The organism is Streptomyces sp. NPDC052016, from assembly GCF_044548445.1.
In the GTDB taxonomy this organism is placed as follows: Bacteria; Actinomycetota; Actinomycetes; order Streptomycetales; family Streptomycetaceae; genus Streptomyces.
Window position 1 is genome coordinate 112,986 of sequence record NZ_JBIUBX010000005.1, and the last position, 57,064, is coordinate 170,049.

The window sequence follows — 57,064 nt, forward strand, 5'->3', positions numbered from 1 at the left end:
TGGGACATCTACCACGGCCGCCACCACGAGCTGATGAACGGCAACCCCGACAAGGTGCTCACCGCCGGCGACGCCTGGAACGACGAGGACCTCTCCGCCGTACGCCTCGACGACACCGGGAAGGTGACGCTGCGTCAGGACGCCCGGCTGCTCGACCGGATGTACCCGAGCGCCACCAGCGGCACGACCCTCGCCTTCACCTACGAGGACCGCTCCCGCGACGGCTCGACCACCCTCACCTGGAACCCGGTGCCGAGCTCCCTGCCGAACGTGGCGCGACTCGTCGGCTCCGGCCAGTACGGCCTGCTGGTGTGGCGGTCGAACGGCGGAACCGCACCCACCGAACTGCACCTGCCCGCCTCCTTCCCCACCGCGGCCACCACCGTCGTCTCCGACCTCGGCGCCGTGCACGGACCGCCCGCGTACACGAGCGCCACCGGGATCGCCGCGGCCCTCGAACCGGGCGGCACCGGCAGCCGCAGGCTGCTGCTCACCGCACCCGACGCGAGCACCGTGCACTACGCCCTGGTGACCAACGGGGCGGCCTCGCCGTCCGCCTCCCTGCTGGCCGCCGCCCGCTCCGAACTGTCCGCGTGGGTCGCGCAGAAGCTGCGGTAGGACCGCCGGCCCGACGGGCCCGGTACCGCGGGGGTGCCCCGCGGTACCGGCGCCGGTGACGGCGGACCGGCCGTTCCGGGCGGCACGGCCGGCCGCGCCGGGGCGCTTCGGCCGCGTCAGCCCGCCGGGCTCGTCCAGTCGGCCGCGACATGGCCGAGCCGCACGCGCTGTGGGTGGTCGCCCACCGGCACCGACACGACCTTCTTGCCGGTGGCGAAATCGATCGCCGTGACCTGGTCGGTGCCGCTCTCGGAGACGACGCAGCTCTTGCCGTCGCCGCTGACCGTGGCCCAGTAGGGCTTGGAGGCGGTGACGAGCGGACCCTCCTGGAGAGTGGTGCGGTTCACCACCGTCGCGTAGTCGTCCATCGTGCCCGCGACGCACAGCTTGCTGCCGTCGGGGCTCATCGACAGCCCGTGGTGGCGTGAGTCGTTGACGAAGGTGGTGCGGTCGTCGCTGGTCGCCGGGTTCTTCGGCAGGGTCTTCGTCCGGGTGATCTTGTCCGTGGCGATGTCGTACTCGAAGAAGCCGTTGAAGAAGGACACCTGGAAGTACAGCTTGGACTCGTCCGGGGAGAACACGGCCGGGCGCACGGCGTCCGAGTAGTCGGTGAGGCCGATCGCGTCCAGCCGCCGGCGCATGTCGATGACCTTGACCGGCTGGTAGGTGGTCGCGTCGACGACGGTGATGCGGCGGTCGCCCTTCGTCCAGTCCAGCCACGGCGCGTCGAGCGCGGTGTTCACCTCGCCGATCGACATGGTCCAGATCTGCTTGCCGTCCTTGGTGAAGATGTTCTCGTGCGGCTTGTCCCCGGTGGAGTACGAACCGAGCTGCCTGCCGGTTTCGATGTCCAGCACGTGCACGGTGTTCGACGTGGACGCGGAGACCGCGACCCGTTTGCCGTCGGGGGAGACGGCCATGTGGTCGGAGCGGTAACCGGACACGGGGAAGCGCCAGTTGACGGCTCCGGTGGACAGGTCGATCGAGACGACGTCGGCGAAGCTGGGCCGGGAGACGACCACCGAGGTGCCGTCCGGCGTGGAGTACATGTCGTCGACGAACTGGTCGTGGCCCTCGCCGACGCTGTTGCGGATGGTCATGAAGGCGATCCACCGGATCGGGTCGGCGTTGATCTCCGCCATCCGCTGGTTCTTGTCGGGGATGACGTTGATCCGGCCGATCTTCGCGAAGTCACCGGTGGACTTGATGACGTCGGCGGTGCCCTCCCAGTTGTTGCCGACGAACATCACCTCGCGCAGCGCGGCAACGTCGGCGCCGGAGGCGGCCGTGGCGGCGGTCGCGGGGGCGGTGACGGTCAGGACGAGGGCGGCGGCCATGGAGCAAAGGTGCCTGGGTCTGATGGCAGGCATGACTGCTCTCTCCTCTGGGGTGGGGGCGGGTGCACAGGCAAGGGGAAGCACGGACCGAATCTGAACACGGCCGCGTTCAGAATGGACTTACTGGAAAGTAAGGAAGGGGTGCCCTCCACCACAAGACCGCGTGCACGACAAAATCGACCCACGGAGCGACGAAGGAGGGTCATTGGCGGGCAGGCTGAGGGCGCCGACCGGCCGTTACGCCGGCAGGTCCGCCGAGGAACGGCAGGCCGAGCGGCGCCGGAGATTCCTCGACGCGGCGCTGCGGTTGTTCGGTGACACCCCCGGATACCGGGCCACGACGGTCGCGGCACTCAGCGAGACGGCCGGTCTGTCGACGCGCCAGTTCTACGAGGAGTTCCGCACCCTGGAGGACGTCCTCGCGGCACTGCACCTCCAGGTCAACGACTGGGCCGAGGAGGCGGTGGTGGCCGCCTTCGCCGCCGCCCAGGACCTGCCGTTGGCCGAACGAGTCACGGCGATCTTCCGCGCCTACGCCGGAAACGTCACCGCCGATCCGCGCCGCATCCGCATCACCTTCGTCGAGATCGTCGGCGTCAGCCCGCGCCTGGAGGAGCAGCGGCTGGCCCGCCGGTCCCGCTGGGTGGAGCTGATCTGCGCCGAGGCGACGGCGGCCGCCGCCCGCGGCGAGGCGGCCCCCCGCGACTACCGCCTCGCGGCGACGGCCTTCATCGGCAGCGTCAACGGCCTCCTCCACGACTGGAGCGCCGGCTGGGTGGACGCGACGCTGGACGAGGTCGTGGACGAGCTGGTCCGGCAGCTGCTCGGAATCCTGCGCCCTGTGGAGTGGGGAGCCGACGGCCCCTGACCGGCGCGCCGACCGCGGGCCGCCCGGCCCGTCGGTGTGCGTGCGGCCCGGGCCGGGAGCCGCGCCGTCCGGTGTCGAAGGCCCCGTCATCGACCACGGTCACCCCGTCCGGCCCACCGCCTCCACCACCCGCCCCACCCCGTCCTCCGCCCGGACCCGCGCCCCCAACTGCCCCGCCCGGTCCCGGAAACCGGCCTCGCGGGTGGCCCGCACCAGCGCCGAGGCCAGCGCGTCGGCGGTCAGCCCGCGCAGCGGGACGGCCCGCGGAGCCACCCCGAGGCCCACCAGCCGGTCCGCCCAGAAACCCTCGTCGAACTGGACGGGCACCGGTACGGCGGGCACGCCGGCCCGCACCCCCGCCGCCGTCGTGCCCGCGCCGCAGTGGTGGACCACCGCGGCCATCTCCGGGAAGAGCAGGGAGTGGGGGACCTCGTCGAGGGTCAGCATGTCGTCGCCGTCGGCGGCGAGACCGGCCCAGCCCCGCTGGATCACCTCGCGCAGACCGGCCCTCTGAGCGCCCGCACGATGTCGGCGCTCAGCCGCCGCGGGTCGGGCACGGTCGCGCTGCCCAGTCCGACGAAGACCGGCGGCGGACCGGCGTCCAGGAACTCCTTTACGTAAGAGGGAAGTTCGCTCTCACGGTCGTACGGCCACCAGTAACCGGTGATGTCCAGTCCCGGCCGCCAGTCACGGGGGCGGGGCACCAGCCGGGTGCTGAAGCCGTGCAGCATGGGCCGGGCGCGGTGGGCGCGCCCCCGTGGGCCGGTGCCCAGGCCGCGGCGGGCGGCGGGCAGCCCCAGCCGGGCGCGGACCGCCGGCAGGACCGGGGCGAAGACCTGCTCCACGGCCAGCTCGACACCGCGGCCGGCGAGCCGGTTGCCGAGCGGGCCCCAGGAGCCGCCCCCGAGCATCGGCGGCGCGAACTCCCGGGTGGGCGCGACGGGCTGGAGTGCGAGGCCGAGGCTCGGCAGGGACAGGCCCTCCGCGATGGTGTGCCCCAGCGGCGCCACCGAGGCGGAGAGCAGGAGGACGTCGTTCACCCGGGCGGCGGCCACCAGGTCGTCCGTCATCCGCCCCACCAGCGCCCGCGCCATCCGCGCCAGCACCAGCAGCTTGCCCGTGCCGGTGGTGCTGCGGTGCAGTCCCCGGCCGCGTTCCGACTCGAGCTCCTCCCGCGGGTCGACCGGCAGCGGATGGAAGCCCACCCCCGAGCCGGTCACCAGCGGCGCGAACCGCGCGTGGGTGACCAGGGTGACCTCGTGGCCCGCGCGCACGAGCCCGTGTCCCAGTCCGGTGAAGGGGGCGACGTCGCCCCGGGAGCCCGCCGTCATGATCGCCACTCGCACGACGGACAGTATGAGGGCATCGTGCCGACGACAGGCCGAACAGCCCTGCAGAAGCGGCCACTTGCGCAAATATCCGCCCGCCGGGCCGGGCGGCCCCGGACCCGGCGGCGCGCTCGCTACTCGTCCCAGGCCTGGATCAGCGTCTGCCTGACGATCTTGCCGTCGCGCAGCGTGATCATCGAGTCGGCGAGGACGCGCACCCCGTCCGGGTACTCGCAGGACTCGCAGTAGGCGACCCGGTCGCCCTGGATGATGCACTCCTCCAGCTTGTGCGTCATGTCCCGGCTGTAGACGTCCTCGAGCATCTCGGCGATCTCGTCACGGCCGCGCAGGACCTTCGGGTGGCTCGGCTGGGTGTTGTGGTCGACGACGCGCAGTTCGGCGTCGTCCGCGTACAGCGACAGCAGTGTCGTCGCGGTCTGTCCTTCTATGCCCCTGCGCAGGGTCTCGGTGTCGAAGGCGGAACGTGCCGCGCTGCCCATGATGACCTCCTCGGCGGCCCCGGCCGACGGGGAACGGATGGCCGGGCCCTCACCTTCGAGGCTCCTCCGCCTCATGGGCCCCGGCAAGCGCAGGGCGTGCGCTCCGCCTGTCGGGTGAGCGCCCGTGTCCGCGCGGCCGCCCGGCGCGTTGCTGAGGGCATGATCTCCACTCGACGCATCGTCGCCGCCGCCGCTCTCGCCGCCGGGGTCACGGGCCTCGCCGCGCCCCTGGCGAACGCGGCCGAAGCCCCGGACGCGGGCAAGCTGAGCCCGATCGCCACGCTGGACGCGCTCGCCATGAGCGAGATCCCCGCCGAGCACCGGCACGAGTACCCGCCGGTCTCCCGGCAGCTCTCCGAGGTGAGCAAGGCGCACGAACTCAACAAGCTGCACCAGCTCACCGACCTCGCCGCGCCGGCCACCCAGGTGCTGCCCGCCGTCGAGGTCTGAGACGCCGTTGCTCTCCCGTGTGGGGCCGCCCGGCTGTCCGGGCGGCCCCATCGCGTGAGCGTGGCCGGTCGCGCCCCGCGAAAGGGCAACCCAGCCCCGGGTGCGTCAGGAAGCCCTGGCGGGAGCCGTCCCGGCCCGACGCGCCGGACGGTTCCCGGACGCACCCCGGCGCACCGCACGAGATCCGCCCGGCGCGCGGCCCGGTCCGAGCCGTTTCACTCGGCCGTGGCGAGGAACTGGGTCGCCGCCAGCTCCGCGTACAGCGGGTCGGCCGCCACGAGCTCACGGTGCGTGCCCACCGCGCGGACCCGGCCCGCGTCCATGACGACGATCCGGTCGGCGGACGTCACCGTCGACAGACGGTGGGCGACGACGAGGACGGTGGTCGTGCGGGCCACGTCGGCGACGGTGTCGCGCAGGGCCGCCTCGTTCACCGCGTCCAGCTGCGAGGTCGCCTCGTCGAGCAGCAGCAGACGGGGACTGCGCAGCAGGGCGCGGGCGATCGCCACCCGCTGGCGCTCCCCGCCGGACAGCTTGGTCCCGCGATGCCCGACCAGCGTGTCCAGGCCCTGGGGCAGCCGGGCGACCAGATCGTCGAGCCGCGTCGTCTTCAGGACGCGCCGCACCGTGTCGTCGCCGGCCTCCGGGTTCCCCAGCAGCAGGTTGTCGCGCAGGGTGCCCGACAGCACGGGGGCGTCCTGCTCCACGTATCCGATGGCGGACCGCAGGCGGGGCAGCTCCCAGTCGGTGAGGGGCCGGCCGTCGAGCGTGATCGTGCCGGAGTCGGGGTCGTAGAACCGCTCGATGAGCGAGAACACCGTCGTCTTGCCGGCGCCGGACGGGCCGACGAACGCGGTCATCCCGCGGGCCGGCACCTCGAACGTCACCCCGTGGTGGACGTACGGCAGGTCGTCGGCGTACCGGAAGCGGACGTCGGCGAAGGCCAGCGCGGCCGGTTCGGCGGTGGGCGACGGCAACGGGTCGGGCCCGACCGCCGCCGGTTCGGCCGGCAGCCGCAGCGCCTCCTGGATCCGGGAGAGGGCGGCGGCGCCCGTCTGGTACTGGGTGATCGCCCCGACGACCTGCTGGATCGGCGACATCAGGTAGAAGACGTACAGCAGGAAGGCCACCAGCGTCGCGATGTCGATCGCGCCCGTCGCGACACGCGCCCCGCCCACCGCGAGCACCGTGATGAAGGCGGTCTGCATCGCCAGACCGGCCGTGTTGCCCGCCGCCGCCGACCACTTGGCGGCCCGCACGCTCTGCCGCCACGACTCCTCCGCCGCCGCGTGCAGGGTCCGCTCCTCACGTTCCTCGGCGCCCGACGCCTTCACCGTGCGCAGCGCGCCGAGCACCCGCTCCAGCGAGGCGCCCATCACACCGACCGCGTCCTGCGCCTGCCGGCTGGCCCGGTTGATACGCGGCACGATCACCCCGAGGACCGTGCCGGCGCCCAGGACCACCGCCAGGGTGACCCCGAGCAGCACCGGGTCCACCACCCCCATCAGCACCACCGTCGCCACCAGCGTCAACCCGCCCGTGCCGAGGCCGACGAGGGAGTCGGTGGTGACCTCCCGCAGCAAGGTCGTGTCCGAGGTGATGCGGGCCATCAGGTCACCCGGCTCGCTGCGGTCCACCGCCGTGATCCGCAGCCGCAGCAGATACGACGACAGCGCCCGCCGCGCCCCGAGCACCACCGACTCGGCCGTGCGCCGCAGCACGTAGGAGCCCAGCGCGCCGACCCCCGCGTTGGCGATCACCAGGGCCGACAGGGCGAGCAACGCGCCCGTGATCGCCCGGTCCGCGGCGAGGTCGTCGATCAACCCCCGTGCCACCAGCGGCAGCAACAGCCCGGTGGCCCCGGTGACCAGGGAGAGCAGCGCCCCCGCCAGCAGGGACCAGCGGTGCGGCCGTACATAGCCGAGCAGCAGACGCCACGGGGCTGGGACGGCGGCCGTTTCTGCGGTGCTCACGGGGCTCCTCGGGACGGGGACGGATGGCGCCGTTCAGCGTACGTGGGCGGCCCCGGCAGGTGGCCGGAAGCAAGGGTTCCGGGCGGTGACCTGCCCTGTTGTGCGTGCTGTTACCGATCGGTCGCGCGTAGGGTCGGTGCAGGGACAGTGATGGCCGCCGACGAAAGGGCAGCACCATGGCGCAGGAAGTGCGTGGGGTGATCGCACCGGGCAGGGACGAGCCGGTGCGGGTGGAGACGATCGTGGTGCCGGACCCGGGGCCCGGGGAAGCGGTGGTGAAGATCCAGGCGTGCGGGGTCTGCCACACCGATCTGCACTACAAGCAGGGCGGGATCAGCGACGACTTCCCCTTCCTGCTGGGGCACGAGGCGGCGGGCGTGGTGGAGTCGGTGGGCGAGGGCGTCACCGACGTCGCACCCGGTGACTTCGTGATCCTGAACTGGCGGGCGGTGTGCGGCCGGTGCCGCGCCTGTCTGCGGGGCCGGCCCTGGTACTGCTTCGACACCCACAACGCCCGGCAGAAGATGACCCTGACCGATGGCACCGAGCTGTCGCCGGCGCTGGGCATCGGGGCCTTCGCGGAGAAGACGCTGGTGGCGGCCGGGCAGTGCACGAAGGTCGATCCGTCCGTGTCGGCGCAGGTGGCGGGGCTCCTGGGGTGCGGGGTGATGGCCGGGATCGGCGCGGCCATCAACACCGGCAACGTGGGCCGGGGCGACACCGTGGCCGTGATCGGCTGCGGTGGGGTGGGGGACGCGGCGATCGCGGGGTCGCGCCTGGCCGGAGCGGCGAAGATCATCGCCGTGGACATCGACGAGCGCAAGCTGCACACCGCCCGCTCGATGGGCGCCACCCACACGGTCAACTCCAAGGAGACGGATCCGGTGGAGGCGATCCGCGAGCTGACCGGCGGGTTCGGCGCGGACGTCGTGATCGAGGCGGTCGGCCGTCCGGAGACCTACAAGCAGGCCTTCTACGCCCGTGACCTGGCCGGGACGGTCGTCCTCGTCGGCGTCCCGACGCCGGAGATGAAGCTGGAACTGCCGCTGCTGGACGTCTTCGGCCGCGGCGGGTCGCTCAAGTCGTCGTGGTACGGCGACTGTCTGCCCTCCCGTGACTTCCCGATGCTGATCGACCTGCATCTGCAGGGCCGCCTGGACCTGGGGGCGTTCGTGACGGAGACCGTCCAACTGGACGAGGTGGAGAAGGCGTTCGAGCGGATGCACCAGGGTGACGTCCTGCGTTCGGTGGTGGTGCTGTGATGACCGCGCGCATCGAACGCCTCGTCACCTCGGGCGTGTTCACCCTCGACGGCGGCACCTGGGACGTCGACAACAACGTCTGGATCGTCGGCGACGACCACGAGGCCGTCGTGATCGACGCCGCTCATGACGCCGAGGCCATCGCCGCCGCCGTCGGCGACCGCCGACTGACGGCCATCGTCTGCACCCACGCCCACAACGACCACATCGGCGCCGCGCCCGCCCTCGCGGACCTGACCGGTGCGACCATCTGGCTGCACCCCGACGACCTGCCGCTGTGGAAGATGACCCACCCCGGCCGCGAGCCCGACGCCCATCTGGCAGACGGCCAGGTCATCGAGGCCGCGGGCGCCGACCTCACCGTGCTGCACACCCCCGGGCACGCGCCCGGCGCGGTCTGCCTGTACGACCCGGGGCTCGGCGCGCTCTTCACCGGCGACACCCTCTTCCAGGGCGGCCCCGGCGCCACCGGCCGCTCCTACTCCCACTTCCCGACCATCATCACCTCGATCCGCGACCGGCTGCTGACCCTCCCACCCGAGACGAAGGTCCTCACCGGCCACGGCGACGCCACCACCATCGGTGCCGAGGCGCCCCACCTGGACGAGTGGATCGCCCGGGGCCACTGAGGCACCGGCCGACCGCGGCATCGCGGACATCCGGCGTGCACCAGGGCGACCGCCCGTGGTGCGCGCCGGGCTCCGCGGCGCCGGCGAACAGGCCGCCCCCGGCCGGGTGATCCCCCGGAAAAGACGACAGAAGGTGTCCGGCTTCCCCGCGATCCTCGATGACGGCATCGACGGAACACCACAGGAGGTCGGACATGTCCTTTCCGCTGGACGGCAAGGTGGCGCTGGTCGCCGGGGCGACCCGGGGCGCGGGACGGGGCATCGCCGTGGAACTCGGGGCGGCCGGCGCCACCGTCTACGTCACCGGGCGCACCACGCGCGACCACCGCTCCGAGTACGACCGCCCCGAGACGATCGAGGACACCGCCGATCTGGTCACCGCGGCCGGCGGCCACGGCATCGCCGTACCCACGGACCACCTCGATCCCGCCCGGGTCCGCGCACTCGTCGAGCGGATCGCGCACGAGCAGGGACGCCTCGACGTCCTCGTCAACGACATCTGGGGCGGAGAGCACCTCTTCGGCTGGGACACCCCGCTCTGGGAGCACGACCTCGACAACGGGCTCCGCCTGCTGCGGCTCGCGGTCGACACGCACGCCATCACCAGCCACCACGCCCTGCCGCTCCTCCTGCGCCGCCCCGGCGGACTGGTCGTCGAGATGACCGACGGCACCGCCGAGTACAACCGCGACACCTACCGCAACAGCTTCTTCTACGACCTCGCCAAGGCGTCGGTCCTGCGCATGGCCTTCTCCCTCGGCCACGAACTCGGCCCGCGCGGCGCCACCGCCCTCGCGCTCACCCCCGGCTGGCTGCGCTCGGAGATGATGCTCGAGCATTTCGGCGTCCGTGAGGACAACTGGCGCGACGCCCTCGACAAGGTCCCGCACTTCGCCATCTCGGAGACGCCCCGCTACGTCGGCCGCGCCGTCGCCGCCCTCGCCGCCGACCCGGAGGTGTCCCGCTTCAACGGGCAGTCCCTCTCCAGCGGCGGCCTGGCCCAGGAGTACGGCTTCACCGACCTCGACGGCAGCCGCCCCGACGCCTGGCGGTACCTCGTCGAGGTGCAGGACGCGGGCAAGCCGGCGGACACGACGGGATACCGGTAGAGCGGGCACGCAGGGCGTCCGCCCGGTCGATCTCGCAGAGCCGCTCAAGGGTGGGACGCTCTCGCGCGGCGCTGCCGGCCGCGCCGCGGTGTTCTTCGACATCGGCTCCCGGAGCGTCCTGCCCCCACGGGCCGGCTCCGCCGCCCTCGTGCGGGCCGACGGGCCCGAAGTTCACTGTTTCGTCACAGCTCGGGCAGTACTACAACCGACACCCCCGCCCGCCTGTCTAGTGGGTCGAGACCGTCGCAACCGCGCCAGGGAGAGGGCAGACATGGGGGACATACGCAGACGAGGGACCGTCGCACTCGGGGTCACGGGGCTGGTCGCCCCGCTGACGCTCGTGCTGGGCGCGGCGCCGGCGCAGGCCGCGAGCTGTACGACGCAGGCGGGGCCGTACCAGAAGCAGGTGGAGAAGTTCCTCGGACGGCCCGTCGACGGAAGGCAGTCGACCGCCGACTGCAAGGCCATCCAGGCCTTCCAGAACAAGCACGGCATCAGGCCGAACATCGGCTACGCGGGGCCCGTCACCTGGGGTGTGATGGATCTCATGAACAAGCAGAAGGCGGTGGGCAGCAAGCCCAACAAGGCCGGCAAGTGCCCGACCAACAAGGGCCGCATCGCCTGCGTGAACCTCACCCTCCAGATCAGCTGGATCCAGGACGGCAGCAGGCTCGTCTACGGGCCCGTCCCGGTCCGCACGGGCCGCAACGGGTACGAGACCCGCACCGGCCTGAAGAAGGTCTACTGGCGCAACATCGACCACGTGTCGAGCATCTACAACGTGCCCATGCCCTACAGCCAGTTCTTCGACGGCGGGCAGGCCTTCCACTCCGTCGGCGTCAGCATGTGGAACCCGCCGGGCTCGCACGGCTGCGTCAACATGACCAGGACCGCGGCCAAGAAGTACTGGTCGCTGCTGAAGAACGGCGACGACGTCTTCGTCTACGGCCGCAAGCCGGGCACCTGACGGACGGATCGGCGCGCGAAGGGCTGACCGGCCCGGACGGCGCGGGGGGCGGGCAGACGGACGTGACCATCAACACGTCCGTTTTGCCCGTTAAGTTCGTGTATTGCTCACGCGGCCTTCACCTCCGGCACCGTAAGATTCACACCATGTCCACCACTGTTGAACCCCTCTCCGAGCGATCGGCCGAAGAGGTCAACGCGGAGATCCGGGCCCTGTGGCTCCGGTCGGGCGGGACACTGAGCGTCGAGCAGCGCGAGGAGTACCAGCGGCTCGTCATGGAGTGGGCCGCCGCGGCCCCGCATCCGGACGGGACGGCCTGACCGCCGCCCCACCCCTGGGTCCCCGCATCGGAGCCTCCTCCCGGGGCACCCCCTAGCGCATGGGTGCCCTTCTCGCACTGTCCTCGGCCGTCCTCTACGGCCTCGTCGACTTCGCCGGCGGCATCCTGTCCCGCCGTACCCACTTCACCGCCGTCACCCTCCTCGGCCAGATCGGCGGCCTTGTGACGGCCGTGGCGGCCGCCCTCCTCGTGCCCAGCCAGGCCGTCCACCGCGCCGACCTGCTGTGGGGCGCCCTGTCGGGCGTCGGCAGCGGCATGGCCATGCATTTCCTCAACCGCGGCCTCAGCAGGGGCTCGATGAGCGTGGTCGTGCCCGTGAGCGCCGTCACCTCCGTGGCCCTCTCCGTCCTGTGCGGTGTCCTCCTCCTCGGCGACCGGCCCGGCCTCGTGGCCTGGGCCGGCATCGCCGTCACCGTGCCCGCCCTGTGGCTGGTCGCCGGCGGAGGCGGCGACCGCACGGACGGCACGGCCGGCGGCGGAGTGCGCGACGGGCTCCTCGCCAGCGCGGGCGTCGCCGTGCAGTACCTCGCGCTCGGTCAGGCGGGCGCGGCGAGCGGACTGTGGCCCGTGGCGGTGGGACGGTCCGCCGCCGTGGCCGTCCTGCTGCCGCGCGCCCGCCGTGCACGGTGGCCTGTGTCTCCTGGGCTCGGCGCGGCGGCCCTCGCGGTCGGCGCCGGGGCCGCCCTGGGACTCACCCTCTTCCAACTCGCCGCGCAGCGCGAGCTGCTGGCGGTCGCCGTGGTCATCGCCTCCCTTTACCCGGCCCTGCCCGTCGTCCTCGGACTGGTCCTGCTGCACGAGCGGGTCAGCCGGTGGCAGGCGGTGGGGCTGGTGGCAGCCGCAGCGGCCACCGTGCTGCTGGCGGCCGGATGAACCCGCCCGGCCGTACGGCGCCTCAACCCCAGGTCGTCGAGTAGTACCGCTGGTACGCCTTGCGGTCCTGCTCCGCCCGGATGTACCGGGTCGCCACCAGCGCGACCAGACTGCCCGCGATCACCAGCAGTCCGGGCCCGATGTTCCGCGGGTCGGTGAGCCGGGCGGCGAGGGAGGAGCCGTCGAAGCCGCCCGTCACCGGGGTCGTCGCACCCGGCGCGGCCGCACCCGGTGCGACCGCGGCCTGGGTCGGCGAGGACGACGGCTCCGGGGCGCCGCCGGACGGCGCGGGCGAGGCGCCGCTCTGCGCGTTGTCCGACGGCGCCGCCACGATCAGCTGCACGCCGAGCTGGGCCAGCGCCTTCGTCACCGGCTGGAAGAACGTCGTACCGCCCGAGACGCAGTCGCCGCTGCCGCCCGAGGTGATGCCGAGCGCGATGCCCTCGGAGAACATCGGGCCGCCGCTGTCACCCGACTCGGCGCACACGTTCGTCTCGATCAGCCCCGAGACCGTGCCCTCCGGATAGTTGACCGTCGCGTCCAGGCCGGTGACCTCACCGTCGCGCAGGCCGGTCGTGCTGCCGCTGCGGAACACACGCTGCCCGACGGCCGCGTCGCCCACGCCCGTGATCCGCACCCCGTTCCCGTCCCCGATGGCCACCACGTCGGCGCCGGCTCCGGCGTCCCCATCGGCGTACTCCACCAGGGAGAAGTCACCCCCGGGGAAGGAGGAGTTGACCGTCCGGCCCACCTGGCGGTTGCCCTGGTTGTCCGCGAACCAGATGGAGCCGGTGGGCCCGCAGTGGCCGGCGGTCAGGATGAAGTCGCTCGACCCGTTGGTCACGTTGAAGCCCGCCGAACACCGCCCGCCCGTCGACAGGATGGGCTGGGCGCCGTTGAGGCGCATGGTGAAGGTGCCGGAGGTGCGCTCCATACGGACGAAGCTGCCGATGCCCGACGCGACCTCCGTCAGCGCGGACCAGTCGGAGGCCGACACCGTGCGGTCGGCCCGCACGACCACCTGGTTGGACTTGTAGTCCATCACCCACGCGGTCCCGGCGACCCTGGGCGCCTTGCGCAGCGTCGCCGCCGCCGACTTCAGCTCGTTCATGCTGTGTCCGACGACCTTCGCCTCGGCGCCCGCCTCACGGACCGTCTCAGCCGTCTCCTCGTCCGTGACGGCGACGACCGGACGCCCTTCGGAGTCGATCCAGGTGCCCGCCGTCCGGGAGGTGCCGAGCCGCTCCACCAGGCCGGCACCGGTGGCGGCGAAGGTCCGCGCCGCGTCGCCCGGCACGGCCGACCTGGCGGGCGTCTCGTTCGCCATGGCCGCCTGCGTGACCATGGTTCCTCCCAGGAGGAGTCCGCCGACGGCCGCCAGCCGTGTCACTCGCCGGACGATCCGTCGTCGTACGTGCCTCATGCATGGCTCCCGAAACCCCGAACGCGCGGTACCGACACCGCGGGGCCCTCCGGTCGTCGAGCGCCCTCACTGCCATACGTGCCGGAACCGCGCCGCGTTCACCGCCGGGAGTGATCACGTCACGGCTTGCGGGCCACCCCGCCGAACATGGCGACCTCCTCCGGCTCCGCACCGCCGGTCTCCTCCGGGCGCCAGCGCGAGCAGGACACCACGCCCGGCTCCAGCAGGTCCAGGCCGTCGAAGAAGCGGGTCACCTGCTCGGGCGTGCGCTGGGTCAGCTTCGGCGTGCCGTGCTCGTTCCAGAACTTCACCGCCTCGTCCACGTCCGGCATCGCCGGGGAGGTGACGGTGTGCGACAGCACCAGGTGGCTGCCCGACGGCAGGGCGTCGACCAGGCGGCGCACCAGCGCGTACGGGTCCTCCTCGTCGCCGACGAAGATCACCACGCCCAGCAGCATCAACGCGACCGGCCGGCTGAAGTCCAGGGTCTTCGTGGCGTGTTCGAGGATCGCGTCGACGTTGCGCAGGTCCTCGTCGAGGTAGTCGGTGCGGCCCTCGGGCGTGCTGGTCAGCAGGGCGCGGGCGTGCGCGAGGACCAGCGGGTCGTTGTCGACGTAGACGATCCGGGAGTCCGGGGCGAGGCGCTGGGCGACCTCGTGCGTGTTGTCCGCGGTGGGCAGACCGGTGCCGATGTCGAGGAACTGGCGTATGCCGGTCTCGGTCACCAGGTGGCGCACGGCACGGCCCAGGAAGAGGCGGTCGGCGCGGGCGTACTCGCCGATGCCCGGGTGCAGTCGGCGGATCTGGTCGCCGGCCGCGCGGTCGACCTCGTAGTTGTCCTTGCCGCCCAGCCAGTAGTTCCAGATGCGGGCGGTGTGCGGCTGGGCGGTGTTGATGCGGTCGCGCAGCGACTGCGCCGCCTCGTCCACGGCGGGCGGGTTCTCGGTCACGGATCAGCTCCTGTGCGTGCCTGGTGCGGAAGTGCCACGGTCAACGAGCAATCTAGACGGCGAAGTTGACCGGCGCGCACCGTCCCCCGTTCTCCGCGGCCGACAGAGCCGGGCCCGGCCGCGCACGTCGCCCCGGAAACGCCGGACTCGCCGCAGGCCACTCCCGCGCTCGCGGAGGCGTGCGGGGAGTCATGCGCCGAGGCGTGCGGGGAGACCTCCGCGGGCGCGCTCGCCGCTGATGTCCCGTTCACGTGATCCCAGGTCACACCAGAGCCGCCTATCTTGTGCCCATGACCAGGATCCCGCACGCGACGTCCGGTGAACCGAACCCCTTGCACGCCATCCCCCTCGACCGCCTCCGAGCCCGTACGAGCATGAAGTGGCGCACCTATCCGGAGGACGTCCTGCCGCTGTGGGTCGCCGAGATGGACGTACCGCTCGCCGGGCCCGTCGTCCGCGCCGTCACCGACGCCCTCGCGCTCGGCGACACCGGCTACCCGGCGGGCACCGGCTACGCGGAGGCACTCGCGGCGTTCGCCGCCGAGCGGTGGGCCTGGCACGGGCTCGCGGTCGAGCGGACCGCGATCGTGCCCGACGTGATGCTGGGTGTCGTCGAGATGCTCAAGCTGGTGACCGGCCCCGGCGACCCGGTCGTGGTCAACCCTCCCGTCTACCCGCCGTTCTTCCAGTTCGTCCCGCACATGGACCGCCGCATCGCCGAGGCGCCACTCGGCGCGGACGGGCGCCTCGACCTCGACGTCCTCGAGGACGCCTACCGGCAGGCCGTCGCGGGCGGCGGGCGGGCCGCGCACCTGCTGTGCAGCCCGCACAACCCGACGGGGACCGTGCACACCGCCGAGGAGCTCGCCGCCGTGGCCGCCCTCGCCGACCGGTACGGCGTCCGTGTGGTCGCCGACGAGATCCACGCGCCGCTCACGGCCGGGGGCGTGGACTTCGTGCCCTATCTCAGCGTCCCCGGCGCGGAGAGCGGCCTCTCACTGATGTCGGCGTCGAAGGCGTGGAACCTCGCGGGCCTCAAGGCCGCCCTCGCCGTCGCGGGCCCGGCGGCCGCCGCCGACCTGGCCCTGCTGCCGGAGGAGGTCGGCCACGGACCCAGCCACGTCGGCGTCCTCGCCCACACCGCCGCCCTGCGCGACGGCACGGCCTGGCTGGACGCCCTGCTGACCGGCCTCGACGCCAACCGCCGCCTCCTCACCACCCTGCTCGCCGACCACCTGCCCGACATCGCCCACCGCCCGGGCGAGGGCACCTACCTGGCCTGGCTGGACTGCCGCGCGCTGGGCCTCGGGGACGACCCGGCCCAGACCTTCCTGGAACGCGGCCGGGTGGCCCTCAGCGCGGGCCCGCACTTCGGCACGGGCGGCACCGGTCACGTACGGCTCAACCTGGCGACCTCACCGGAGATCCTGACGGAGGCGGTGCGTCGGATGGCGTCCGCGGTGCGCTGACGCGGGGGAGGCCGCCGGGGACGCCGTCGCTCGCTTCACGCAGGGGCGATGAGCGTCCGTCGGCGGGCGTCGGGATGCGACCGCTGCGGGCGAGGCGTGTCAGGGGACCGGAGCAGCGGCGTCCGGCCTCGCGGGGCCTGCGTCCGCGGGGCCGGTGGAGCCGGGGTCGCCGGACCGCGGCACGGCCTGGACAGTGCCGCATGGGATGAGCGTGGTCCCCGAATGGCCAGCCCGATCGCGGTACTTGGAGGGGCCGGCGGCCGGGGTCCCGGCCGCCGTGGGGCTCGGGAAGGACTCGCCGCCGGCGCTCGCCGTCACCCCGTGCGGCCGGAGTACGTGCTGCGGCCGCCCGGGTGGTGGGGGAGGACGCTGCCTAGACTTCCGGGCATGGACACAACGGCGCTGGACACGCTGGCAGCGGGCAAGTACCTGCTGATCACCAGCTACCGGAAGAACGGAAGCCCCGTGGCCACCCCGGTGTGGGTGGTGCGCGACGGGGACACGCTCGGGGTCTGGACGGCCGCCGACTCCTGGAAGGTGAAGCGGATCCGGGCCCGCGGTGACGTCCTCGTCGGGCCCTGCGACCTGCGCGGGCGGCCCACCGGAAGGCAGGTCCCGGCCACCGCTGAGATCTGCGACGCGGAGACCACGGCCCGCTACCGCTCCCTCATCGCCCGCAAGTACGGCATCACCGGCCGGCTCACGCTGCTCGGCAGCCGGCTGCGGCGGGGCCTGGACGGGACGGTCGGGATCCGCGTCACGCTGTGAGACGAGGGGCACGGGCCGGCGGCCCGTGCCCCTCACCCGCGCCGGCCTACGGCGCGTCCACCACCGTGCCCGTCAGCGCGGGAACGGTCGGCAGAGGTTCGCCCTCGAGGTCGGTCGGCTCCAGGCGTACCGACTCGGCCGGTTCGGCCACCTGGTCGCCCACCGTCGGTACGGTCACGTCGAGAGTCGTGGCCCCGGCGGGGATCTCCAGCCACAGCCACAGGTCCGCCTGGGACAGCGGCCGTTCCGGGTCGGCCTCGACGCCGGCGTGGTCGAGGAGCCACTGCGGATCCACGTCCTTGGTGGACAGCTCCGCGCCCTCGGTGACCGGCTTGACCAGGAGCGGCTGCCACAGATCCACTCCGGCGGCCTCGGACAGCGACAGGCGCCAGGTCAGCGTCTGTCCCTCGGTCACCCGGTCCGCGACCGGCGTCACGGTGATCGTGGGCTCGGGATCGTCGTTCTCCGCGGTGACCCCGCCCCGGTACGAGCCGACGACGGCGTTCCGTACGGCCTTCACGAGGATGTCGTGCTGCACGTCGTAGGCGAAGCGGGTGTCGCCCTTCACCACGACCGGTACGTCGACGGCGTTGCCGCCCGGCCGCACGGTCACGAGCCGGTCCGTGGCCCGTCCGGTGTCCGGGTCGAGGACGTACACGCGGACCTGGCCGGCGCCCTTCCCGGACACCGTGACCGGGACCCGGTAGGTGAGGGTGCCGGAGTCGCCCTCCTTGACGGTGACGCGGCCGACGTCGACGCGCGGCAGGGCCGCCGCCTTCACCGCCGGCGTGCCGGGCGCCCAGCCCCAGGCGTCCACCAGCCAGGCCTGCCCGGAGGGCGAACGCGGGGTGAGCTCCAGCGACTTGACGTGTTTCAGGTCGAGTCCGGCCCGGGCGGCGGCGGCCAGCGGGACGCGGACCTCGCGGGCCCAGTAGGAGGCGGTGCGGTCGCTGCCCGGCAGCCCGTCGACCTGGACCCGGCCGAGCGTGGCCCGGCGTCCGGAGGCGTCGGTCACGGAGACGTCGAGCTGTGTGCCGGTCGTGTTCGGCGGCACGAACATCCGCAGCGCCAGGTCCTTGGAACCGGAGAGCGAGAGCGGCGCGGCCGGGCGGACACCGGCCGCGGTGCCGGGCGCCGACCACTGCAGCGCGACGGCGCGGCGGCCGGTCTCGCGTTCCGTCTGCCACCACGCGAAGTGCGGCGACGATCCGCCGGCCTCGGGGTCGAGGCAGGCGACGGCCGGGTCGGGGTCGATCGCCGAGCACAGCCGGGCACCGGTCACCGCCACCGGCCCGTCCGGCAGGAAGCCGGCACCCCGGCGGGCGCCGACCGCGTGGGTGAGCACGCGGGCGGGGTCAGCGGAGGGAGCCCGCCTGCCCGTGCCGTCGAGCAGCGGTCGCACCCTGTCGTCGCCGCCGACGAACAGCCGGGCCGCTGCGGCGATGTAGGTGGCGCCGGCCTTGTGCTGCTGGTCGGCGGTCAGCCGGGTGGCGGTGCCCGTCGAGCACACCGGGTCCCGCTGCTCCTCGTCCTCCCAGAAGTCGTCCCAGGCGGGTGCCTCGGCCCGGCCCGGGGTCCACTCGCTGTTGAAGAAGTTGTGGTTGGCGCCGACCATGTAGACCGCGCTGTGCAGGGCGGCGCCCTTGCCGACGCCGCGCGTCCCGTCGACGTACACCTCGCCCTGGAGGTCGGAGACGTCTCCGTCGCAGCCCGGCAGGATCGTCGCCGAGGGCACGTCGGCGACCGGATTCTGGCCGAAGATCGTCGGTCCGATGAGCACGGTGCCGCGGATCTTCCAGCGGACCGGGCCCTTGTAGCCGTCCTGGGCGGCGGGCGCCGGGTAGAGGCTGTCCATGGCGGCCCGGTTGACGCCCTCGCCGCCCCGCGAGTGGCCCACGAGCAGGACACGCGAGAGGTCCGCCTTCGGCGCCTTCGCCACGGCCGCCGGGGCGGTGGCCGGGTGCGAGGCCCAGCCCGCCCAGCGGGCGAGGTGCTGCCGGACCAGGGAGGAGCGGGCCTGGGCGCCGCCGTCCTCGGCCGCGAAGTCCTGCCCGTTGATGCCGTTGGCCGAGATCGACACCGTGACATAGCCCTGGGAGGCCAACAGCTTCTGGTCCTGCAGGTAGCCCTTGTGGCTGGGGATCGGCTTCGTGCCGGTGGGGCAGGGCCACTCGCCGCTGGCGTACTCGTCGTCGCCCGGCTTGTAGCAGGTCGAGTGCCTGCCGTGCAGGAACAGCGCGAGCGGCCGCTTGCCGGTCACCCCGGTCGGCGCCACCACGACCGCCTGCATCTCCACCGGCGCGGCGAACCCGGGCAGTTTCACCGGGTCGAGCCGGTACTCGCCGGTGACCGTGCGGTACGCGCCGGGCTTGCCGGGGTCGACCGTGTTCGCCGGCGCCTGGGCCGGCGGCTGCGCGGCCGGTGAACCGCTGTTTCCACCAGAGAAGTTGTCGGCGGGCGCGTCCAGGCGGTTCCCGCCCGCCAGTACCCGCAGGTCCTTCAGGGGGGTGTCGCCGGCGTCGTCCAGGGCGAGCCGGAAGGTACGGCCGTCCTTCGCCGGCTTCGGTACGCCGAGCAGACGGTTCGCCGCGTGGAACTCCACGCGGGCGTCGCCCATCGGCACGGGCTTCCGTGAGCGCCACACCAGTTCACGTGCGGGCCCCTCCCCGGTGACGCGCCACCCCGGCGGCAGCCCGCTGTCGGTGGTCGTGGCCAACGGTGATGTCTCGGACGGGTGTTGGGCGTGTGCCAGTCCCGGTGCTCCCGCCAGGGCCGCGAGCGCGGCCACGGCGGTGACACCTATTCGCCGGGCACGGATCAAGGGTTCACTCCTCACCACTGTGAGCGTGGGAGCCCCTTCCGTAACAGGAGCCCCTCACGTACCGGAGGAACCCCAAAGGCGGCTGTGGGTTGCCTGTGGTGCGGAATCGAACAGGGGGACCGCAAGGATTCGGTCACCAGGACTGGCGAGGCGACCCCCGGGAAAGGCCACCCCCATGAGCCGAACTCGCCCTCTCCGCGCGGCCGTCGTGGGCACCGGGCACCGCGCCCAGACCTTCACCCGGGATCTCGCCGCCCGCCCCGGCCACACCGTGGCCGCCCTCTCTGCGCCCCCAGCCCGACCCGCATGGCCTTCCACAACCGGCTCCTGGCCGAGGCGGGCGCACCGCCCGCCACCACGTGGGAGCCGGAGCGTCTCACGGACCTGCTCGCCGAGGAGGGCATCGACGAGGTCGTCGTCACCACCGTCGACGCCGAGCACGACCGCTACGTCGTCCCCGCCCTGGAGGCGGGCTGCCGAGTCGTCACCGAGAAGCCGATGACCGTCGACGCGGCCCGCTGCGCCCGCATCCTGGACACGGTCCGCGAGACCGGGAACTCCCTCACCGTGGCCTTCAACTACCGCTTCAACCCCGGTCCACGAGAAGGTCCGCGCGCTGCTCGCCGAGGGCGCCGTCGGCGAGATCCTCTCCGTCCACTTCGAGTGGCTGCTCGACACCCGGCACGGCGCCGACTACTTCCGCCGCCGGCACCGGGAGAAGCGGTACAGCGGCGGCCTGATGGTGCACAAGGCCGGCCACCACTTCGACCTGGTCAACTGGTGGCTCGCCGACACACCGGACGAGGTCTTCGGCTACGGCCGGCTGGCCTTCTACGGCCCCGTGGCGGGCGCCCGCCACGGTCTGCGCCGGGACTACGACCGCGCCCACGGCGCCGAGGCGGCCGCCGGCGACCCGTTCGCGCTGGACCTGGCGGGTGACGCGACGCTGCGCGCCCTGTATCTCGACGCCGAGGGGGACGACGGCTACCACCGCGACCGCAACGTCTTCGGCGGCCCCGTGACCATCGAGGACGACATGGCGGTCCTGGTGCGGTACGCGCGGGGCGCCACGATGACGTACCACCTCACCGCGTACGCGCCCTGGGAGGGCTGTCGGGTGATGGTGAACGGCAGTGCCGGACGGCTGGAACTGGAGGTCGAGGAGAGCCGCTGGCAGGCGCCCCGCACCCGGTTCACCTCGGCGCGCGGTGCGCTGCACGGGGACACGGCGGCCGAGCACGCGGGCGGTGTCCGGCTGACGCTCCGTCCGCTGTGGCAACCGCCGGTGGACATCCCGGTCGCCGTCGCGTACGACGCCCACGGCGGGGGAGACGCGCGGATGCTCGACGCGCTGTTCGGCGGTTCACGGCCGGGCGGCCACCCCACCGCCGACGGCGACGGGACCGCCGAAGGCCACTCGACCGCCGACGGTCACTCCACCGCCGTCGGCCACCCCGCCGCCACCGAACGCGACGGCGCGCTCGCCCTGGCGGTCGGGCTCGCGGCCAACCGGTGCTTCGAGACGGGGCGGCCCGTGCGGGTCAGGGACCTGGTCCCCGGCCTGGGTTGACAGGCCCCCTGACGGGAGGCGTCAGTGCCAGGCCCGGTACGGCTCGTCGACGAGCTGGAAGACCGGCTCGCCGCGGACCGGGTCCTTGGCCGTCGACAGCCGCACCCGGTCACCGCTGTGGATGCCGATGGGCGGGCCCATGACGCGGCCGCGCACCACGAAGCCCTCCGCCATCTCGATCAGGGACACGTTGCGCGCGGAGGGCGTGTTGCGGTGCACCACCGTGGAGTGGCGGACCGTGCCGGTGCCCTCGCTGCGCTCCGTGCGCAGATCGCTGCCCTGGCAGACGGGACACAGCAGCCGGTGGTACATGGCGGTGCCGCACCAGGTGCAGCGCTGGAAGAGGATCGCCTCGCCGTCCGTGCCCCGATGGTCGAGGACGCCCGCCGAGGAGCCCGCCGCCTGCTGCACGGCGCTTCCTGAGTGGTGGTACACGCTGGTCAACTCCCTGCGCTCGGCCGGAATCCCGCGTGCCGGCTCACCCGTGCACGCACGTGCGCGGTTCGCCGTGCCACCGTGCACGCCCACAGAGTATGGCACTCAGTGCCACTCGTAAAGGCACTGCGTACCCCAAAAAAGGGAGAGGGTCCGACCGGCCTTCCTGAGTGCCGAACCGACCCGTCCCGGCGGGTCAGTCCCGCCCGAGGGCCGTCTCGACCTCCTGCACCACCCGCCACAGGGGCGCCCCCCGCCGTGCCACCACCACGACCACGTCCTCCGGCCGTTCCCCGGCCGGGAGGGCGGCCGGGACGGCGGCCGGCGCGGCCGGCGGGGCCTCGAGGGGCGCGCCGAACGCCGACTGCACGAAACCCAGCGCGTGGTCCACCGTCGCACCCGCGTCGCCCTGCCCGTCCGACCGCAGCCAGGACCGTAGGGCGTTGTTGTGGGCGGCGACCACCGCGGCCGCGATCACGTCGGCCCGCAGGTTCCCGTCGCGCGTACCCGCGAAGCGGCCGCGCAGGTACTCGGCGAGGGCCCGCTCGTAGCGCCACACCACCGACAGTTCGTACGCGCGCAGGCCCGGCACCTTCTTGGTGAGCCGGTAGCGCTGGACGGAGAAGGAGGGGTTCTCGGCGTACATGAGCAGCACCAGCCGGGCGGCGTCGCACACCCGGCGCACCGGCTCGTGCTCCTCACCGCTCGCCGCCAGGAAGGCGGTCATGTCGGCCAGGCAGCGCTCGTGGTCGGGGAAGACCACGTCCTCCTTGGAGGGGAAGTAGCGGAAGAACGACCGCCGTCCGACCCCGGCCAGCGCCACGATGTCGTCGACGGTCGTCTGCTCGTAGCCCCGTTCCAGGAACAGCCGGAAGGCCGCCGCCACCAGGGCGTCCCGCATGGGCGGTTTCACGTTCCCCGGCTCACTGCTGCTCATGGCGGGGAACGTAGCACGGGATGGCACTCAGTTCCCTCTACAGGGAACCGAGTGCAGTCGTCAGAGCCGCTCGGCCGCTTCCACGACGTTGGTCAGCAGCATCGCCCGGGTCATCGGGCCGACCCCGCCCACCGGCGGCGCGAACGACCCGGCGACATCGCTCACGTCCGGGTGGACGTCACCGAGGATGCCCTCGACCGTGCGCGTGAGACCCACGGACAGCACGGTGGCACCGGGCTTGATCCAGTCCGGGGTCACCAGGTGCGCCACACCGGCCGCCGCCACGACGACGTCCGCCACGCGCGCGTGCGCGGCCGTGTCCTGGGTGGCCTCGTGGCACAGGGTCACCGTGGCGTGCTCGGTGGCGCGGGTGAGCATGAGACCCAGCGGACGGCCCACGGTCACCCCGCAGCCGATGACGCAGAACTGCTGGCCGGTGATCGGCACGTGGTTGCGGCGCAGCAGGTCGATGATGCCGCGCGGGGTGCAGGGCAGCGGCGCCGGTATGCCCAGCACCAGCCGGCCCAGGTTGGCCGGGTGGAGACCGTCGGCGTCCTTGACCGGGTCGATCAGCTCCAGCACGGCGTGGGTGTCGATGTGGGCGGGCAGCGGCAGCTGCACGATGAAGCCCGTGCACGCCGGATCGGCGTTCAGCCGCAGCACCGCCGCCTCGACGTCGGCCTGGGAGGCGTCGGCGGGCAGCTCGACCCGGATCGAGGCGATGCCGACCTGGGCGCAGTCGCGGTGCTTGCCGGCGACGTAGGAACGGCTGCCCGGATCGTCGCCCACCAGGATCGTGCCGAGGCCGGGGGTGATGCCGCGCTCCTTCAAAGCCTGCACACGGAGGGCGAGTTCGCTCTTGATGTCGGCCGCTGCGGCCTTGCCGTCGAGGAGTGTTGCGGTGGTCACGGAGTCGCGAGCCCTTCGGGAGAACACTGCGGGGTAACAGGAGTGGACGACGGTCCCGGGACCGGTCGTTCGACCCGGCCCCGGAACAGCCATCGTACGTGCCGCCCGCCCCTCGCCCACCGGCCGTCCCACTCCGCGCAGCCCTCACCGCACGGCCGGCACCGCCCACCACCACACGGACTCCGCCCCGCTCGCCGGCACCCCGGAGCGGGGCCCGGCCCAGCCGCGGCGGGTAGGGCTCGGCTCAGCCGGGCAGGTGCGGCCGCGCTTCAGCCCCGAGCGCGCGTCGGCGTGGGCTCGGCTCAGCCGGCGGGCGCGGCGGCGCTCCGGGTCGTGGCGTGGGCCCGGCTCAGCCCCGCGGGCCCGGCGCCGGTTCGTGCCCGCCCGCCCCGGCGCGGGTCCCGCCCGCGCCTCCACGTACGCTGCCCGCACCGCCGCACCGCCGCACCGCCGCACCGTTCGAGGAGAGCCCATGTCCGCCCGTCCCCGCCTCCTCTACGTCACCGACCTGGCCTATCAGGCGCGCGGGCGCCGCTACTGCGACGAGGACATCCTGCTCACCTCCCGGCTGCGGGCCGACTTCGACCTGGCCCTGTGCCATCCCCGGGACGCGGCCGCCCTGATGGACGCCTTCGACGCCGTGGTCATCCGCAACAGCGGTCCCGTCCTCGGCTACCGGGAGGACTACGAGGCCTTCCGCGAGCGGGCGCTGAGCGCCGGGACCCTCGTCTACAACCCGCTCACCGGCCGCGCCGACATGGCCGGCAAGCAGTACCTGCTGGACCTGGGCGCGGCCGGCTTCCCGGTCATCCCCACCGTCGACCGGCCCGAGGACCTGCACCGCCTGCCCGAGGCAGACCGCTACGTCGTCAAGCCCAAGCTGGGCGCCGACTCCATGGGCATGCGGATCGTCACCGCCGACCTCCTGCCCGGTCAGGCCGACGGCACCACCCTGATCCAGCCCCACGTCGACTTCGCCTACGAGGTGTCCTTCTACTTCGTCGACCAGGACCTCCAGTACGCCCTGTACGCCCCGCACCCCGACCGGCGCTGGCAGTTGGAGCCGTACGACGTCACCCCGGACGACCTGGAGTTCGCCCGCCGCTTCGTCGACTGGAACGGCCTCGCGCACGGCGTCCAGCGCGTCGACGCCTGCCGCGCCCCCGGCGGGGAGCTGCTGCTGGTGGAGCTGGAGGACCTCAACCCGTACCTGTCCCTGGACGCCCTCGACGACGCCCGCCGTGACGCCTTCGTCGCCGCGCTGACCCGCTCCCTGCACCGCTTCCTCGCCGGCTGAACCCCGCGCGGCCCGCGCACGTATCCCTCCCCGGGGACACGGGACGGAGGGAGAGCAGCGTGCCGACACCGGCCGAACCCGGAGAGCCGTACGAACGCCCGGTCCTGGAACCCGTCCGGGTCCTCAGGCCGCGCAACACCGACGCGCTCGCGGAGCTGTTCCGCGAGATGACCGAGGACAGCGGCCCTTACGAAGCCGTCCGCCTGCCGGAGCGACGGCAGCCCGGCACCGAGGCCGACACCGAGGAACTCCCGTCGGCGGCCGGCCGCAGGCCGCCGCGGGAGCCCGGCCCCGGACCGCACCGCGCCGCCGTCGCCTCGGTCGCCGTCCTGGCGGCGGCGCTCGCCGGGTTCGCGTGCGCCCTCCTGCTTCCGGCCCGCGACGACGAAACGGCAGCGCGGACGCCCGCGGCTCCCACCACCCCGGCGCCGGCCACGCCCCCGGCCGCCACGACCGACCCGGACGGCGCCGGCACCCTCCGCGAGGGCGACACCGGCCCCGAGGTCACCGACCTCCAGCAACGCCTGCGCCGCATCCCGAACGTCTACGACGACGGCCCCACCGACGGCCGCTACGACACGGCTCTCACCGAAGCCGTGGCGCGCTTCCAGCTCTGGTACGGCATCCGGGGCGACGAGACCGGCGTCTACGGCGACGACACCCGCCGTGACCTGGAGTCCCGCACCGGCTGAGGCGGCGAACGCCTACTTCCCGGCGTGGTCCCCGTCCGCGGGAACCTGGATGTCGAGCACGCACACGTCGTCCCGTCTCCCCGGCTCCAGCATCGCGCCGAGCAGTCGCTCCAGCGGCGAGGGTCCGGCCGCGGCGGGTGCGGTGGCGGCGCGGCCGAGCCGCTCCAGGCCCCGGTCGATGCTCTCCAGCGGCCGTTCGACCAGACCGTCGGTGTACAGCACCAGCCGGTCGCCGGCCTGCAGACGCAACTCCGCCTCCTCGTAGCGCGGGGTGTCACTGGCGCCGAGCAGCATGCCCAGGGGCCGCGCGAGGTAGCGGGCCTCGCCGTCGCGCAGCAGCAGCGGCGGCGGATGGCCGGCCTGCGCCCAGACCAGCCGCCGTTCGCGAGGGCTGTAGCGGGCCAGGACCATGGTGGCGCTGCCGTGCGGGTCGCGGGAGTGCAGCAGCAGCGCGTTGAGCCGGGAGAGCGCTCCGGTCAGCGACGAACCGGTGATGATCATGCCCTTGGCGGTGAAGCGCAGCAGTGCCATCGAGGCGACGGCGTCCATGCCGTGCCCGGCGACGTCTCCCACCACGAACAGGGCGTCCCCGTCGGGGAGTTCGATGGCGCTGAACCAGTCGCCGCCGACGTTGAGCCCGGACTGCGCGGGCAGGTAGGCGATGTCGACCCGCAGCCCGGCCAGCCGGACCGGCTTCTTCGGCAGCGGCAGCAGCGCGTCCTGGAGCCGGGCCGCCACCGTGCGCTCGGCCTGCAGCACGCCGTGCTGGGTGAGGATGGCCCGTTCGCTGGCGGCCAGGGCGAGTTCCGCGCTGCGCTGCGCCGTCAGGTCCTGGACGAAACCGTGCACCTCGACGGGCGTGCCGTCGACGTTCAGGACCGCCTCGGCGACCACCCGCAGATGCCGGACGCCCTCGCGGGTGACGATCCGGAACGGCACGTCGAACGGCCGCCCCTCCCGCACCAGTTCCCCGACCACACGGGCCAGCCCGGGCTTCTCCTCGGGCAGTGCCAGGTGCGGGAGGCGGGCGAGCGCGACGGTGCCCTGCGCCGGGTCGCGGTCGAGGATGGAGAAGACCTGCGAGGACCAGTTCACCTCGCCCGTGACGAGGTTCCAGTTCGCCCAGCCCAGATTGCCCAACCGCTGCACGTCCGCGAGCCGCTGCTCCTGCCGGTCCGAAGGATCGTGCCGGATCCAGCTGACGACCAGTCCGTCCCCCAGCCGTGCCGCCCGCGCCGAGTAGGTGGCCAGCTCGCTGACCCCGGCCACGACCTGCTGCCGGGCGAACGGCTCGCTCTCGTACGGCTCTCCGGAGGCCAGCGCGGTCAGGCAGCCCTGCCACAGCGGAACCTCGGCGAGGTCCGGCCAGCACTCCAGGAAGCGCAGCCCGACCAGTTCCCGGCCGCCGCGGCCGGCCACGTCGTACGTCCCGGCGGTGGCGGCCTCGATGCGGAAGTCCTCGACCGGGCCGGAGCCGGCGCACAGCGGGGTGAGCAGGACGGCGGCGACGGGCAGCCGGTCGAACACCGTCTGCACGGCGTCCGCGTCCGCGCCGGCGGCGGGTTGCTGCCGGGGGCCGAACATGCGCAGCGGCCCGGCGCACAACCGGGCGACGGCCAGCAGGCGGTGGCGGACCTCGGGGGTGAAGGGGCCCTCGCGGCGCCGGAGTATGCCGAGGACGACGTCGGCCGAGCCTCCGGTCACCACCGGCAGCCAGGCCCGGGTCGGCCACCGCTCCGGCGGGCTCCCGATCAGCAGGTACCGCTGACGGTCCTGCGCGAAGTCCTCCAGCCAGCGCGCCTGCCCGGACGTGAGGGCGTCCAGCGCGGCGACCCCGGTCAGCGGCGGCACCCGGCTCCACTGCCCGGCGAGCGTCTCGTCGACGCCGGCGTGCCCGACCAGCTCCAGCCCACCGGAGGGCAGCCGCGCGAAGAGCAGGACCGCGTCGGCGCCGGTGTCGGCGGCGAGGTGGTCCAGCAGACAGCGGGCGAGCTCCCGCGGGCTGCCGACACGGACGAGCGCCTCTCCCAGCCGGGCGAGGGCGACCGCGTCGCACTCGGTCGGGACCGGGACGGCGTCCGGCACGTCACCGCGGGCGGTGTCCTCGGCGGAGGACGGCTCGGCGGCCGTACCGGCCGGTGCTCCCAGGCTGCCGAGGGTGATCCAGCACTCCTCCAGCACCGTCCGCCGTGCCTGCTTGGCGCGCCGCTGCAGCTCCACCTGAGCGGCCTCCGGCGAGCAACCGGTCTGCGCCATCACGGCGCCTTTGGCGCGTTCCAGGACGGCTGAGGTGGCCGCCATGTCCTGCAGCCGGTCCATCTCGGCGCGCTGGCGCGCGACGACCCGCGTCAGGGCGGCCATGTCGGGCACGGCGCCGGACTCCGGGGGCTGGACGGGTTCGCTCGTCACGCCACGAGCATGGCACACGTATCCGCTTCCGATCGCGGTCTTGCGGCATCGCCGCCGCCAGGTGGGACGCCCGGCGCGGACCCGGAACGGAGGGCGCCGTTCAGCGCCCGGAACCGCTGTCCACGAGGGCCTCGGTGACCGCGCGGACGCTGCGCGCGATGTGCTGCAGCTGCAGGACCTCGGCGGCGTACAGCTTGATCGTGTGCTCGATGACCGACTCGGGCATCCCGAGGCGCGGGAGGTCCGCGCGCGCGGTCTGCAGGGCGGTGCGGGCGACGCGGATCTCGTGCTGGACCTGGATCTGCGCGTGGCGGGCGAGCAGCACGGGGTGGCGCAGCAGCGCCGGGTAGCTCGCGTAGCGCGCGGGCACCAGCTCGCGCAGCCACTTGGCCGCGGAGCGCTCCCAGTCGTAGCTCCCGGGCGTCTTGACCTGGCACGGCCAGTCCGGGCTGATGCGCGTCGTCGTCAGGGGCATGATCATCGCTTCCGGTGTGCGGCGTCGTGACGGGTGGTCCGACGGTGTGGGGCGGCCCCGGCCTAGGGGATGACCGGGGCCGCCACGGGCCCTCGCGTCGGCGAGGCCCCGGACACCCTGGCGCCGACGCGGGTAGGGGACGGCGGCTTCGGGTGTCCGTACTCGAGCCCTGGGGGCGGGCGGGTGCGGCCGTGAGCAGTATTTATATATGCCGACGCCTTTGCAAGACGTATGAAAACATTCATGCGCGAAATGCCCGGATTGATCCGCTTGAACATTTTCCTGCAGGGGGGTGGGGCGGGCGGTGGGAGCGGGTCAGTCCCGTAGGAAGAAGTGATGCTGCTCTGCTATCTGCTCGTACTCCTCCAAACGCGCCTGGGTGCGCTCGGGGCCCGCGTCCGTCATCGCCTGGAGCAGCGCGGCGGCCATCACGCCGGGGGCGGCGTACGAGTCGAAGACCAGCCGGGAGCCCGTGCCAGTGGCGAAGGTGACGTCGGCCTCGTCGGCCACCGGCCCCAGCGCCAGATCGGTCACCAGCGCGACCTTCAGGCCGGCACTGCGCGCGACCCGTACGGCGGTGAGCGTCTCCTGCGCGTGCCGGGGCATCGAGAACGCGAGCACCCACGTCCCACCCGCCTCCCGGGACTGCAGCAGCGCGTCGTACGCGACGCTGCCGCCCCGCGTCACCAGCCGCACGTCCGGATGGATACGGCGGGCGGCGTAGGCGAAGTACTCGGCCAGCGAGGCCGAGATCCGCAGGCCCAGGATGGTCAGCGGCGTCGAGGCCGACAGCTGCCGGCCGACGTCGATGACCTGGTCGGGGTCGGCGAAGTCGCGCCGCAGGTTCTCCAGGTTCTCGATCTCCGCGTCGACCGCCGCCTGGAGCTCGTTGCTCCGGTTCACCTCGGCCGCGGCGGGCCCGCCGGCCAAGGTGCCCAGCGCGATCGACTGGAGTTTCTCCCGCAGCGCCGGGTAACCACTGAAACCCACCGCGGCGGCGAACCGGGTCACCGAGGGCTGGCTGACGCCGACGCGGTCGGCGAGATCGGTGATCGACAGAAACGCCGCCTCGGTGATGTTCTCGATCAGGTACTGGGCGATGCGCCGCTGCCCCGGGGACAGGTGGGGCCCGTCGAAGAGGGCCCGGAGCCGTGAGGTGGGGGACACCTCCGCCTCCGGAGCGGTCTTGCCCGAGGTGATCGTGGTCGCCTGTGCGCGTGCCTGCTGAGGCGATGGCACCGGTCCTCCTCCTTTGTCTCCCACGAAGCTCAACATAGCTCACGGCCCGGGACCGGCCCGGGGGCGCGAAGAGGGGTGGGGCATGCCGAGCGGTGACTTGTCCGGTGGAGCGCCTGGGGCGGTACGGGGGGAGGGGCCGGGAGGTGGCGCGAAGGGGGGAAGAGCGGGAGGGGGCCGGGAGGCGCCCGGGAAGGGCGGGAGGCGGCTGGAGGGGGACGGCGGGCTGGAGGGAGAGGGGGGAGGGGACGAGGGACGGAGCCGGTGCCTGATGGTCGGCGGTGCGCACCGGCTCCCGCTCGGGCTAGCGCCTCAGGAGCCGTACCGACAGGCCGTCCGCCGTGTACACGGGCACCGCCCGCAGCGTGTCGGAGTTCAGCTCGACGTGGTCGAACCGGCCGCGCAGCGCCGGGGCGCCGATCACCCGTACGGTGCTCCCGACCGCCGGGGGCTTCTCCGCGTCGACGCGCAGCGACAGCACGCTGCCCTCGCCCAGCACCACCCGACGAGTCACCGTCAGGACCGCCTTGTGCCGTCCCGCGCGCAGAGTCGGCTCCAGGACGCCGGCCTCCTGCGCGAACAGCCCGTGCACCTGGACCGGTTCGTCGATCCGGACGGTACCGCCCACCACGCGCACGTCGCCGTGGCCCAGGGCGTGCGCGGAGGCGGAGACCAGCGTCCCGTGCTCCACGACGGTGCCGCCCGTGTACCGGTTGTGGCCCGTCAGGGTGAGCGTGCCGGAACCCTTCTTCGTCAGTCCGCCCCGGCCGTCGATGTCGTTGCGCCACGTGTCCGCCGCGTGGAAGCCGCCCGCGGCCGCGTCCAGGGTGACCGTCACGTCGGCGTCGAAGGCGCCGTAACCGTCCGCCGCCGCGAACAGGTTGAGACGGCCCCACTGCTCGAAGCCGTCCAGCAGGACGTACCCGGACGGCAGCGCGGTCGTGCGCAGCACCTCGCGGCGCTGCGACGCGTCCAGGTACGGCAGCCGCGTCTCCAGCAGCACCTCCGCGCCCTTGGGCACCGTGAGGGGCTTGTCGCGGCCCTCGCGGGTGAGGACGTACGTGAGGCGCGGCTCGACGGCGCGGGCGTTGGCGCGGCGGTCGGCGTACGGGTCGGCCGCGTCCGAGTGGGCGTACGCGAAGAGGGTGTCGGGCGTGGTGCCGGTGCGCTGGGTGAAGTACGCCAGGGCCTGGGCCCGCGCCGCCTTCTTGAGCTCCGCGTTGGCCGGGTCGGCCAGCGCGGCCGCGGCGAGGGCGGTGGCCATGACGCGGCCGCCGAGGACGTCGACGGTGGAGTGCATCCCCGAGACGATCCGGGTGTGGCTGAGTTCGAAGGCGCGGGTCACCAGCTCCTGGAAGCGCTCCGGCACCGCGTACGCGAAGGCCAGGGACGCCAGGTGGAAGGCGTTGGTGTGGCCGCTGGGGAAGCCGCCGTCGTCGACGGGGGAGGTGCTGCGCTGGCGCAGCAGCTGTGTGACGACGACGACCTTCGAGTCGTACACCGGGTAGCCGAGCGCGTCGGTCCTCCCGGTGTCGACGACCTCGCTGTCCTCGTTCATGCGCCACGGACGCGGATACTGGAAGGCGTACTTGCCCGGATTGCCGGAGGCGAACGGGCCGCGCACGGTGTCGACCAGCTTGGCGACCTGCCCGAGGTCCGAGGTGTACGAGCCCGCGCCGATCGCGGAACCGGCCGGGGCGCCGGCGGGCACGGCGTCGCTGATCGTGGTCGGGGGCGTGGTCTCCGGGGCAGACGTGATCGAGGTGACCGCCTTCGCGCCCGCCCGGTAGAGGCCGGCGAGCGGGCCCAGGGCGGCGATCATCGCGTAGCTCTGGTGCTGGCGGTCGTAGACGAAGGCCTCCCTGGCCTGCGCCTCGGTGCGGGCGGAGGTGACGCGGGCGCAGTACCGCATGTTGGCGCGCAGGACGTCGGGGCGCAGGGGGGTGCCGGTGTTCCAGGCGGAGCCCGTCTTCCAGACCTCGGCCATGCCGCCGAGGATGCGCACCACCGCGTTGGTCTCGGGCGTGAGGTTCGTCAGGACGTTCGTCCTGTAGTCGTCGACGAACGCCGCGGCGGCGGTCGTCGTGGCCGCCTTCGCGTCGGCGGCGCCCAGCCAGGAGACGACGGTCGGGGCGGCGACGATGGCGGCGGTGCCGGCCGCGAGGGAGGCCTTCAGGAAGCCTCTTCTGTTCACGTCTCCGTTCACGTCCGAGGGAGTGCGGTGCCCGGCGGGTGCTGGCATGGGGGTGCCTCTCTTGAGTTCCGGTCGGTGCGAGCGAAGATCTACGGGCGGGGTGTGGCCCGTGGGGGTGGGCTTGGGGGCTGGGGTGTGTCCTGGGGGTGAACGGGGGTGCGGTGTGCGTGCGGCGGCTGTGGCGGTGGCTGGGGTGCTTGCGGCTGCGGGGTTGCGGCCGCTGCCGGTGGGTGGGTCGGGGTCGTGGCGGTGCGGCGAGCCCGTCGCCGGCCGGGCGTACGGCTGCCTGCTGGTGGAAGTTGACGTTGGCTGTGCAGGGCTACGCGACGGGCTGCGCCGCACCGCCACGACCCGCTCCCCGCCGTGGCGGGTGCGGGAGCGTCCGGGGTGCGCGCCGGCGCCACGACCCGCTCCGGTGCGTTGGCGGGTGCGGGAGCGGGTTGGCCGGGCTGCGACGCCGAGCTGCTCCGGTGCGTTGGCCGGTGGGGGTGCGTGGTGGACTGCCCTTCAGGGGGATGGGCTGCTTTCGGCGGGGTGGAGGGCGTGGGGGTGAGCCTCACAGGAGTGACCGGGCGAGGGTCACCGCCCCTTCCACCGGCGGGACGTGCAGGGGGCGTGCCTGTGCCGTGGGTGCGGTGGCGGCGAGTGCGGTGGTGAAGGCCTCGTACAGGGCCGGCTGGGCGAGGATCGTGCCGCCGGCGACCACCACGTCGTCGACCGGGACGCCGCGGGCGGCGAGGCGGGTGACGAGGGCGGCGAGTGCCTCGCCGGCCTGCGTGATCACGGTCCGGGCCGGCCGGGAGCCGCGGGCGGCGGCCTCGAAGACGACGGGGGCGTGCCGGCCCCACTCGGCGGAGAATTCCGAGGCGCCTTCCAGCGCCGCCGCGAGCGCCGGTACCTCGGGCACCTCGAGCGAGGCGATCAGGCCGAGGGCCAGGGAGTCGGGCTCCTCGCCCCGGTCGTGCGCGGCCCATACGGCCCGGGCCGCCTCCCGGACGAGACCGGCGGCGCCGCCCTCGTCGCCGAGGACCGCTCCCCAGCCGCCCACCTGGACGGCGGTGCCGTCCGGCAGCCGGCCCACGGCCACCGAGCCGGTGCCGGCGACCAGCGCCGTGCCCTTGTCCAGCCCGGCGGCCGGCACGAGGAGGTGGGCGTCGCCCACGACCAGCGCGGGCGCGTCGAAGTGCGGTCGGAGCGCGGTGCGGATCCGCTCGCACTGGCGCGGGGTCTCGCAGGCGTGCCCGCCGACGGCGACGGCGGACGGGCGTGCGCCCGCCGGAAGGGCGTCGGCGACCAGCGCGGCCAGCCACCCGGCGGCGGCCACCGGGTCGTTCGGCCGCCAGCCGCCGCTCGTGCGGACGTGGTCGGCCACCGGGGTGTCGCCCGCGAGCGCGCGGAGGTGCGTCTTCGTGCCGCCCACGTCGATGCCGACCACGAGGGGGCGCGCGGAAGGGGAGTCCTGCACGGATCCTCTTTCGTCGTTGCTGCGACGGCGGGCGAACCGTGCCTGGAGGACGGGCAGTCGGTAACTCGGGAAGCCCCGGGACGGGCTTCTGGCGGAGCACGGCAGGCGAGTACCGTGATGTTCGTTAGGAAGTTAACTAACGAAGTACAGTGCGTCAAGAGGCGTCGACCGCTCGGCCGTCCGGTCGGCCCGTACGTGATGCCGAGCGGCCCGTGACCTGAGTGGGGGAACCTGTGGAACACGATGTGGCAAGAGCCCCCCGGCTGACCGAGAGCGCGAGTGCGGTGTTCGCCGTGCTGGCCGAGGCGGGCAGCGCGACCCGGCCGCAGCTCGCGAGCCTGGCGGGTCTGTCCAAGCCGACGGTGTCCTCCGCCGTCGCGGAGCTGGAGAGCGTGCGGCTCGCCGCCCACTCCGGCACCGCCTCCAGCGGCACGGGCCGCTCCGCGGCCGTCTACCGTCTCGGGCCGGCCGCCGGGGCCGTGCTCGCCGTCGACCTCGGCCCCGCCCTCACCCGGGTCCGGGGCTGCGCCCTGGACGGCACCCTGCTCGCCGAGGCCACCGCCTCCCGGAAGGATGCCGCCGACGCCGTGCGCGAGGCGCTCGGCTCGCTGCCCGGGGGCGTTCCGCTGCGCACCATCGTCGTCGCCGTCGGTGACGTGGCAGCGCGCGACCGGCAGGGCAGCGGTATGCGGCCCGCGACCGCCAAGGCGGGACCGGTCTTCGACGCCATGGCCGTCGCGCTGCCGCCGGGTGTGCCCGTCCACCTCGAGAACAACGTCAACTGCGCGGCGCTCGCGGAGCTGCACGAGGGCGCCGCCCGCGGCCGCCGCACCTTCGGCTATCTGCGGATCGGTGTCGGTATCGGTCTCGGCATCGTCGTCGGCGGCGAGGTGCTGCGCGGATCGAACGGCGCCGCCGGAGAGCTGGCCCGGCTGCCGTACCCCTGGGACGACGGCCGTGAGCCGCGCCGGGAGGCCCTGGAGGAGTACATGGGCGCCCGCTCCCTGCTGCGCCGGGCCAGGGAGGCGTGGCAGGCCGCCGACGGACCCTGTCCCCGGACCACCGAGCGGCTCTTCGCCCTCGCCGCGGAGGGCCGGGCCGCGGCCCGTGCCGTCGTCGGCCGGCACGCGGTGGACGTCGGCCGCCTCGCCGCCGCGGTGACCGCCGTGCTGGACCCTGGCCTGATCGTGCTGGGCGGCAGCACCGGCGCGGATCCGCAGCTCCTGCCCGGTGTGCGGGCCGAGTTGGCGCGGCTGAGCTGGCCCACCGAGGTGGTCAGCAGCACGGTCGGAGACACCGGCACCGTCGCCGGCGCCGCACGGCTCGCGGTCGCCCGGGGAGTCCAAACCGTGACCGAGGCCGCGGGGACGGAGGATTGACGGCCTCCGACTCGGTCTGCCAATGTCCGGACAAGCGCTTTCTAAAGTCGGTCGGGACACCGGCTTGGGGTGAGCGTCCCGCCCGTACCCGAGGTACGGCAGCCACGCGAGGGCGTGCTCGCGTGACGACGGCCATGGCGGCCGGGGATCCACACCCGTCAGGACGGCGCGGCCGGGCGAGGCCGCACCCCCGGAAGGCGCCCTTCCGAGCACCATGAGCCCGAGCCGCTGCGACCGGCCGGGAAACCCGTCACGCACATCCAGGGAGGACCCGGTGGGTCACCAGATCTCGCGCAGAACCCTTTTCCGCACCGCGAGCGGGCTCGCCGTCGCCGGCGCGCTCGGCGGCTCGCTCAGCGCCTGCTCCGGGGGCACCGGTGCCGGCAGCACCAGCAGCAAGCTGACCATGATCTGGTGGGGCAGCGACGAGCGTCACGCGGCCTACAAGAAGGCGCTTGCCACGTTCCAGAAGGACAACCCGAAGATCGAGATCCAGGAGACCTACCAGGGTTACGACGGGTACTTCGACAAGTTCAACACCAACGTCGCCGGCGGCAGCGCCCCCGACCTGATGCAGATGGACACCGCGCTGGTCGCCCAGTACGCCCGCAAGGGTGTCCTCGCCCCGCTCGACTCCTACGTCGGCAAGACCCTCGACCTCACCGGGTTCTCCAAGACCCTCCTGGCCAACGGCACGGTCGACGGCAAGCTCTACGGCGTCCCCTCCGGCATCGGTGTCAACCAGCTCACCGTCAACCGCAGCGGCCTGGAGGAGCTCGGCCTGGAGCTGCCGGACCGCGAGTGGACCTGGACCGACCTGAAGAAGATCGCCCAGGACGTGTACAAGAAGAGCGGCGGCAAGACCTACGGCGTCGACGACGGCGGCGGCTCCACCCTCCAGTGCTTCGAGATCTTCGCCCGCGAGAAGGGCCAGACCTTCTTCTCCGAGGACGGCAAGAAGCTCGGCTTCACCTCCGACACCCTCCAGGAGTGGTGGGAGTACTGGGCCGAGATGCGCGGGACCAACGCCTCCGGTCCGCCGGCGATCACCTCGGCCGCGCACAACGACCTCACCAAGAACGCGGTCGTCATCGGCAAGGCCCTGTTCACCTTCGACTCCGGCGTCTACGGCGCGGGCGGCTCGATCACCGACGCGCAGCTGGACTTCCTGCCGACCCCGCAGGGCGACTGGTCCGGTGCCCGCGAGGGCAACTTCGTCAACGGCGGTGTGCTGCTGAGCGCCACCAAGACCAGCAAGCGGATCGCCGACTCCGTCAGGATCATGTCGTTCTTCGCGCAGAACGAGACCGCGATCAAGGACATGCAGCTGCTGCGCGGCATCCCGCCGACGGAGAAGGCCCGCACCCTGATCGCCTCCGGCCTGTCCGAGACCGACAAGCTCAACATGGCGAACGCCGACTACATCTCCCAGCGCGTCGCGAAGGCGACGGACGCGCTGCCCAACCCGGTGCCCCCGCCGCAGGGCGCCGACCAGATCTGGGACCTGCTGTTCCAGTCGAACCTCGCCGTCGCCTTCGGCAAGAAGTCCATCAAGGCGCAGCTCGGCGAGTTCTTCGACCAGGCGGCAGGGATTCTGTCGGCGTAGGCGTGGCGTGGGCGAGAACACCGGGAGAGGGCCAGGGAGATGAGTATGACCACCGCGAAGACCGACGAGGTCGTGAAGGAGCAGCCGGCTCCGGCGACCCCGCCCGACCAGCGGGAGCGCGACCGGATGCGCCGCCGCCTCGCCAGACGGCGGGGCGGGGGATGGTGGCCGTACCTCTTCCTGGCCCCCTGGTTCGTGGGCCTGTTCGGGCTGACGATCTACCCGATGCTCGACTCGCTGTACCTGTCGTTCACCGACTTCGACCTGCTGACGCCCGCACGGTGGGTCGGTGCCGAGAACTACGAGCGGATGTTCGCCGACGACCCGGTCTTCTGGGACACGGTGCACGCCACGCTCCTGTACGTCGCCGTCTCCGTCCCGCTGAAGCTCGCGCTCGCCCTCGGCGTGGCGATGCTGCTCAACCGGGACCTCAAGGGCATCGGCCTGTACCGGGCCGCCTTCTACCTGCCCTCACTGCTCGGCGGGGCGGTGGCCATCGCCATCGTCTGGCGCCAGGTCTTCGGCGGCGACGGCCTCTTCAACGACTTCCTCGGCTGGTTCGGCATCGAGGGCCAGGACTGGATCTCCAGCCCCGACACCGCGTTTTACACCCTGATCCTGCTCGCCGTGTGGCAGTTCGGCACCCCGATGGTGATCTTCCTCGCCGGTCTGAAGCAGCTCCCCAAGGACGTGTACGAGGCGGCCGCGATCGACGGCGCCAGTCCCGCCACCCGCTTCTTCAGAATCACCCTGCCGCTGCTGACCCCGATCGTCTTCTTCAACGTCGTCCTGCAGATCATCGACGCGTTCAAGACGTTCACCCCCGCCTACGTGATCAGCAACGGATCAGGCGGGCCGCTCAACTCGACGATGCTGTACTCCCTCTACCTGTACAAGAAGGGCTTCACCGACCTTCAGATGGGTTACGCCTCGGCGCTGGCCTGGGTGCTGTTCCTGGTCATCGCGGGCTTCACGGCGGTCAACTTCATCGCCAGCCGCTACTGGGTCCACTACGACGACTGATGTCCGACGTCGTCAGAGTCCACAACGACGCCTGAGCGAGGAATACTTCGATGTCCGCCATCACCCCGAACGCGTCGCCGCTGCAGAGGCTCCGCTCCGCCACCGGCACCCGCCGCATCTTCATCCACACCCTGCTCATCGGCGTGGCGATCGTCATGCTGTACCCGCTGCTGTGGATGCTCAGCAGCTCCCTCAAGCCCGACACCGAGATCTTCACCCACCCCGGCCTGATCCCGAACGAGCTCAACCCGCAGAACTACGCCGACGGCTGGAGCGGCTCCGGCAACTCCTTCTCCCTCTACATCACCAACTCGCTGATCGTCACGATCGGCGCGGTGATCGGCAACGTGATCTCCTGCTCGCTGGCCGCCTACGCCTTCGCGCGCTTCGAGTTCCGCGGCAAGAAGATCTGGTTCGGCCTGATGCTCGGCACGCTGATGCTGCCCACCCAGGCCGTGCTGATCCCCCAGTACACGATCTTCTACAACCTGACCTGGATCAACACCTACCTGCCGCTGATCGTGCCGAAGTTCCTCGCGGTGGACGCCTTCTTCATCTTCCTGATGGTCCAGTTCATCCGCTCCATCCCGCGCGAGCTGGACCAGGCGGCCATGATGGACGGCGCCAACCCCCTGCAGATCTACTGGAAGATCATCCTGCCGTTGATGAGGCCGGCCCTGATCACCACCACGATCTTCACCTTCATCTGGACCTACGACGACTTCCTCCACCAGCTCGTCTACCTCCAGCAGAACGACAAGTTCACCGTCCCGCTCGGCCTGACCCTGTTCATGGACCAGACCAGCGGCTCCTCCTACGGAGCGATGTTCGCCATGTCGACCATCGCGCTCGCCCCCACCCTCATCTGCTTCCTCGTCTTCCAGAAGCGGCTGGTCGAGGGCATGGCGACCTCCGGCATGAAGGGCTGACCCCGGTGCACCTCCTCCACCAGCGCGCCCCGCTGCACGACCTGCCGGACACCCCCGAGGCCTACGACGCCGTCCTCGCCGACGTCACCGAGCAGGCCCTGGCCCGGCTCACCCCCGAGGGCAGCCTCGAACACCCCGACTGCGTCGACGACATCGGCGACACCTCGCTCGGCATCACCTCCCTGCTGGCCCTGGCCTGGCAGCGCACCAAGGATCCCCGGCTGCCGGAGGCGGTGCGCCGCAGCCTCGCCTTCCACCTGCGCGAACGGGTCTACCGGGAGGACAACCCCGGTTATCCGAACCTCAGGGTCCGCGACTCGGGGCTGCCCTACGCCCGTTACACGCTCGCGGCCGGAGCGCACCCCGTCGGCGACTGGCCGAGCACGGTGTGGGCGCTGCTCCAGGCCGTGAACGTCCTGGACACGGCGGACGGCCTGGTCGGCGACGACCTGCGCGCGGAGCTGCTGGAGGTGGCGCGCGGCTACTGGCGCTGGCTCACCGAGGCGACCTTCTTCAACCCCCAGGAGGCGGGCAACCAGGCCATCGGCTGTGTGGTGGGCGGGCTGATGCTGGCCCGCCATCTTCCCGCGGAGGACGGCGAAGCGGTCCGCGTACGGGCGCTGACGCTCTACGCCGACGAGATCCGCGCCCACCGGGTGCGCGACCGCGGAGCCCTGCTGCCTCCCGAGCACGGCGGCGCCTACGACAACAACTACGGCCCGATCTCCCTGTCCTTCCTCGCCCAGGCGCACCGGGTCAGCGGCGAGGAGGTCTTCGCGCAGGACGGCGACGCGCTCGCCCGCTACATCGACGCCCGCCTGACGGGCGGCGGCTTCGACAACGGCGGCCCGCGCTACAGCGAGCAGCACTCCGGCTTCGAGTCCGTCCTCGGCCTGCGCTACTTCAGCCGCCGTATCGGCTCCGACCTGGGCCGCTACCGGGGCGACACCCGCTGGGGGCGGCACGCGGTCAAGGCGGACGGCGGAGTCGACGGCCACTTCGCCTGGATGCTGGTCTGGCAGATCCAGGACGCCACGCGCTGGCAGCGCACGCCCTCCGCGTCGTTCAAGCGCCACCAGTTGCGCGCGGGCACCGTCTCGGTGGCCTTCGACGACCGGATGACCCCGTCGCTGGTCGAGGCGGGCGGCACGTACTACCTGCCCGCGGCCGTCGCCCGCCAGCACGGCTTCGGGCCGGTCACCGACGGTTTCCTGCTGTGCCGTCCCATGGGCGAGGTACGCGTCCGCGACGCCCGCGCCGACGGCCTGACCGCCAAGCTGGTCACCAAGCCGGTCGTCGGCCGCGACCACGTCCTGCGGTACGTGCGCTCCCTGTACGTCACCGACGGCGCCACCCTGTGGACCACCGTGGCCGTCGAACGTCTCGACGGCACACCCCACCTGCTGGCCGGCCTGCCGTACGCCGAGGACGACGGCGACCGGGTGCGGCGTACGGCCCGGGGGGCGGTGGCCTCCGCCGGCGCGCTGCGGCTCACGCACCCGGACGCGCGGGGCGCCGCCCACTTCGACGCCCGCGCCGAACTCACCCAGGAGCAGGCCGCCTTCGCCCTCGTCGCGGACCCGCGCGGCTACGGCAACCCCGACGAGGGCTGGAAGCACCTGGTCAGCTCCACCGCCCTGGAGGCCGGCCCGATCCCGGACGCCCCGGACGACCTGCACGTCTTCGCCGTACGGTACGGCTCGCGGGAGCCGCTCACGGTGTCCGTCGAGCGGTGCGCGGAGGGGCTGACCGTGCGGACGGACCGCTTCACCGCCGTCCTCGGGGACGCCGACGCGCACGGCGAGCCGGAGCTGACGCTGCGCGCGGCCTGACCGCGCGCACGCTCAGTCCTCGAGGGTCATCCGCGGGGCGCCGCGCACCGCGTAGGCGGGCAGCCGGGCCTCCCGCAGGTACGCGGGGGAGAGGGACAGCCCGAACCGCCGTTCCACGACCCCCAGACTGCGCCGGTAACCGGTCCTGTGGTCCTCGTCCTCCGGCGCCAGGCAGGTCTTTCCGTCGGGGGCGAGGACCCCGGCGGCGACGAGGTCGGGCAGGAGCAGGTCCGGCTCCCGGCCCCAGCGCCACATCTCCTCCCGCAGCCCGAAGCCGCACAGGAACACGCCGTCACGCGCGTAGTCCACCATCGCGGGCGGATGCTCCTGGACCGGTACGTACCGCACGACCTCGACGCCGTCCCGGGAGATCTCCTCGAGGAGGTCACCGCCGGTGGAGTCCCCGTACTCCAGGGCGAAGGCCCAGTCCCCGGAGCTGCCCACGCGGATCACTCCGTCCCCGTCGGCGTCGTCCCGCCACTCCGTGACGCCGAGCTGCCACACCTGGGCATCGGTGACCGGCTCCGTCGCCCCGTCCCGGGCGCCTCCCATCCGTACGGCGAGCTCCTCCGGGGAGAGACCCCGCGCGAACACGACGCTGGACATCCAGCCCTTGAGGTCGACCAGCCACACGATTCCGTCCGTCATGGCGAGGACGGTAACCGCGGTCACTGACAACGGGGTCGCCCGGGGTGTGGCCGGTTGTTCAGAAGGGCAGCCCCGGCAGGCCCCAGCCCCTCCGTGCCGTCTCGTCGACGACCACGGCCCATTCGCGCAACAGCACCGTGAAGGCGTCGAAGTCCGCGATCCATCCGCCGGGACGCCCCGCGTGCCGGTCGTACTCCTCGCGCAGGCCCTTGAGCAGCGGCTCCGCGCGGGCCCAGTGGGCGGCGATCACGGGGACGACCGGGGGTGGGCAGGCGAGCAGCAGGCTCGGCCGCCAGGGCGTGGAGTCCGACGGGAAGAGACCCGACTCCGGGACCACCTCCGGCGGATCGTCCCCTTCCCAGATGAGGTGGAAGAGGAAACCGTCCAGGGACTCCCGCAGCACGGGGTCGGCGAACTTCCGTGCGGTGTCCCAGCCGTCGCCCGCCCAGAAGTGCGCTTTGTAGGTCCCGGTGGTGCTGTGGAACTCGTAGCGGCCGCACCACGGTACCTTCGGCGAGGCGGGGAACACCCAGCCCGCTCGGGGTTCCGCGTGCCGGTCGGAGTCCTCCGGACCGGCCGCCTCGTACAGCAGGTCCTGCCGTTCAGCCGTGGGAGTCCGCTCCAACTCCCCCCAGTCCAGCCCCAGTACGGTGATGTCCAGCCCCATACGGCCCCCCTGCGACGTGCCGCACCACCAGGTCCGCGCGTTCCCGCGTCGCCGTCACCAGCTCGGCGTTGCGCCGGTCCGTGCCCCGCACCCAGGCCACCGCCTCCTCGGGCCCCTTGCCGAACTCCTCATGCCGGGCGACGAGTCGGCGGACGCGTTCCTCCTCGTCCGTCTCGCAGAACCACACCTCGTCCAGCTGGGGCCGCACCCGCGCCCACGCGCCCGTGTCCAGCAGGAGGTAGTTGCCCTCCGTGACGACCAGGCGGGCGGCCGGCGGGACCGGGACGGCCCCCGCGACCGGCTGCTCCAGCACCCGCTCGAAGCCGGGTGCGTACACGATGTCGTCGCCGTCCGCCTCCTCCCGCAGCCGGCGCAGCAGAGCCGCGTACCCGGCCGCGTCGAAGGTGTCGGGCGCGCCCTTGCGGTCGCGGCGGCCGAGCCGGTCGAGTTCCACGTCGGCGAGGTGGAAGCCGTCCATCGGGACGTGCGCCACCCAGGGCTCCCCGGTGCCGTTCAGCTCCCGTACCAGGTGCTCGGCGAGGGTCGTCTTGCCGGCGCCGGGGCTGCCGGCGATGCCGAGGAGCGCGCGTTTGCCGTCCCGGACGAGGGAACGCGCACGCAGGACGAGGTCGTCGAAGGTGAGCACACAGAAGAGTGTCGCAGTCTGGACAGGCGGGTGACCATGCCGGCCCCGGTCGCCGGAGAGGAGGAGCACGTGTCCGAGGACGAGCGGCGCATCCGCGCCCTGATCACGCGCTGGGCCGACGCCGTGCACCGCGGCGACCTCGACGCCGTCCTCGCCGACCACGCCGAGGACCTCCTGCTGTACAACGTGACCCCACCCCACGACGGGCTGCGCGGCCTGGCCGCCTACCGGGCGATCTGGCCGCCGTTCTTCGCCTGGCAGGCGCAGGGCGCGTTGTTCGAGATCGACGCGCTCGACGTCGCGGCCGGACCCGAGGTGGCCTACGCCCACGCCCTGCTGCGCTGCGGCACGCCCGAGGAGCTGGCCGAGCGGCCGGCGCTGCGGCTGCGGCTGACGTTCGGGCTGCGCAAACGGCGCGGCCGCTGGGTCATCGCGCACGAGCACCACTCCTTCCCGCACGACTGACCCCGTGGCGTGCCGGCGTCCGGCCCCGCGCCATGGCGGCGCCTTGCGGGGCCGATGTGGCGCGCGCCACTCGGTGGCCGGCGCCGTACGGGGGAACCGTTTCCGTATGACGACGACGCTCGGTCTCCCGGACACCATCCAGGCCTGCCTCTTCGACCTCGACGGGGTCGTCACCCGTACGGCCGTGGTGCACGCGGCCGCCTGGAAGGAGACGTTCGACGCGTTCCTGCGCGAGCGTGAGGGGGCGGGCTTCCGGCCGTTCGACACCGCCGGCGACTACGACGAGTACGTCGACGGACGCCCACGGGCCGACGGCGTCCGCACCTTTCTCGCCTCCCGCGGCATCCACCTGCCCGAGGGCGACCCCAACGACCCACCGGACGCCGCCACGGTGCACGGCCTGGGCAACCGCAAGAACGAGCTGCTGCTGGAGAAGATCCGCACGGACGGCGTCGAGGCCTACGAGGGCACCCTGCGCTACCTCGAGGCAGTCCGCGCGCGGGGCCTGCGCACGGCGATCGTCTCCTCCAGCGCCAACACCCTTGACGTGCTGCGCTCCATCGGCGCCGAGGACCTCTTCGAGGTGCGGATCGACGGCGTGGTCGCCGCCGAGCGGGGGCTGCCGGGCAAGCCGCGCCCCGACACCTTCCTCGCCGCCGCCCGCGACCTCGGCGTCGAGCCGTCCCGGGCCGCCGTCTTCGAGGACGCGCTCGCGGGCATGGACGCGGGCCGTGCCGGGCACTTCGGGTACGTCGTGGGCGTTGACCGGGTGGGGCAGACCGACGCCCTGTACGCGCACGGCGCGGACCTCGTCGTGAAGGACCTGGCCGAACTGGGAGGGCACGCTTGATCACCGACCGGTCCTACGCCGTCGAACCCTGGTGCGTGCGCGAGACGCACCTCGACCTGGACGTCCTCGCCCAGAGCGAGTCGGTGTTCGCCCTGTCCAACGGGCACGTCGGCTGGCGCGGCAACCTCGACGAGGGCGAACCCCACGGGCTGCCCGGCTCCTACCTCAACGGCGTGCACGAGCTGCACCCACTGCCGTACGCGGAGGCGGGGTACGGCTACCCGGAGTCCGGCCAGACCGTCATCAACGTCACCAACGGCAAGGTCCTGCGGCTGCTCGTCGACGACGAGCCCTTCGACCTGCGGTACGGCCGGCTCGTCTCCCACGAACGCGTCCTCGACCTGCGCCGGGGCGTGCTGGAGCGCACCTGCGAGTGGACCTCGCCGGCCGGCTCGACGGTCCGGGTGCGCTCCACCCGGATGGTCTCCCTCACGCAGCGCGCCATCGCGGCCGTCGCCTACGAGGTGGAGGCCGTCGGCAGCCGCTCCCGCGTCGTCATCCAGTCCGAGCTGGTCGCCAACGAGAGCCTGCCCGAGCCCAACGGCGACCCGCGCGCGGCCCGCGCCCTGAAGTCGCCGCTGGAGCCCGAGGAGGACGTCGCCGTCGGCCGGCGGCTGCGCCTGGTGCACCGCACCCGGCGCAGCGGGCTGCGGGTCGCCGTGGCCGCCGACCACACCGTCGACGGCCCGGAGCGCACCACCGTCAGCGGCGAGAGCAACGTGGACGTGGCCCGGCTGACCGTCACCTCCGTCCTGGAGCCGGGCGAGACGCTGCGGGTGGAGAAGCTCGTCGCGCACGGCTGGTCCGGCGCCCGCTCCCGGCCCGCGATGAGCGACCAGGTCGAGGCGGCCCTCGCGGCGGCCGGACACAGCGGCTGGCAGGGCCTGCTCGACGACCAGCGGGCCTACCTCGACGACTTCTGGGCGCGCGCCGACGTCGAGGTCGACGGCGACGAGGAGATCCAGCAGGCCGTCCGCTTCGCCCTCTTCCACGTCCTGCAGGCCGGCGCCCGCGCCGAGCAACGTGCCATTCCCGCCAAGGGCCTGACCGGTTCCGGTTACGACGGCCACGCGTTCTGGGACACCGAGACCTTCGTGCTGCCCCTGCTCACCTACACGGCGCCCGAGGCCGTCTCCGAAGCGCTGCGCTGGCGGCAGAACACCCTGCCGGCGGCCCGCGAGCGCGCCGCGCAGCTCGGCCTGAGCGGAGCCGCGTTCCCCTGGCGCACCATCGAGGGCTCCGAGGGCTCGGCCTACTGGCCCGCCGGCACCGCGGCCTTCCACGTGAACGCCGACATCGCCGACGCCGTCGTCCGCTACGTCGCGGCGACCGGCGACACCCTCTTCGAACGGGACACGGGCGTCGAACTGCTGGTGGAGACCGCCCGGCTGTGGCGCTCGCTCGGTCACCACGACGCGCACGGCGTCTTCCACATCGACGGCGTCACCGGCCCCGACGAGTACAGCGCGATCGCCGACGACAACCTGTACACCAACCTCATGGCCCGGGCGAACCTGCTGGCCGCGGCCGACGTCGTCGAACGCCACCCGGAGCAGGCCGCCGAGCTGGGTGTCGACGCCGAGGAGAGCGCGGCCTGGCGGGACGCGGCGCGGGCGGTGTCCATCCCCTACAACGACGAGCTGGGCGTGCACGAGCAGCACGCGGGCTTCACCCGCTACCAGCGCTGGGACTTCGCCGGCACCCGCCCCGACCAGTACCCGCTGATGCTGCACTTCCCCTACTTCGACCTGTACCGCAAGCAGGTCGTCAAACAGGCCGACCTGGTGCTGGCGATGTACACCTGCGACGGCTTCTTCGACGAGGAGCAGATCGCCCGCAACTTCGCCTACTACGAGCCGCTGACCGTCCGCGACTCGTCCCTGTCGGCGTGCTGCCAGGCCGTCGTCGCCGCCCGGGCCGGCCATCTGCGCCTGGCCTACGACTACACCGTCGAGGCCGCCCTGATGGACCTGGCGGACCTGGAGCAGAACACCCGCGACGGGCTGCACATGGCCTCGCTCGCCGGCACCTGGACGGCGCTGGTCGCCGGGTTCGGCGGACTGCGCCGCGACGGCGGCACCCTGTGCTTCGCCCCGCGTCTGCCGGAGCGGTTCAGCCGTCTCGCCTTCTCCCTCCAACTCCTCGGCCGCCGCCTGCACGTGGAGGTCGGCCCCGACAAGGCCACGTACACGCTGCTGTCCGGCCCGGCCCTGACGATCGGCCACCACGGCACGCCCGTGCACCTCAACGGCGAGGGACCGGCCGTGCGGGACATCCCGCCGGCACCGGAGCGACCGGCGCCCGAGCAGCCCCCGCACCGCCGCCCGCACACCCGCTGACCGCCGCCGTCAGTCACCTGGCCGAACTGCACCCTGCGTGCGCGCCCGAGACAGGTTAGTTTGGCCATGTTTTCCACGGTTTCGCGGTTCCTCCGTTCCGGAGCAAGGGGTGGACGATGGCCAACGGCACGAACGCCACGCTCGTCGGCGTACGACGACGCACCCCGGCGACCGTGCCCGGGGCACCCTGGCGCAGACGCGACGAGTGGCTCCTCGCCGCCGTGGCCGCCGCCTTCACGGTGGCCCAACTGGTCCTCGTCGGACCGGGCCTCGGCCTCGGCTGGGACGAGACGGTGTACGTCAGCCAGCACAGTGCCCAGGCGCCCCCGGCCTTCTTCAGCGCACCGCGCGCCCGGGGCGTGTCGCTGCTGGTGGCACCGGTCACCTCCTGGTCGACCTCCACCGAACTGCTCCGCGTCTACCTCGCGCTCCTGTCCGGCCTCGCCCTCTGGGCGGCCCTGCGCGTGTGGCGCGGGCTGTTCCCGGCCCGCGTCCTCGCCGCGGGCGGCGCCCTCTTCGCCTCCCTGTGGGTCACGCTGTTCTACGGCCCGGCGGCCATGCCCAACTACTGGGTCGCGATCGGCGCCCTCGCCTGCGCCGGCTGCTGCCTGCGTGTCCGTGCGGACCTTGGGGACCGCGCCGCCCTGTGGGGCGTGGCGGCGGGCGCCGCGCTGATGGCGTGGATGCGGCCCACCGACGCCGTGTGGATCGGCCTGCCGCTGCTCGTCCTGGTGGCGGTCGGCCGGCAGGTGCGCCTGGGGCTGGTCCTGGCGGCGGGGCTCGCCACGGGCATCGGACAGTGGGTGATCGAGGCCTACCTCTCCTACGGAGGCCTGGCCGAGCGGCTGTCCGAGGGCTCCCGCGTCCAGGGCGGCCTCGGCTGGAACATCGCCGTCGACGACCAGATGCGCAGCCTGGTCGGCCGGGCCCTGTGCCGCCCCTGCACCGGCTCCATGCCCCACCCGGTCGTCATGGCCTGGTGGTTCGTCCTCCCCCTGCTCGCCGCCGCCGGTCTGGCGATCGCGGCCCGGGCCCGGCGCACCACCCCCACCCTGCTCCTGCTCGCCTGCGCCACCACGGCCGCCCTGCCGTACCTGTTCATGATCGGCTACGCGGCGCCCCGCTTCCTCCTCCCGGCCTACCTCCTGCTCGCCATTCCGGTCGCGGACGCCCTGTTCCACCTGGTCACCAAGGCGAACGGCCGGTGGCGCCCCGTCGCCGCCGCGGTGGTGGCGCTGGGGCTCGCCGGGCATCTGGCGGTGCAGTACGTCGTCCTGGACCGCACCGTGGACCGCACCGCCGCCGACCGCCGAGACTGGGGCCGTGTCGCCGCCGACCTGCACCGGCTCGGCGTTCGCCCACCCTGCCTGCTGACGGGCACCGAAGCCATCCCCGTCGCCTTCTACGCCGGCTGCTCCTCGGCCAACCCGCGCGGCCACAACGTCAACATCACCGAGGCGGGCATCCTGAGCGCCACGCGCCGGGTGCCGACCGCCGCCCTCTCCGAGCCGGGCCGCCCGCCGGCCCGGTACGCCCGCGGCTGGGAGCGCCACCCCTCCGCCGGCCTCGACCTGCACCTCGCGCCCCCGCCCCGCGCGAACGGTTCCCCATGACGTCCGAGCAGGTCTCCGTCGCGGCGCCCCGCAGGGGCGCCGTCGCCTACGGGCAGACCGCCCTCACGGTGACGGTCCTCGTGGCCGCCGTGTGGCTGGCCCGCCGGTATTGGCCCGTGCTGGAGACCGGTGCCCTGCGGCTCGCCGGGGCCGACAAGGGCTGGCTGCTGGTCGGTGCGGCGGCCGCCTGCGGGACCTGGCTGTGCGCGGCCCTCGCCCAGCAGGGCGCCGTGCTCCCCCCGCTGCCGCGGGGGCGGCTCGTGGCCGCGCAGTTCGCCGCCGGCGCCGCCAACCACGTCCTGCCCGCCGGGCTCGGCGCGGGCGCCGTCAACCTGCGCTTCCTCATGCGCTGCGGACTGACCGCGGGCCGCGCGGCGACCGCCGTCGGGGTCAAGGCCACGGCCGGCGGCGTGGCGCGCGGCGCACTGATCGTCCTCCTCGCCGCCGCCTGCCCGGGAACCCTGCGGATCCCGCACGACGGGGGCGGCTGGGCGGCCGTCGCCGTCGCGGCCGTCGCGGGGTGCGTCCTGCTGGCCGGCCGGCGGTGGCCGCGGTGCCGACGGGTCCTGGCCGCCGTGAGCGCCGACATCGGGGCCGTCCACGCGCGACCCCGGCGGGCGGCGGCCCTGTGGGGCGGGTCGGTGGCGTTCGCCGCGCTGCACGCGTGCGTGCTGATCGCCGTCACCCGGGCCGTCGCGCTGCCCCTGTCCCCTGCCGTGGTGGCACTGCTCTACCTCGCCGCGAGCAGCGCGGCCGCCCTGCTGCCCACCCCGGGCGGGCTCGGCTCGCTGGACGCCGCGCTCGCCCTCGCGCTGGCCTCCACCGGCGCCCCGCCCGCCGCGGCCGCATCCGCCGTGCTCGGCTACCGGCTCCTGACGGTGTGGCTGCCGCTGCTGCCCGGCCTGCTGGTGCTCGGCGTCCTCGTCCGCCGCAAGGCGCTGTGACCGTACCGGGCGTTTCCCGTCCGCCTGCATCTGGTAGGAGTCCGGGTGTCGGTTCGGCGGGACGAGGGGGAGTGCCATGGCGGGGGACGACAACGGCGGGCGGTTGGGGGCGGAGTTCTTCACTCCCGGAACCTCGTCCTTCACCGAGTTCCTGGCGGCACACCGGCCGGAACTGCTCAGCACGCGCCGCATCCTCCCGGACGGTGTCCGCGCCGCGCCGGACCGGGTGCCGCACGGCACCACCGTGCTGGCCCTCGCCTTCCGCGACGGCGTGCTGATCGCCGGAGACCGCCGGGCCACCATGGGCAACCTCATCGCCCAGCGCGATCTGGAGAAGGTGCACCCCGCCGACGACCACACGGCCGTCGCCTTCGCGGGCACGGTCGGGCTCGCATTGGACATGGTGAAGCTCTACCAGGTCGAGCTGGCGCACTTCGAGAAGATCGAGGGCACCGCGATGACCCTCAACGCCAAGGCGCGCCGCCTGGCCGGCATGATCCGGCAGAACCTCGGCCAGGCCATGCAGGGCCTCGCCGTCGTGCCCCTCCTGACCGGCTACGACGCCTCCGCCCCCGAGGGCGAGCGCGGCCGCATCTTCAGCTTCGACGTGGCGGGCGGCCTGTACGAGAAGCGGGACTTCCACGCCGAGGGCTCCGGATCGCCGTACGCCCGCGGCGCGTTGAAGAAGCTGTTCCGCAAGGGTATGGACCGGCGCGAGGCCGCCCTCGCCGCCCTGCAGGCACTGTGGGATGCCGCGGACGACGACTCCGCGACCGGCGGACCGGACATCAACCGGCGGATCTTCCCCATCGTCTCGGTCATCACCGAGGACGGCTTCGAGCGGCTGCCGGAGCCGGAGACGGCGGAGCTGAGCCGCGAGATGGCCGAACAGCGCAGCGCACGGCCGGACGGGCCGAACGCGGCCCCGTGACCCGGGGCCCGCTCGTCACCCGGTCCCTGCGACCGGGCCCTTTCCCCAGCCCCGTCCCCCGGCCCGTCACGTCCTCAGCCCCCACTCCCTGCGCGACCGCAGGATCTGCTGGGCCGGATCCCCGGTGTACGACCACGGAGTCCGGGTGGCCCGTCGGTCCAGCATCCGCAGGAGCGGCTCCGCCACGTCACCCACCCCCGCCGAACAGGCCGCGTGCGCCAGGTAGTTGAGGTCACGCAGCTCACCGGGGGCGATCCCGGTCCCTGTGCGGCCCACGATCCAGCGCTCCCACGTGCGGCGGAGGTCGCCGACGGCGCCGTCGTGCGCCCAGTGCCGGCCCAGGCCCACCGCCGTGGACCGGTCCGGCGCCGCTTCGAGGGCGAAGCGGTACTCCTCGACGCGGGCGTACTGCACCAGCACCGGCAACGGGCAGCCCGGCGGGGCCACCCCGGCGGCGTCCCGCGCGAAGTCGTACATCAGACCGTGCGTGCCGTGCCAGCGCGCCGAGTAGTAGTGCAGCACCTGGAGGTGCCCCTCCATGCTGTACGGGTCCCGCCGGTGCAACTCGTCCCACCAGCGCGCCAATTCCTGCCGGCGCACCCCCGACGGATACAGCCGCGCCACCGAGATCAGTGAGATCCACGGCGTCGGATCCTCCGGGTACGCCTCGGCCGCCGCCAGACAGGCCAGCACCGCGGTGTCCACCCGCTGCCGGTCGATCGGCACGCCCCTCCCGGCCGCGATGGCCAGGTTGAAGGCGCGGGCGGTCTCCGTGGCCGCCCGCAGCACCAGCGCGTCGGCACCGCGCGGCTCGGCCGCCAGCCAGGACTCCATCGTCGAACTGCCCGCGCAGGCCTGGGCCAGCATCCGTACCCGGTGCCCGCGGGCGAGCCAGTCGGGCCCGGTCACCCGCAGCAGGTCCCTGAGGCCCTGCCAGCGGCCGATGACGATGTCGTGCCGGGCGGAGGTGAGGGCCGTGTCCCCGCAGTCGGGGTCGAAGTCGGGAGCGAAGCGGTCACGTGCCATCGCCGGTCCCCCTCTAGAAGTCGGTGGGCAGGCCCTCGTGGGCGGCGGAGTGCGCGGGCGCGGGACCTCCCGGTACGTAGTCCGCCTCCACCGTCCGGGAGGCGTCCAGCCGGGCCGGCCGGTAGTACTCGCTGCCCTGCCGCCAGTACCAGAGCATGGGCACCAGCCCCACCGCGAGCCCGCCGAGGCCGATCGCGACCGCCGCGGAACTCAGCTCGCCGAGCGACTCGACGAAGATCCAGAACATGAACAGCGCGCCGCACAGCGGCCACAGCCCGCCGAAGAGGAAGTCGGACGGCGACCGCGTCAGCCTCTTGCGGTAGGCGACGACGACGGCGAGGCCCGCGAGACCGTAGTAGACGGCGATCTGCAGGCCGATCGCCGAGATCGCGTCGGAGAGGATCTCCCCCACGGAGCCCAGCGCGTTGGAGGCGACGAACATCCCCAGCGCCACCGTGCCGACCACGGCGATGGCCACCCACGGGGTGTTCCACCTGCGGTGCACCCGGCCCAGCGCCGCCGGCATCGTCCGGTCGCGGCCCATCGCGAACAGCGAACGGGTGACCTGGATGAGGGTGGTCTCCAGGGTGGCGACGGTGGACAGCATCACGGCCACGATCAGCAGCTTGCCGCCCCAGCCCGGCCACACCTCCTCACCGAGCACCGCCAGCACGTTCGCGCCGTTCTCCTCGATCTGCCGCGCGCTGAGGATCATGTTCACCGCGATGGTGAACACCTCGAACAGAAGGAAGACGACGCCCACGCCGATCAGGCCGGCGAGACCGGTCGTACGGCGGCTGTCGCGGGTCTCCTCGCTGAGGTTGCTGGTGACGTCCCAGCCCCAGTAGTAGAACGCCGCGACCAGCGCCCCCGACGCGAACCCGGACACCCCGTCGAACTGGCTGAAACCGAGCCAGGACCAGTCGAACGCGCGGGCGTTGTCCGAGTGGAGGAACGCCAGCACCGCGAACAGCGCCAGGATCGCCAGCTCCACGCCCGACATGACGAGCTGCGCGCGGACGGTCAGCCGGGCGCCGCCGAGGACCACCCCCAGCATCAGCAGGAACCAGCCCGCGCCCACCAGCGTCGACAGCGCCGTGTCGTCGGCGAGGCCCTCGTCGAACAGCGCCAGCGTCATCGATCCGGCCGGCAGCGACCCCGCCACCATGAAGATCGTCGCCGACATCACCAGCGCCCAGCCGCTGACGAATCCCAGGAAGGGATGGAGGGTGCGCCCCACCCAGGAGTAGCTCGCACCCGCGTTGACGTCGATCCGGCTGAGATAGCTGAACGCCAGCGCGATGCCCAGCATCGGTATCGCGCAGTACAGCAGCGCCGCGGGACCGGCCAGCCCCACCGCACCGGCGAGGACCGCCGTGGTGGCCGCGATCGAGTACGCGGGCGCGCTGCCCGCCACCGCCATCACCACCGTGTCGAACATGCCGAGGGCGTTCGCCTGCAGCCCTCTGCCGTTGTTGCTCATCTCGCTGCTTTCCGTCGTGCACACCGCCGGAGCAGGGGACGGCCCGACGGCATAGAAGGGTGGGGGGTGGGGCTCCGCCGCGCCGGCGCGGGGATGACCGCGGGGCGTGGACGGGGAAAGCGCGGTGGATACCGCCCACCTTGCGTCGGCGGCCGGTCACACCGAGTGTGCGAGTGATGATAGCCCCAGCTCTTGACCCTTCAAGATGACGGACCGGTAATCTCCGGGCCGGCCCGTGCGTCCGGCATGTGCCGGGGTTGGGGCGCGTGCGGCGGGGATACCCGGACGAGCGAACGGGGGACGACGCAGCGAACCGAAGGCTCAGGGAGGATCCATGGGTACGGAGCCCGAGACGATGGGCGACGACGCCTACCAGCCCACCGGCAGCAACGAGGAGCAGGAGGACGCCGCGCCCCTCGACCTCCAGGACGCCCTCGACGAACGCACCTACGACGAGACCCTGGACGAGGGCTACTCCCCGCCGGAGAAGCCCCTCGGCGTCACCAAGCACGGCACGACCGCGGCCGAGCAGCACGAGGGCGAGACCCTCGACCAGCGTCTGGCCCAGGAGGTCCCGGACGTGTCCGAGCCCGCCGGCGACGGGATCGGCGACCTTCCCGGCGGTGAGGGCGAGCCGGTCGACCCCGAGGCGGGCGGGGAGCGCGCCGGCCGCCTCGTCGCCCCCGACGAAGGCGCGCACCGGGACGTCACCAAGGAGGAGATCGCCGAGGACGTCGGCATCGACGCGGGGGCGGCGGGCGCGGAGGAGGCCGCGGTGCACGTCGTGGACGAGGAGGATCTGCCCTAGGGGGCGGTTGCCTCCGGGTGTGTGGCGTTTTGGGGCGTCGGCCTCAGGGGTGGCCTGCCCTCGGGGTGGTGCTCCGCCGGCGGGGGTGGGTCGCTCTGTCCCGGCGGCGAAGTTCTGACCCCGAGGGCAGAGCTTTGCCCCGGGGGCCAGCCTTGGCCCCGAGGGCAGAGCCTTGGCCCCGAGGTGGTGCTCCGCCCTCGAAGGGTGTTGTGTTCCCCGGGCTGGTGTTCTGCCGTGGGGGTGTTGTGGTCCCGGGGTGATGCTCTGCCGTCGGGGGATCTGTCCCCGCGATGTTCTCTGCCGTCGGGTGTGCCCTGCCCAGCCGGGGGGGAGGGCACGCCCGTACCGTTCAGTCCCCGATGCGGTCCAAATGCCGCAGCCGGTTGGTGGCGTCGAGGGCGGCGACCTTGTAGGACTCGGCGAGCGTCGGGTAGTTGAAGACGGCGTCGACCAGGTAGTCGACGGTGCCGCCGAGGCCCATCACGGACTGGCCGATGTGGATCAGCTCGGTCGCGCCGGTTCCGAAGCAGTGCACGCCCAGCAGCGTGCGGTCCTCGGGGGAGACCAGCAGCTTGAGCATGCCGTGCGCGTCCCCGATGATCTGCCCGCGGGCCAGCTCGCGGTAGCGGGCGACGCCCACCTCGAACGGCACCCGGTCCTCGGTGAGCTGGTCCTCCGTCCGGCCGACGAAGCTGATCTCCGGGATGGTGTAGATGCCGATCGGCTGGAGCCGGTGCATCCGCCCCACGGGCTCCCCGCAGGCGTGGTAGGCGGCCGCGCGGCCCTGCTCCATCGCCGTCGCGGCCAGCGCCGGGTAGCCGATGACATCGCCGACGGCGTAGATGTGCGGCACCTGGGTGCGATAGTGCTCGTCCACCGCGATACGCCCGCGCGCGTCCGCCGCCAACCCGGCCTTGTCCAGGTCGAGCCCCTCGGTCAGGCCCTGCCGGCCCGCCGAGTACATCACCACGTCCGCGGGGATCTTCTTGCCGCTCTCCAGCACCGTCAGCGCGCCCCGCGGATGCCGCTCGACGGCGGCCACGGTCTCCCCGAACCGGAAGGTCACGGCCAGGTCCCGCAGGTGGTACTTGAGCGACTCGATGACCTCGACGTCGCACATGTCGAGCATCCCGGCCCGCTTCTCCACCACCGTCACCTTGCTGCCCAGGGCGGCGAACATGGACGCGTACTCCATGCCGATGACCCCCGCGCCGACGATCACCAGGGACCGCGGGACCCGCTCGATCGTCAGGACGTTGTCCGAGTCGAGGATGGTGCGTCCGTCGAACTCCACGCTCTCCGGCCGCGCGGGCCGCGTACCGGTGGCGATCACGATGTGCTCGGCGTGGATCAGCCGCTCCTGGCCGCCGGCCTCGCGCAGGGCGACGGTGTGGTCGTCGACGAAGCGGCCGGTGCCGGAGAACTGGGCGACGTGGTTGCGTGACAACTGGCTGCGGATGACGTCGACCTCACGACCGACCACGTGCTGCGTGCGCGCGGTCAGGTCCGCGACGGTGATGTCCTCCTTCAGGCGGTAGCTCTGCCCGTAGAGGTCGCGCTGGGTGAGGCCGGTGAGGTAGAGCACCGCCTCGCGCAGGGTCTTGGAGGGGATGGTGCCGGTGTGGAGGGAGACCCCGCCGAGCATGTCGGGGCGATCCACGACGGCGACGCGGCGGCCGAGTTTGGCCGCGGCGATGGCGGCCTTCTGACCGCCCGGACCGGATCCGAGGACGAGCATGTCGAAGTCGGGCACCCTCCGGAGTCTGACAGCCCGGAGGGTGCCTTCGAAAGGGCGGACCGGCGACGACTCCGCACGCGGCGGGGGCGGTCTGCGCGGCAGGGGCCCCGGTCGGCGACCGCTGGAATCCGTCACCCGGCCAGGGTCCCGGCACCGCGCTCAGGGATCAGGGATCAGGGATCAGGGCAGCAGCTTCTCGATCGCGTCCGGGCCCTCCTCGTCGAGCTTGCGCCGCGCCCACTCCAGGTTGCGGGGGGTGAGGTCCCTGCCCGTGACCAGGACCATGTCCTCCGGCGACACCTCTGTGCCGGTTCGGGTGTGGAGCAGGTTGTCCGGGGTGGTGCGGTCGGGGGACGGCCGGGAGGCGTCGGGCTGTGAGGTCGACATGGTCTCTGCTCCTCGGTCCGGAGGGCTGCTTCGTTCCCGGCGCTGTCACCGGGTCCACTAACACCATTCACCGCGAGAGCGCACCCTGCATCCGGAGGCCCCGATCCACCGGGGCACCGGTCCGGAACCGGACGCTCCCTCGCGGGCAGGAGTACCGCTCCGGGCCGGAACATAACCTCCGGATCCTGCGGATTCGCCACCTGCCCCGGACCGCCGGGCCGTGACGCCGGTGGCCGAGGGTGGCCGAAGGGGGCCGAGGGGGGCCGACGACGCGGTCCGTGACCGTGGTGCGGACGCCGGTCGGACCGATGTCGGTGGGCGATGGTGGTCGACGATGCCACGGTCCATGGACGACGTGGTCCGGCCGCCGGCGGGTGGTGCCGGAGGGGAGGGTGCGGTCCGTGACGCCGATCCGGGGCTGCCGCCCGTGACTGCGGTCGCGTGAGGCCGGTCGGCGATGCCGTTCCGGGTTCCGGGTGCCGGGTGCCGGGTGCCGGGTGCCGGGTCGCCGGGTCGCCGGGTCGCCGGGTCGCCGGGTCGCCGGGACGGCCGTCTCAGGGCACGGAACAGGTCGTCCCGCTGTTTCGGCGGCTGTGAAGGCCGGTCGCCCATGGAAGCCACCGCCACCGATCCGGAAGACGGCCGGCGATGGTGACGCGCGGGCGCGGGCACGGGGCCGCGGTCGCCGGACGGTGGCCCGTGAGGCGGGAGGCGCGGAGGTTACGGCGGGCGGGGCGCGAGGCGCCGGGCTCGGTCGACAGCGGGCGCAGCGGTGACGTGCGGGTGGCAGCGCTCCGGTCAGTGGCGCGCGCGTGGCGGACAGGCGCGCCAGCCCCGGAGCTGCCCGGCCAGGTCGGCACACCCGGGGCCTCCACGTCGGCGTGGCCGGACGCTGCCGCACCTCGCCAAGGGCGAGGCGGCCGGCCTCGTGGACCGTTCATCGGAAAACCGGTGGACGGGCCGGGAGCCCCGCTCCTACTGTGTGACCGCACGCCCACAGACTCACGGAAGGAGGCGAGTGCCATGCAGTTCACGACCGTCCCGCGCTCCCTCACCGTGACCCCGGCGTGCCGAGTCTGACCGACGTCCGACCGCCCGGGAGCGCACCACGTTCCGCATCCCGGAGGAATCCGTGACCGATCTGGTCATCCGCGCGCTCGACGAGCGCGACGTCCATCTGTTCGACACCCTGCCCGACCCGCTCCGTGCCGCCGAGGCGTTCCGCAACGCCACCTACCGCCCCGAGTGGAAGCGGGTCGCCCTGCGCGACGGCAGGGTCGTCGCCCGGGCCGCCTGGTGGGGCGGGCCCGACGACACCGAGCCCCTCTCCGCGGAGTGGTTCGACTTCGCCGACGGCGAGGAAGAGGCGGGCGCCGAACTCCTGCGCAGCGCACCCTGGAAGGAGATCGGCCTCCAGCTCGTGCTGCCCAGCGGCTGGCGCAGCGACCCCGTCCAGCGCGCCGCCGCCGAGGCCCGCTTCGCCGCCGCCCGCGCCGCCGGCCAGCGCCTGATGGTGGAACGCTTCATCTACCGCTGGACCCCGGAGTGCGGCCTGCCCGACCGCCCCGGGCGGCTGACGTTCGCTCCCGAACCGGACGACGCGGTGTTCTTCGACGCCCTGCGCCGCATCCACTCCGTCACGCTCGACGCCCACGCCCGCAAGGCCGTCGAGAAGGGCGGCCTCGACCTCGCCGCCCAGGAGGAGATGGACTTCTTCCGCTGGTGCCCCTCGCCCCGCGAGTGGTGGCAGGTCGCCCGGACCGCGGACGGGGAACTCGCCGGAATCCACATCCCCGCCCACAACCCCTCCGGCCCCTGCATCGGCTTCATCGGGGTCCTGCCGGAGCACCGGGGTCACGGGTACGCCTACGACCTGCTCGCCGAGTGCACCCACTACCTCGTGGAACGCGGCGCCGAGTTCATCGCCGGCGCCACCGACCAGGGCAACTTCCCGATGGCCGCCCACTTCACGAAGGCGGGGTACCCCGTCGTACGGGAGCGGGTGCACTTCGAGGTGGGGTGACTCGAGGTCGGGTGACACGGTGTCCCGCGCGGTGATCGGGCACGGGTGACCTTCACCCGCGAGCTCACGCCGCCGTGGGAGCACGCGGACGCGAACCCGGGGGAGGGGCAGGCCGAGTACGCCGCAATGCGGAGGCGCTTCCCGCTCACCTCCCCCGACGGCCCGGTCCCCGAGTTCCTGCTGCACGTCGAGGGGGACCGGGCCTGGTTCCCGTGGAGCGGCTCGCCGTTCGAGGACGGCCAAGGCGTTGTCGACAGGTTTGCGAACGCCGTGTCCGTGCATTCGGGAGACGTACACGTTTTCCGACGGAGACGGGAGGAACCGTGGGCATCATCGCCTGGATTCTGATAGGCCTGCTCGCCGGTGCCATCGCCAAGCTGCTGCTGCCCGGGAAGGACCCGGGCGGCATCATCGTCACCATGC

At 73.1% G+C, this 57,064-nt stretch carries 48 protein-coding genes and 2 pseudogenes (2 of these 50 only partly in view); 28 read left to right on the plus strand and 22 right to left on the minus strand.

What is annotated here, in order from left to right; all coding sequences use genetic code 11:
* Positions 1-618, plus strand: partial view of a cellulase family glycosylhydrolase gene (locus ACIHAR_RS08570; protein ID WP_400018026.1) — the 3' end only. Its footprint begins 1,236 nt before the window's first position; the window shows 618 of its 1,854 coding nt (coding positions 1,237-1,854); its start codon lies beyond the left edge, outside the window; it ends in the stop codon at positions 616-618.
* Positions 619-734: 116 nt separating this feature from the next.
* Here the strand turns inward: ACIHAR_RS08570 and ACIHAR_RS08575 are convergent, their stop codons facing one another.
* Positions 735-1,988 carry a YncE family protein gene (locus ACIHAR_RS08575; RefSeq protein WP_400018028.1) on the minus strand — a complete coding sequence of 418 codons (1,254 nt, stop codon included), beginning with the start codon at positions 1,986-1,988 and terminating at the stop codon, positions 735-737.
* 172 nt (positions 1,989-2,160) lie between these two features.
* Between ACIHAR_RS08575 and ACIHAR_RS08580 the strand changes: the two genes are divergently transcribed.
* Positions 2,161-2,823 carry a TetR/AcrR family transcriptional regulator gene (locus ACIHAR_RS08580; RefSeq protein WP_400018030.1) on the plus strand — a complete coding sequence of 221 codons (663 nt, stop codon included), beginning with the start codon at positions 2,161-2,163 and terminating at the stop codon, positions 2,821-2,823.
* Positions 2,824-2,922: 99 nt separating this feature from the next.
* Here ACIHAR_RS08580 and ACIHAR_RS08585 read toward each other — a convergent pair.
* Together ACIHAR_RS08585 and ACIHAR_RS08590 are read right to left on the minus strand one after the other, a co-directional pair.
* Positions 2,923-4,154: pseudogene (locus tag ACIHAR_RS08585) on the minus strand (glycosyltransferase).
* A 131-nt stretch (positions 4,155-4,285) separates the two neighbouring features.
* Complete coding sequence (locus ACIHAR_RS08590) at positions 4,286-4,651, minus strand: nuclear transport factor 2 family protein (protein WP_365457330.1); 366 nt, start codon at positions 4,649-4,651, stop codon at positions 4,286-4,288.
* Between the two features lie 159 nt (positions 4,652-4,810).
* Between ACIHAR_RS08590 and ACIHAR_RS08595 the strand changes: the two genes are divergently transcribed.
* Positions 4,811-5,101: a hypothetical protein gene (locus tag ACIHAR_RS08595; protein WP_365457333.1), complete on the plus strand. Its 291-nt coding sequence runs from the start codon at positions 4,811-4,813 to the stop codon at positions 5,099-5,101.
* 215 nt (positions 5,102-5,316) lie between these two features.
* On the opposite strand, the gene ACIHAR_RS08600 is transcribed toward ACIHAR_RS08595, so the two are convergent.
* Positions 5,317-7,074: an ABC transporter ATP-binding protein gene (locus ACIHAR_RS08600; protein WP_400018033.1), complete on the minus strand. Its 1,758-nt coding sequence runs from the start codon at positions 7,072-7,074 to the stop codon at positions 5,317-5,319.
* A 176-nt stretch (positions 7,075-7,250) separates the two neighbouring features.
* On the opposite strand from ACIHAR_RS08600, the gene ACIHAR_RS08605 reads away from it, so the two are divergent.
* From ACIHAR_RS08605 to ACIHAR_RS08630, 6 genes are all read left to right on the plus strand, one after another.
* Complete coding sequence (locus ACIHAR_RS08605) at positions 7,251-8,336, plus strand: S-(hydroxymethyl)mycothiol dehydrogenase (protein WP_365457339.1); 1,086 nt, start codon at positions 7,251-7,253, stop codon at positions 8,334-8,336.
* Positions 8,336-8,965 carry an MBL fold metallo-hydrolase gene (locus ACIHAR_RS08610; protein WP_365457342.1) on the plus strand — a complete coding sequence of 210 codons (630 nt, stop codon included), beginning with the start codon at positions 8,336-8,338 and terminating at the stop codon, positions 8,963-8,965. Before ACIHAR_RS08605 ends, ACIHAR_RS08610 begins: the two co-directional genes overlap by 1 nt.
* Positions 8,966-9,159: 194 nt before the next feature.
* The gene (locus ACIHAR_RS08615) at positions 9,160-10,074 is read left to right on the plus strand and encodes an SDR family oxidoreductase (RefSeq protein ID WP_400018036.1); all 915 of its coding nucleotides are present in this window, start codon (positions 9,160-9,162) and stop codon (positions 10,072-10,074) included.
* 271 nt (positions 10,075-10,345) lie between these two features.
* Complete coding sequence (locus tag ACIHAR_RS08620; RefSeq protein WP_365457348.1) at positions 10,346-11,041, plus strand: L,D-transpeptidase family protein; 696 nt, start codon at positions 10,346-10,348, stop codon at positions 11,039-11,041.
* 146 nt (positions 11,042-11,187) lie between these two features.
* On the plus strand, positions 11,188-11,361 hold the full coding sequence (locus tag ACIHAR_RS08625; protein ID WP_365457351.1) for a hypothetical protein: 174 nt from the start codon (positions 11,188-11,190) through the stop codon (positions 11,359-11,361).
* Between the two features lie 59 nt (positions 11,362-11,420).
* Positions 11,421-12,254: an EamA family transporter gene (locus tag ACIHAR_RS08630; RefSeq protein ID WP_400018040.1), complete on the plus strand. Its 834-nt coding sequence runs from the start codon at positions 11,421-11,423 to the stop codon at positions 12,252-12,254.
* A 22-nt stretch (positions 12,255-12,276) separates the two neighbouring features.
* Here the strand turns inward: ACIHAR_RS08630 and ACIHAR_RS08635 are convergent, their stop codons facing one another.
* Both ACIHAR_RS08635 and ACIHAR_RS08640 read right to left on the minus strand, forming a co-directional pair.
* Positions 12,277-13,677 carry a S1 family peptidase gene (locus tag ACIHAR_RS08635; protein ID WP_388746696.1) on the minus strand — a complete coding sequence of 467 codons (1,401 nt, stop codon included), beginning with the start codon at positions 13,675-13,677 and terminating at the stop codon, positions 12,277-12,279.
* Between the two features lie 119 nt (positions 13,678-13,796).
* Complete coding sequence (locus tag ACIHAR_RS08640; protein ID WP_365457360.1) at positions 13,797-14,627, minus strand: SAM-dependent methyltransferase; 831 nt, start codon at positions 14,625-14,627, stop codon at positions 13,797-13,799.
* A gap of 290 nt (positions 14,628-14,917) precedes the next feature.
* Between ACIHAR_RS08640 and ACIHAR_RS08645 the strand changes: the two genes are divergently transcribed.
* Together ACIHAR_RS08645 and ACIHAR_RS08650 are read left to right on the plus strand one after the other, a co-directional pair.
* A complete protein-coding gene (locus ACIHAR_RS08645) occupies positions 14,918-16,096 on the plus strand; it encodes a MalY/PatB family protein (protein ID WP_400018043.1) in 1,179 nt (392 codons plus the stop codon).
* 387 nt (positions 16,097-16,483) lie between these two features.
* The gene (locus tag ACIHAR_RS08650; protein ID WP_365457366.1) at positions 16,484-16,864 is read left to right on the plus strand and encodes a PPOX class F420-dependent oxidoreductase; all 381 of its coding nucleotides are present in this window, start codon (positions 16,484-16,486) and stop codon (positions 16,862-16,864) included.
* A gap of 46 nt (positions 16,865-16,910) precedes the next feature.
* Here ACIHAR_RS08650 and ACIHAR_RS08655 read toward each other — a convergent pair whose 3' ends face one another.
* A complete protein-coding gene (locus ACIHAR_RS08655; RefSeq protein WP_400018045.1) occupies positions 16,911-19,685 on the minus strand; it encodes a hypothetical protein in 2,775 nt (924 codons plus the stop codon).
* Between the two features lie 175 nt (positions 19,686-19,860).
* On the opposite strand from ACIHAR_RS08655, the pseudogene ACIHAR_RS08660 reads away from it, so the two are divergent.
* Positions 19,861-21,255, plus strand: a pseudogene (locus ACIHAR_RS08660) (Gfo/Idh/MocA family protein).
* 21 nt (positions 21,256-21,276) lie between these two features.
* On the opposite strand, the gene ACIHAR_RS08665 reads toward ACIHAR_RS08660, so the two are convergent.
* The 3 genes from ACIHAR_RS08665 to ACIHAR_RS08675 all read right to left on the minus strand — a co-directional run bounded on the left by ACIHAR_RS08665 (position 21,277) and on the right by ACIHAR_RS08675 (position 23,536).
* The gene (locus ACIHAR_RS08665) at positions 21,277-21,690 is read right to left on the minus strand and encodes a zinc ribbon domain-containing protein (RefSeq protein ID WP_365457371.1); all 414 of its coding nucleotides are present in this window, start codon (positions 21,688-21,690) and stop codon (positions 21,277-21,279) included.
* 196 nt (positions 21,691-21,886) lie between these two features.
* A complete protein-coding gene (locus ACIHAR_RS08670) occupies positions 21,887-22,591 on the minus strand; it encodes a TetR family transcriptional regulator (protein WP_400018222.1) in 705 nt (234 codons plus the stop codon).
* 96 nt (positions 22,592-22,687) lie between these two features.
* Positions 22,688-23,536 carry a bifunctional methylenetetrahydrofolate dehydrogenase/methenyltetrahydrofolate cyclohydrolase gene (locus tag ACIHAR_RS08675; protein WP_365457374.1) on the minus strand — a complete coding sequence of 283 codons (849 nt, stop codon included), beginning with the start codon at positions 23,534-23,536 and terminating at the stop codon, positions 22,688-22,690.
* Between the two features lie 472 nt (positions 23,537-24,008).
* Between ACIHAR_RS08675 and ACIHAR_RS08680 the strand changes: the two genes are divergently transcribed.
* On the plus strand, positions 24,009-24,833 hold the full coding sequence (locus tag ACIHAR_RS08680; protein WP_365457377.1) for a hypothetical protein: 825 nt from the start codon (positions 24,009-24,011) through the stop codon (positions 24,831-24,833).
* Positions 24,834-24,892: 59 nt separating this feature from the next.
* Complete coding sequence (locus ACIHAR_RS08685) at positions 24,893-25,525, plus strand: peptidoglycan-binding protein (RefSeq protein ID WP_400018049.1); 633 nt, start codon at positions 24,893-24,895, stop codon at positions 25,523-25,525.
* 12 nt (positions 25,526-25,537) lie between these two features.
* On the opposite strand, the gene ACIHAR_RS08690 is transcribed toward ACIHAR_RS08685, so the two are convergent.
* The 5 genes from ACIHAR_RS08690 to ACIHAR_RS08710 all read right to left on the minus strand — a co-directional run bounded on the left by ACIHAR_RS08690 (position 25,538) and on the right by ACIHAR_RS08710 (position 33,304).
* Positions 25,538-27,886, minus strand: a complete 2,349-nt coding sequence (locus ACIHAR_RS08690) for a SpoIIE family protein phosphatase (protein ID WP_400018224.1) — start codon at positions 27,884-27,886, stop codon at positions 25,538-25,540.
* Positions 27,887-28,034: 148 nt separating this feature from the next.
* On the minus strand, positions 28,035-28,415 hold the full coding sequence (locus ACIHAR_RS08695; protein ID WP_365457383.1) for a hypothetical protein: 381 nt from the start codon (positions 28,413-28,415) through the stop codon (positions 28,035-28,037).
* 309 nt (positions 28,416-28,724) lie between these two features.
* Positions 28,725-29,648, minus strand: coding sequence for a MurR/RpiR family transcriptional regulator (locus tag ACIHAR_RS08700; RefSeq protein ID WP_365457386.1), 924 nt, complete (start codon positions 29,646-29,648; stop codon positions 28,725-28,727).
* Positions 29,649-29,949: 301 nt separating this feature from the next.
* Entirely contained in the window at positions 29,950-31,887 is a 1,938-nt protein-coding gene (locus tag ACIHAR_RS08705) for a phosphatase PAP2 family protein (protein ID WP_400018051.1), read from the minus strand.
* Between the two features lie 508 nt (positions 31,888-32,395).
* Entirely contained in the window at positions 32,396-33,304 is a 909-nt protein-coding gene (locus ACIHAR_RS08710) for an N-acetylglucosamine kinase (protein ID WP_400018053.1), read from the minus strand.
* A gap of 245 nt (positions 33,305-33,549) precedes the next feature.
* Between ACIHAR_RS08710 and ACIHAR_RS08715 the strand changes: the two genes are divergently transcribed.
* From ACIHAR_RS08715 to ACIHAR_RS08735, 5 genes are all read left to right on the plus strand, one after another.
* Positions 33,550-34,683: an ROK family protein gene (locus ACIHAR_RS08715; protein WP_365457395.1), complete on the plus strand. Its 1,134-nt coding sequence runs from the start codon at positions 33,550-33,552 to the stop codon at positions 34,681-34,683.
* 274 nt (positions 34,684-34,957) lie between these two features.
* Positions 34,958-36,289, plus strand: a complete 1,332-nt coding sequence (locus ACIHAR_RS08720) for an extracellular solute-binding protein (protein ID WP_365457398.1) — start codon at positions 34,958-34,960, stop codon at positions 36,287-36,289.
* A gap of 45 nt (positions 36,290-36,334) precedes the next feature.
* A complete protein-coding gene (locus tag ACIHAR_RS08725; RefSeq protein ID WP_400018056.1) occupies positions 36,335-37,312 on the plus strand; it encodes a carbohydrate ABC transporter permease in 978 nt (325 codons plus the stop codon).
* Between the two features lie 50 nt (positions 37,313-37,362).
* Positions 37,363-38,241: a carbohydrate ABC transporter permease gene (locus ACIHAR_RS08730; RefSeq protein WP_365457404.1), complete on the plus strand. Its 879-nt coding sequence runs from the start codon at positions 37,363-37,365 to the stop codon at positions 38,239-38,241.
* A 5-nt stretch (positions 38,242-38,246) separates the two neighbouring features.
* Complete coding sequence (locus ACIHAR_RS08735; RefSeq protein ID WP_365457407.1) at positions 38,247-40,073, plus strand: hypothetical protein; 1,827 nt, start codon at positions 38,247-38,249, stop codon at positions 40,071-40,073.
* A gap of 12 nt (positions 40,074-40,085) precedes the next feature.
* On the opposite strand, the gene ACIHAR_RS08740 is transcribed toward ACIHAR_RS08735, so the two are convergent.
* The 3 genes from ACIHAR_RS08740 to ACIHAR_RS08750 are packed head-to-tail and all read right to left on the minus strand — an operon-like array spanning position 40,086 to position 42,034.
* Complete coding sequence (locus ACIHAR_RS08740) at positions 40,086-40,721, minus strand: DUF6461 domain-containing protein (protein WP_400018059.1); 636 nt, start codon at positions 40,719-40,721, stop codon at positions 40,086-40,088.
* A gap of 58 nt (positions 40,722-40,779) precedes the next feature.
* Positions 40,780-41,388 (minus strand): hypothetical protein, encoded by a 609-nt coding sequence (locus ACIHAR_RS08745; RefSeq protein ID WP_400018061.1) that lies wholly within the window; start codon positions 41,386-41,388, stop codon positions 40,780-40,782.
* Positions 41,324-42,034 carry a nucleoside/nucleotide kinase family protein gene (locus ACIHAR_RS08750; RefSeq protein ID WP_400018063.1) on the minus strand — a complete coding sequence of 237 codons (711 nt, stop codon included), beginning with the start codon at positions 42,032-42,034 and terminating at the stop codon, positions 41,324-41,326. The genes ACIHAR_RS08745 and ACIHAR_RS08750 overlap by 65 nt, the downstream gene beginning before the upstream one ends.
* Before the next feature lie 36 nt (positions 42,035-42,070).
* Between ACIHAR_RS08750 and ACIHAR_RS08755 the strand changes: the two genes are divergently transcribed.
* The 6 genes from ACIHAR_RS08755 to prcB all read left to right on the plus strand — a co-directional run bounded on the left by ACIHAR_RS08755 (position 42,071) and on the right by prcB (position 49,176).
* A complete protein-coding gene (locus ACIHAR_RS08755) occupies positions 42,071-42,499 on the plus strand; it encodes a YybH family protein (protein WP_384653448.1) in 429 nt (142 codons plus the stop codon).
* A gap of 106 nt (positions 42,500-42,605) precedes the next feature.
* Complete coding sequence (locus ACIHAR_RS08760) at positions 42,606-43,349, plus strand: beta-phosphoglucomutase family hydrolase (RefSeq protein WP_400018065.1); 744 nt, start codon at positions 42,606-42,608, stop codon at positions 43,347-43,349.
* Entirely contained in the window at positions 43,346-45,688 is a 2,343-nt protein-coding gene (locus ACIHAR_RS08765; protein ID WP_365457425.1) for a glycosyl hydrolase family 65 protein, read from the plus strand. Before ACIHAR_RS08760 ends, ACIHAR_RS08765 begins: the two co-directional genes overlap by 4 nt.
* 116 nt (positions 45,689-45,804) lie before the next feature.
* Positions 45,805-47,301: a hypothetical protein gene (locus ACIHAR_RS08770; protein ID WP_400018067.1), complete on the plus strand. Its 1,497-nt coding sequence runs from the start codon at positions 45,805-45,807 to the stop codon at positions 47,299-47,301.
* Positions 47,298-48,245, plus strand: coding sequence for a lysylphosphatidylglycerol synthase domain-containing protein (locus ACIHAR_RS08775; protein WP_365457431.1), 948 nt, complete (start codon positions 47,298-47,300; stop codon positions 48,243-48,245). Before ACIHAR_RS08770 ends, ACIHAR_RS08775 begins: the two co-directional genes overlap by 4 nt.
* Positions 48,246-48,321: 76 nt before the next feature.
* Complete coding sequence (prcB, locus tag ACIHAR_RS08780; protein WP_365457434.1) at positions 48,322-49,176, plus strand: proteasome subunit beta; 855 nt, start codon at positions 48,322-48,324, stop codon at positions 49,174-49,176.
* A gap of 66 nt (positions 49,177-49,242) precedes the next feature.
* On the opposite strand, the gene ACIHAR_RS08785 is transcribed toward prcB, so the two are convergent.
* On the minus strand, positions 49,243-50,202 hold the full coding sequence (locus tag ACIHAR_RS08785; protein ID WP_400018071.1) for a hypothetical protein: 960 nt from the start codon (positions 50,200-50,202) through the stop codon (positions 49,243-49,245).
* A 13-nt stretch (positions 50,203-50,215) separates the two neighbouring features.
* A complete protein-coding gene (locus ACIHAR_RS08790) occupies positions 50,216-51,685 on the minus strand; it encodes an APC family permease (protein WP_365457440.1) in 1,470 nt (489 codons plus the stop codon).
* Positions 51,686-52,019: 334 nt separating this feature from the next.
* Here ACIHAR_RS08790 and ACIHAR_RS08795 point away from each other — a divergent pair, with 334 nt between their 5' ends.
* Positions 52,020-52,493 carry a DUF5709 domain-containing protein gene (locus ACIHAR_RS08795; protein WP_365457443.1) on the plus strand — a complete coding sequence of 158 codons (474 nt, stop codon included), beginning with the start codon at positions 52,020-52,022 and terminating at the stop codon, positions 52,491-52,493.
* 349 nt (positions 52,494-52,842) lie between these two features.
* Here the strand turns inward: ACIHAR_RS08795 and sthA are convergent, their stop codons facing one another.
* Complete coding sequence (sthA, locus tag ACIHAR_RS08800) at positions 52,843-54,246, minus strand: Si-specific NAD(P)(+) transhydrogenase (RefSeq protein WP_365457446.1); 1,404 nt, start codon at positions 54,244-54,246, stop codon at positions 52,843-52,845.
* Between the two features lie 165 nt (positions 54,247-54,411).
* Positions 54,412-54,618, minus strand: a complete 207-nt coding sequence (locus ACIHAR_RS08805; RefSeq protein ID WP_365457449.1) for a hypothetical protein — start codon at positions 54,616-54,618, stop codon at positions 54,412-54,414.
* A gap of 1,132 nt (positions 54,619-55,750) precedes the next feature.
* Between ACIHAR_RS08805 and ACIHAR_RS08810 the strand changes: the two genes are divergently transcribed.
* Positions 55,751-56,641 (plus strand): GNAT family N-acetyltransferase, encoded by an 891-nt coding sequence (locus tag ACIHAR_RS08810; protein WP_400018074.1) that lies wholly within the window; start codon positions 55,751-55,753, stop codon positions 56,639-56,641.
* A 323-nt stretch (positions 56,642-56,964) separates the two neighbouring features.
* Positions 56,965-57,064, plus strand: the 5' portion of a protein-coding gene (locus ACIHAR_RS08815; RefSeq protein ID WP_365457452.1) for a GlsB/YeaQ/YmgE family stress response membrane protein. 179 nt of this gene lie beyond the right edge of the window; only the first 100 of its 279 coding nucleotides appear in the window; its start codon is at positions 56,965-56,967; its stop codon lies off the right edge, out of view.

What these genes read in the sequence shown, in the direction of transcription:
- ACIHAR_RS08575 (WP_400018028.1), bottom strand. Translation starts at nt 1,988, where the DNA reads ATGCCTGCCATCAGACCCAGGCACCTTTGCTCCATGGCCGCCGCCCTC.
- ACIHAR_RS08590 (WP_365457330.1), bottom strand. Translation starts at nt 4,651, where the DNA reads ATGGGCAGCGCGGCACGTTCCGCCTTCGACACCGAGACCCTGCGCAGG.
- ACIHAR_RS08595 (WP_365457333.1), top strand. Translation starts at nt 4,811, where the DNA reads ATGATCTCCACTCGACGCATCGTCGCCGCCGCCGCTCTCGCCGCCGGG.
- ACIHAR_RS08605 (WP_365457339.1), top strand. Translation starts at nt 7,251, where the DNA reads ATGGCGCAGGAAGTGCGTGGGGTGATCGCACCGGGCAGGGACGAGCCG.
- ACIHAR_RS08610 (WP_365457342.1), top strand. Translation starts at nt 8,336, where the DNA reads ATGACCGCGCGCATCGAACGCCTCGTCACCTCGGGCGTGTTCACCCTC.
- ACIHAR_RS08615 (WP_400018036.1), top strand. Translation starts at nt 9,160, where the DNA reads ATGTCCTTTCCGCTGGACGGCAAGGTGGCGCTGGTCGCCGGGGCGACC.
- ACIHAR_RS08620 (WP_365457348.1), top strand. Translation starts at nt 10,346, where the DNA reads ATGGGGGACATACGCAGACGAGGGACCGTCGCACTCGGGGTCACGGGG.
- ACIHAR_RS08625 (WP_365457351.1), top strand. Translation starts at nt 11,188, where the DNA reads ATGTCCACCACTGTTGAACCCCTCTCCGAGCGATCGGCCGAAGAGGTC.
- ACIHAR_RS08630 (WP_400018040.1), top strand. Translation starts at nt 11,421, where the DNA reads ATGGGTGCCCTTCTCGCACTGTCCTCGGCCGTCCTCTACGGCCTCGTC.
- ACIHAR_RS08635 (WP_388746696.1), bottom strand. Translation starts at nt 13,677, where the DNA reads ATGAGGCACGTACGACGACGGATCGTCCGGCGAGTGACACGGCTGGCG.
- ACIHAR_RS08645 (WP_400018043.1), top strand. Translation starts at nt 14,918, where the DNA reads ATGACCAGGATCCCGCACGCGACGTCCGGTGAACCGAACCCCTTGCAC.
- ACIHAR_RS08650 (WP_365457366.1), top strand. Translation starts at nt 16,484, where the DNA reads ATGGACACAACGGCGCTGGACACGCTGGCAGCGGGCAAGTACCTGCTG.
- ACIHAR_RS08670 (WP_400018222.1), bottom strand. Translation starts at nt 22,591, where the DNA reads ATGCGGGACGCCCTGGTGGCGGCGGCCTTCCGGCTGTTCCTGGAACGG.
- ACIHAR_RS08680 (WP_365457377.1), top strand. Translation starts at nt 24,009, where the DNA reads ATGTCCGCCCGTCCCCGCCTCCTCTACGTCACCGACCTGGCCTATCAG.
- ACIHAR_RS08690 (WP_400018224.1), bottom strand. Translation starts at nt 27,886, where the DNA reads ATGGCCGCCCTGACGCGGGTCGTCGCGCGCCAGCGCGCCGAGATGGAC.
- ACIHAR_RS08695 (WP_365457383.1), bottom strand. Translation starts at nt 28,415, where the DNA reads ATGATCATGCCCCTGACGACGACGCGCATCAGCCCGGACTGGCCGTGC.
- ACIHAR_RS08705 (WP_400018051.1), bottom strand. Translation starts at nt 31,887, where the DNA reads ATGCCAGCACCCGCCGGGCACCGCACTCCCTCGGACGTGAACGGAGAC.
- ACIHAR_RS08725 (WP_400018056.1), top strand. Translation starts at nt 36,335, where the DNA reads ATGACCACCGCGAAGACCGACGAGGTCGTGAAGGAGCAGCCGGCTCCG.
- ACIHAR_RS08730 (WP_365457404.1), top strand. Translation starts at nt 37,363, where the DNA reads ATGTCCGCCATCACCCCGAACGCGTCGCCGCTGCAGAGGCTCCGCTCC.
- ACIHAR_RS08740 (WP_400018059.1), bottom strand. Translation starts at nt 40,721, where the DNA reads ATGACGGACGGAATCGTGTGGCTGGTCGACCTCAAGGGCTGGATGTCC.
- ACIHAR_RS08745 (WP_400018061.1), bottom strand. Translation starts at nt 41,388, where the DNA reads ATGGGGCTGGACATCACCGTACTGGGGCTGGACTGGGGGGAGTTGGAG.
- ACIHAR_RS08755 (WP_384653448.1), top strand. Translation starts at nt 42,071, where the DNA reads ATGCCGGCCCCGGTCGCCGGAGAGGAGGAGCACGTGTCCGAGGACGAG.
- ACIHAR_RS08760 (WP_400018065.1), top strand. Translation starts at nt 42,606, where the DNA reads ATGACGACGACGCTCGGTCTCCCGGACACCATCCAGGCCTGCCTCTTC.
- ACIHAR_RS08770 (WP_400018067.1), top strand. Translation starts at nt 45,805, where the DNA reads ATGGCCAACGGCACGAACGCCACGCTCGTCGGCGTACGACGACGCACC.
- ACIHAR_RS08775 (WP_365457431.1), top strand. Translation starts at nt 47,298, where the DNA reads ATGACGTCCGAGCAGGTCTCCGTCGCGGCGCCCCGCAGGGGCGCCGTC.
- prcB (WP_365457434.1), top strand. Translation starts at nt 48,322, where the DNA reads ATGGCGGGGGACGACAACGGCGGGCGGTTGGGGGCGGAGTTCTTCACT.
- ACIHAR_RS08785 (WP_400018071.1), bottom strand. Translation starts at nt 50,202, where the DNA reads ATGGCACGTGACCGCTTCGCTCCCGACTTCGACCCCGACTGCGGGGAC.
- ACIHAR_RS08790 (WP_365457440.1), bottom strand. Translation starts at nt 51,685, where the DNA reads ATGAGCAACAACGGCAGAGGGCTGCAGGCGAACGCCCTCGGCATGTTC.
- ACIHAR_RS08795 (WP_365457443.1), top strand. Translation starts at nt 52,020, where the DNA reads ATGGGTACGGAGCCCGAGACGATGGGCGACGACGCCTACCAGCCCACC.
- ACIHAR_RS08805 (WP_365457449.1), bottom strand. Translation starts at nt 54,618, where the DNA reads ATGTCGACCTCACAGCCCGACGCCTCCCGGCCGTCCCCCGACCGCACC.